Source organism: Ruegeria sp. F12 (genome assembly GCF_056533885.1).
The window spans coordinates 115,343-173,013 of the sequence record NZ_JBQFOV010000004.1 but is presented as its reverse complement, the minus strand read 5'-3'; the positions used below and the strand labels follow the sequence as shown (position 1 = coordinate 173,013).

43 protein-coding genes (2 of these 43 running past the window's edge) are annotated in these 57,671 nt (G+C 57.2%); 22 read left to right on the top strand and 21 right to left on the bottom strand.

Features of this window, described 5'->3' with window-relative positions; all coding sequences use genetic code 11:
* Nucleotides 1-153, bottom strand: the beginning of a protein-coding gene (locus ACR0CA_RS07485) for a CrcB family protein (RefSeq protein ID WP_170790047.1). The gene continues 216 nt to the left of window position 1, outside the view; only the first 153 of its 369 coding nucleotides appear in the window; the start codon lies at nt 151-153; its stop codon lies beyond the left edge, outside the window.
* 212 nt (nt 154-365) lie between these two features.
* Between ACR0CA_RS07485 and ACR0CA_RS07480 the strand changes: the two genes are divergently transcribed.
* From ACR0CA_RS07480 to ACR0CA_RS07470, 3 genes are all read left to right on the top strand, one after another.
* On the top strand, nt 366-1,946 hold the full coding sequence (locus ACR0CA_RS07480; RefSeq protein ID WP_170789938.1) for an FMN-binding glutamate synthase family protein: 1,581 nt from the start codon (nt 366-368) through the stop codon (nt 1,944-1,946).
* A gap of 62 nt (nt 1,947-2,008) precedes the next feature.
* A complete protein-coding gene (locus ACR0CA_RS07475; protein WP_170773347.1) occupies nt 2,009-2,548 on the top strand; it encodes an RNA polymerase sigma factor in 540 nt (179 codons plus the stop codon).
* The gene (locus ACR0CA_RS07470) at nt 2,545-4,461 is read left to right on the top strand and encodes a vWA domain-containing protein (protein WP_480898034.1); all 1,917 of its coding nucleotides are present in this window, start codon (nt 2,545-2,547) and stop codon (nt 4,459-4,461) included. The genes ACR0CA_RS07475 and ACR0CA_RS07470 overlap by 4 nt, the downstream gene beginning before the upstream one ends.
* On the opposite strand, the gene ACR0CA_RS07465 is transcribed toward ACR0CA_RS07470, so the two are convergent.
* The 5 genes from ACR0CA_RS07465 to ACR0CA_RS07445 all read right to left on the bottom strand — a co-directional run bounded on the left by ACR0CA_RS07465 (nt 4,458) and on the right by ACR0CA_RS07445 (nt 8,695).
* Nucleotides 4,458-5,108, bottom strand: a complete 651-nt coding sequence (locus tag ACR0CA_RS07465) for an ABC-type transport auxiliary lipoprotein family protein (protein ID WP_170785788.1) — start codon at nt 5,106-5,108, stop codon at nt 4,458-4,460. The two genes, ACR0CA_RS07470 and ACR0CA_RS07465, sit on opposite strands and share 4 nt — an antisense overlap.
* Nucleotides 5,105-6,421, bottom strand: a complete 1,317-nt coding sequence (locus ACR0CA_RS07460; protein WP_480898031.1) for an MlaD family protein — start codon at nt 6,419-6,421, stop codon at nt 5,105-5,107. Before ACR0CA_RS07460 ends, ACR0CA_RS07465 begins: the two co-directional genes overlap by 4 nt.
* Before the next feature lie 5 nt (nt 6,422-6,426).
* Nucleotides 6,427-7,242 (bottom strand): ABC transporter ATP-binding protein, encoded by an 816-nt coding sequence (locus ACR0CA_RS07455; protein ID WP_170773353.1) that lies wholly within the window; start codon nt 7,240-7,242, stop codon nt 6,427-6,429.
* A gap of 1 nt (nt 7,243) precedes the next feature.
* A complete protein-coding gene (locus tag ACR0CA_RS07450) occupies nt 7,244-8,368 on the bottom strand; it encodes an ABC transporter permease (protein WP_170785795.1) in 1,125 nt (374 codons plus the stop codon).
* 129 nt (nt 8,369-8,497) lie between these two features.
* Nucleotides 8,498-8,695: a hypothetical protein gene (locus tag ACR0CA_RS07445; protein ID WP_480898274.1), complete on the bottom strand. Its 198-nt coding sequence runs from the start codon at nt 8,693-8,695 to the stop codon at nt 8,498-8,500.
* Between ACR0CA_RS07445 and ACR0CA_RS07440 the strand changes: the two genes are divergently transcribed.
* The 3 genes from ACR0CA_RS07440 to ACR0CA_RS07430 all read left to right on the top strand — a co-directional run bounded on the left by ACR0CA_RS07440 (nt 8,615) and on the right by ACR0CA_RS07430 (nt 12,769).
* On the top strand, nt 8,615-10,090 hold the full coding sequence (locus ACR0CA_RS07440) for a sulfatase-like hydrolase/transferase (protein WP_480898266.1): 1,476 nt from the start codon (nt 8,615-8,617) through the stop codon (nt 10,088-10,090). The two genes, ACR0CA_RS07445 and ACR0CA_RS07440, sit on opposite strands and share 81 nt — an antisense overlap.
* Nucleotides 10,091-10,202: 112 nt before the next feature.
* Nucleotides 10,203-12,068: a PAS-domain containing protein gene (locus ACR0CA_RS07435; protein ID WP_480503722.1), complete on the top strand. Its 1,866-nt coding sequence runs from the start codon at nt 10,203-10,205 to the stop codon at nt 12,066-12,068.
* On the top strand, nt 12,068-12,769 hold the full coding sequence (locus ACR0CA_RS07430) for a response regulator transcription factor (RefSeq protein WP_170785802.1): 702 nt from the start codon (nt 12,068-12,070) through the stop codon (nt 12,767-12,769). The genes ACR0CA_RS07435 and ACR0CA_RS07430 overlap by 1 nt, the downstream gene beginning before the upstream one ends.
* Before the next feature lie 72 nt (nt 12,770-12,841).
* On the opposite strand, the gene ACR0CA_RS07425 is transcribed toward ACR0CA_RS07430, so the two are convergent.
* From ACR0CA_RS07425 to ACR0CA_RS07405, 5 genes are read right to left on the bottom strand one after another with little or no spacing between them, the layout of a single operon-like run.
* A complete protein-coding gene (locus tag ACR0CA_RS07425) occupies nt 12,842-14,083 on the bottom strand; it encodes an HlyD family type I secretion periplasmic adaptor subunit (RefSeq protein WP_480898024.1) in 1,242 nt (413 codons plus the stop codon).
* Nucleotides 14,084-14,135: 52 nt separating this feature from the next.
* Nucleotides 14,136-16,283 (bottom strand): type I secretion system permease/ATPase, encoded by a 2,148-nt coding sequence (locus ACR0CA_RS07420; protein WP_480898022.1) that lies wholly within the window; start codon nt 16,281-16,283, stop codon nt 14,136-14,138.
* Complete coding sequence (locus tag ACR0CA_RS07415; protein ID WP_480898020.1) at nt 16,280-17,617, bottom strand: TolC family protein; 1,338 nt, start codon at nt 17,615-17,617, stop codon at nt 16,280-16,282. Before ACR0CA_RS07415 ends, ACR0CA_RS07420 begins: the two co-directional genes overlap by 4 nt.
* A complete protein-coding gene (locus ACR0CA_RS07410) occupies nt 17,618-18,427 on the bottom strand; it encodes a SapC family protein (protein WP_480898018.1) in 810 nt (269 codons plus the stop codon).
* A 58-nt stretch (nt 18,428-18,485) separates the two neighbouring features.
* Nucleotides 18,486-22,307, bottom strand: a complete 3,822-nt coding sequence (locus ACR0CA_RS07405; protein WP_480898017.1) for a beta strand repeat-containing protein — start codon at nt 22,305-22,307, stop codon at nt 18,486-18,488.
* Nucleotides 22,308-22,625: 318 nt separating this feature from the next.
* Between ACR0CA_RS07405 and ACR0CA_RS07400 the strand changes: the two genes are divergently transcribed.
* Nucleotides 22,626-24,569: a dockerin type I domain-containing protein gene (locus ACR0CA_RS07400; protein ID WP_480898015.1), complete on the top strand. Its 1,944-nt coding sequence runs from the start codon at nt 22,626-22,628 to the stop codon at nt 24,567-24,569.
* 5 nt (nt 24,570-24,574) lie between these two features.
* On the opposite strand, the gene ACR0CA_RS07395 is transcribed toward ACR0CA_RS07400, so the two are convergent.
* Nucleotides 24,575-25,888, bottom strand: a complete 1,314-nt coding sequence (locus ACR0CA_RS07395; RefSeq protein WP_480898013.1) for an HlyD family type I secretion periplasmic adaptor subunit — start codon at nt 25,886-25,888, stop codon at nt 24,575-24,577.
* Nucleotides 25,888-27,627 (bottom strand): type I secretion system permease/ATPase, encoded by a 1,740-nt coding sequence (locus ACR0CA_RS07390; protein WP_480898011.1) that lies wholly within the window; start codon nt 27,625-27,627, stop codon nt 25,888-25,890. The genes ACR0CA_RS07395 and ACR0CA_RS07390 overlap by 1 nt, the downstream gene beginning before the upstream one ends.
* Nucleotides 27,628-27,923: 296 nt before the next feature.
* Between ACR0CA_RS07390 and ACR0CA_RS07385 the strand changes: the two genes are divergently transcribed.
* Both ACR0CA_RS07385 and ACR0CA_RS07380 read left to right on the top strand, forming a co-directional pair.
* Nucleotides 27,924-29,258: an SWIM zinc finger family protein gene (locus ACR0CA_RS07385; RefSeq protein WP_480898009.1), complete on the top strand. Its 1,335-nt coding sequence runs from the start codon at nt 27,924-27,926 to the stop codon at nt 29,256-29,258.
* A complete protein-coding gene (locus ACR0CA_RS07380) occupies nt 29,255-31,945 on the top strand; it encodes a DUF6493 family protein (protein WP_480898007.1) in 2,691 nt (896 codons plus the stop codon). The genes ACR0CA_RS07385 and ACR0CA_RS07380 overlap by 4 nt, the downstream gene beginning before the upstream one ends.
* A 13-nt stretch (nt 31,946-31,958) precedes the next feature.
* Here the strand turns inward: ACR0CA_RS07380 and ACR0CA_RS07375 are convergent, their stop codons facing one another.
* The 5 genes from ACR0CA_RS07375 to ACR0CA_RS07355 are packed head-to-tail and all read right to left on the bottom strand — an operon-like array spanning nt 31,959 to nt 37,247.
* Complete coding sequence (locus ACR0CA_RS07375; protein ID WP_480876824.1) at nt 31,959-32,864, bottom strand: SMP-30/gluconolactonase/LRE family protein; 906 nt, start codon at nt 32,862-32,864, stop codon at nt 31,959-31,961.
* The gene (locus ACR0CA_RS07370; protein WP_480898006.1) at nt 32,861-33,838 is read right to left on the bottom strand and encodes an ABC transporter permease; all 978 of its coding nucleotides are present in this window, start codon (nt 33,836-33,838) and stop codon (nt 32,861-32,863) included. The genes ACR0CA_RS07375 and ACR0CA_RS07370 overlap by 4 nt, the downstream gene beginning before the upstream one ends.
* Nucleotides 33,835-34,761 carry an ABC transporter permease gene (locus ACR0CA_RS07365; protein ID WP_480898004.1) on the bottom strand — a complete coding sequence of 309 codons (927 nt, stop codon included), beginning with the start codon at nt 34,759-34,761 and terminating at the stop codon, nt 33,835-33,837. Before ACR0CA_RS07365 ends, ACR0CA_RS07370 begins: the two co-directional genes overlap by 4 nt.
* Nucleotides 34,758-36,230, bottom strand: a complete 1,473-nt coding sequence (locus ACR0CA_RS07360) for a sugar ABC transporter ATP-binding protein (protein ID WP_480898002.1) — start codon at nt 36,228-36,230, stop codon at nt 34,758-34,760. Before ACR0CA_RS07360 ends, ACR0CA_RS07365 begins: the two co-directional genes overlap by 4 nt.
* A 3-nt stretch (nt 36,231-36,233) precedes the next feature.
* On the bottom strand, nt 36,234-37,247 hold the full coding sequence (locus ACR0CA_RS07355) for a substrate-binding domain-containing protein (protein WP_480898000.1): 1,014 nt from the start codon (nt 37,245-37,247) through the stop codon (nt 36,234-36,236).
* A 224-nt stretch (nt 37,248-37,471) separates the two neighbouring features.
* Here ACR0CA_RS07355 and ACR0CA_RS07350 point away from each other — a divergent pair, with 224 nt between their 5' ends.
* The gene (locus ACR0CA_RS07350) at nt 37,472-38,662 is read left to right on the top strand and encodes a GAF domain-containing sensor histidine kinase (RefSeq protein WP_480897998.1); all 1,191 of its coding nucleotides are present in this window, start codon (nt 37,472-37,474) and stop codon (nt 38,660-38,662) included.
* Nucleotides 38,659-39,390 carry a response regulator gene (locus ACR0CA_RS07345; protein ID WP_480897995.1) on the top strand — a complete coding sequence of 244 codons (732 nt, stop codon included), beginning with the start codon at nt 38,659-38,661 and terminating at the stop codon, nt 39,388-39,390. Before ACR0CA_RS07350 ends, ACR0CA_RS07345 begins: the two co-directional genes overlap by 4 nt.
* Before the next feature lie 9 nt (nt 39,391-39,399).
* On the opposite strand, the gene ACR0CA_RS07340 is transcribed toward ACR0CA_RS07345, so the two are convergent.
* The 3 genes from ACR0CA_RS07340 to ACR0CA_RS07330 form a co-directional block, all read right to left on the bottom strand.
* Nucleotides 39,400-40,815 carry an FAD-binding oxidoreductase gene (locus ACR0CA_RS07340; RefSeq protein WP_170773375.1) on the bottom strand — a complete coding sequence of 472 codons (1,416 nt, stop codon included), beginning with the start codon at nt 40,813-40,815 and terminating at the stop codon, nt 39,400-39,402.
* A gap of 91 nt (nt 40,816-40,906) precedes the next feature.
* The gene (locus ACR0CA_RS07335) at nt 40,907-41,164 is read right to left on the bottom strand and encodes a DUF4242 domain-containing protein (protein WP_170789958.1); all 258 of its coding nucleotides are present in this window, start codon (nt 41,162-41,164) and stop codon (nt 40,907-40,909) included.
* A 29-nt stretch (nt 41,165-41,193) separates the two neighbouring features.
* On the bottom strand, nt 41,194-44,742 hold the full coding sequence (locus ACR0CA_RS07330; protein WP_480897993.1) for an adenylate/guanylate cyclase domain-containing protein: 3,549 nt from the start codon (nt 44,740-44,742) through the stop codon (nt 41,194-41,196).
* Between the two features lie 353 nt (nt 44,743-45,095).
* On the opposite strand from ACR0CA_RS07330, the gene ACR0CA_RS07325 reads away from it, so the two are divergent.
* The 11 genes from ACR0CA_RS07325 to ACR0CA_RS07275 form a co-directional block, all read left to right on the top strand.
* A complete protein-coding gene (locus tag ACR0CA_RS07325; RefSeq protein ID WP_170773381.1) occupies nt 45,096-46,346 on the top strand; it encodes an ABC transporter substrate-binding protein in 1,251 nt (416 codons plus the stop codon).
* Nucleotides 46,347-46,448: 102 nt separating this feature from the next.
* A complete protein-coding gene (locus ACR0CA_RS07320; RefSeq protein WP_170785832.1) occupies nt 46,449-47,342 on the top strand; it encodes a carbohydrate ABC transporter permease in 894 nt (297 codons plus the stop codon).
* Entirely contained in the window at nt 47,342-48,223 is an 882-nt protein-coding gene (locus ACR0CA_RS07315) for a carbohydrate ABC transporter permease (RefSeq protein ID WP_170773385.1), read from the top strand. Before ACR0CA_RS07320 ends, ACR0CA_RS07315 begins: the two co-directional genes overlap by 1 nt.
* A gap of 6 nt (nt 48,224-48,229) precedes the next feature.
* Nucleotides 48,230-49,342 (top strand): ABC transporter ATP-binding protein, encoded by a 1,113-nt coding sequence (locus ACR0CA_RS07310; protein ID WP_480897990.1) that lies wholly within the window; start codon nt 48,230-48,232, stop codon nt 49,340-49,342.
* A gap of 26 nt (nt 49,343-49,368) precedes the next feature.
* Nucleotides 49,369-50,958, top strand: a complete 1,590-nt coding sequence (locus ACR0CA_RS07305) for a GMC family oxidoreductase (RefSeq protein ID WP_480897988.1) — start codon at nt 49,369-49,371, stop codon at nt 50,956-50,958.
* 285 nt (nt 50,959-51,243) lie between these two features.
* Entirely contained in the window at nt 51,244-52,173 is a 930-nt protein-coding gene (locus tag ACR0CA_RS07300; RefSeq protein WP_480897986.1) for a sugar kinase, read from the top strand.
* Nucleotides 52,174-52,266: 93 nt separating this feature from the next.
* Nucleotides 52,267-53,244: an NAD(P)H-dependent flavin oxidoreductase gene (locus tag ACR0CA_RS07295; protein WP_480897985.1), complete on the top strand. Its 978-nt coding sequence runs from the start codon at nt 52,267-52,269 to the stop codon at nt 53,242-53,244.
* Nucleotides 53,245-53,317: 73 nt separating this feature from the next.
* Nucleotides 53,318-54,496 (top strand): acetyl-CoA C-acyltransferase, encoded by a 1,179-nt coding sequence (locus ACR0CA_RS07290; RefSeq protein ID WP_480897984.1) that lies wholly within the window; start codon nt 53,318-53,320, stop codon nt 54,494-54,496.
* A gap of 95 nt (nt 54,497-54,591) precedes the next feature.
* Nucleotides 54,592-56,097: a class I adenylate-forming enzyme family protein gene (locus ACR0CA_RS07285; RefSeq protein WP_480897983.1), complete on the top strand. Its 1,506-nt coding sequence runs from the start codon at nt 54,592-54,594 to the stop codon at nt 56,095-56,097.
* Nucleotides 56,090-57,277, top strand: coding sequence for an acetyl-CoA C-acyltransferase (locus ACR0CA_RS07280; protein WP_480897982.1), 1,188 nt, complete (start codon nt 56,090-56,092; stop codon nt 57,275-57,277). Before ACR0CA_RS07285 ends, ACR0CA_RS07280 begins: the two co-directional genes overlap by 8 nt.
* 5 nt (nt 57,278-57,282) lie before the next feature.
* Nucleotides 57,283-57,671, top strand: partial view of an IclR family transcriptional regulator gene (locus ACR0CA_RS07275; protein WP_480897980.1) — the 5' portion only. Its footprint extends 340 nt past the window's final position; the window shows 389 of its 729 coding nt (coding positions 1-389); it begins with the start codon at nt 57,283-57,285; its stop codon lies beyond the right edge, outside the window.

The window sequence follows — 57,671 nt, the reverse complement described above, 5'->3', positions numbered from 1 at the left end:
GTGCCGGATGGAATAGAGCCAGCCTAGAACGAAACAGGCAAGAACATTGATCCCGAAGGTCGTCGTTACGGCCAAGATACTGGGCAGCGGGACCGACAACCCTTCACGCAGCAGCGAACCTGCCGCGCCGCCGACAAAAACGGCAAGGAACATGCGCCCAATGTTGGGTTGAAGTTTGCTTTCAGTCACAGACCCTGCCCAGTTCTTTGTGCCTTTCGGCATACCCACTGGCTGGGGACGGATCAACCATCGACCGCCACTATCACGTATCCGCTGGAACAGGTGACAAATGGCATAAACGCTTGCAACAAAAGATCGAATTGCCCAACTTCCGATGTAACGCAGGCCAGTTCAGGAGAGCCCCAATGATAGTCCGCCGACTCTATTACTTTCTAAGCTGTGTTTGCCTGCCGCTGACCCTGATCCTTGGGTTTGTCTGGTCTCCGATCCATTGGCTGTTGATCTTGCTGATCCCCTACGCAGTGATCGGTCTGTACGACATACTGACGACGAAGCACAATGTTCTGAACAATTACCCGGTGCTTGGGCATTTTCGCTATATGCTGGAGTTTGTCAGCCCCGAAATCCGCCAGTATTTCGTAGAAACGAACGAAAGTGGCCGCCCCTATAACCGAATTGTTCGCGGGTTGGTCTATTCCCGCGCGAAAGGTCAGGTGGACACGCAGGCTTTTGGGACGCAGTACGATATCAATTCCGTGGGTTATCACCGCACCAATCACTCACTCGCCCCCAAACATGTGGACGAAAGCGAAGAGCGCGTTTTGCTTGGCGGTCCGCAATGCTCCCAGCCTTACAATGCTTCGCGCCTGAACGTGTCGGCGATGAGCTTTGGCGCGCTTAGTGCAAATGCGATCAGGGCTCTGAACGGCGGTGCCAAGGATGGAGGATTTGCTCATAACACTGGCGAGGGCGGTTTGTCTCCGCATCATCTGGCCGAGGGTGGGGATATCATCTGGCAGATCGGAACCGGCTATTTTGGATGCCGCTCAGCGGATGGCGGGTTCGACAAGGACAAATTCGCCGAAAAGGCCAAAAAGGACGTTGTAAAGGCAATTGAGATCAAACTGTCGCAGGGGGCCAAGCCCTCGCATGGGGGGGTGTTGCCTGCCGCCAAGGTTGATGAGGAGATTGCTGAAATTCGTGGCGTTCCGGTGCACCAGGACGTCATTTCGCCCCCCACGCACTCCGCCTTTGAGGGTCCGACCGGATTGATGCAGTTCGTTCAGCATCTGCGTGAGATGTCGGGTGGTAAGCCGGTTGGCTTCAAGCTATGCATCGGTCGCCCGTCGGAATTCATGGCAATCTGCAAAGCGATGCTTGAGACAGGCATTCTGCCGGATTTCATCACTATTGACGGGTCCGAAGGGGGCACTGGCGCGGCTCCGGTCGAGTTCACCAACCGTCTGGGCATGCCTCTGAACGAGGCATTGATCTTTGTGAACAATTGCCTGCGTGGCGCAGGGTTGCGCGACAAGATCCGGGTGATTTGTTCGGGCAAAGTGGCCACCGGTTATGACATGATCGAGAAATTCGCGCTTGGTGCGGATATGTGTAACGCGGCAAGGGCGATGATGTTTGCCATTGGTTGTATTCAGGCGCTGCATTGCAACACCAACCGCTGCCCATCCGGCGTCGCCACGCAGGACCCGGTTCGTGGTCGCGCCGTGAACGTGCCGCAGAAACGACAGCGGGTTCATCGCTATCACGACGCCACGCTGGAAAGTTTCCGCGAAATTCTGGGGGCCATGGGCAAAGAGAAAGTGTCCGAACTTAACCCCTCGGATATCCGGCGTCGTACAGCGGATGAGCGAGAGCACTCTTACGCAGAACTGTACGATATCGTGGAAGAGGGCGCGTTCCTGGGCGATGCCGTCCCGGATGAGTTCGCAGCCGATTGGAAAATCGCCTCGGCCCAGCATTTCTGATTTTTTTTCACGCGCGCGCCAAGGATTGACCTTTTCCATCCGTCTTACTCATCGTGATGCGTATGGAAACATCGGATGAGGATCTGGCCCGGGCGGCGGCAAAAGGCGACGCGGACGCGTTCGCTTCTCTTTTGCGGCGCCACTATGACCGGATTTTCCGGCTGTGTTTCCGGCTGACCGGGCGGGCGGATCAGGCTGAGGACCTGACGCAGGATATCTGCGCGGCGCTTCCTTTGAAAGTCCAGGCCTTTCAGGCGCGGGCCAAGTTCACCACATGGCTTTATCGTGTGGTGGTCAATGCAGCCGAGGATGCGCGTCGCCGCGCCACTTCTCACAGTCGCGCCGCAGCAGGGTGGGGCGACGTCGAACAGATGCGCCGGGCCGAAGCGACCGAGGCCGCCGAGGCCGTGGATTGGTTGCAAAGGGCTATGCGCAGCCTGCCGCAGGATTTGCAGGAGACGCTTGCCCTGACCCTTGAGGAAGAGATGACCCACGCGCAGGCGGCTGAGGTTCTGGGCGTGTCTGAAGGGACGGTCTCGTGGCGTATGTCGGACATCCGAAAGCGCTTGCGGGCCATGCGGCAAGAGGAATTGGACCAATGACCGACGATCTTGACCATCTCAAATCGCTGATGGATGCGGCAACACCCGCCCCCGACAGCGCACGCCGGGCGAATAATCTGGACCGGGCACGAAAATCTTTTGCGCGTGCCCAAGGATCTCGCGTCGGCGCACGTCCCACTGTCAAGCGTGGCCCAGTAGCCCGCCTGACAGAAGGAGCGATTTTCATGCTGAATTCCCTGACTTCCCGTGGTGTTTTGACCGCTACAACAGCCCTTGGGGCTATCGCATTGGTGCTTATTGTCCCGCAGATGCAAACTGGCCCGCTGCGCGTGACGGAGCAGATCGAAAGCCGGGTTGTTGAACCGGCACCCATCCCTCAGCCGTTGCCACAAGCCGAGGAAAAATTTGCCGACGCTATCGCCGCTGCCCCGCAGGCGCTGAGCAAGCGCGCGGAAGGTGCAAACAGCGAGCCGACGGTTCGCCTCGGTCGAGATAATGTCGCCGAGGTTGCCCGGATCGCCCCGGCGGCACCCGACGTCGTAGTTGCATCAACTCCGAACGCAGAAGCCTTCGCAAACGCCGATAGCAATCCACTGAAAGTCACGGCCGAGGACCCAGTTTCCACCTTCTCGATCGACGTCGACACGGCATCCTATGCGATTGTCCGGTCCTCATTGTTGAATGGACAGATGCCACCAAAAGACGCAGTGCGGGTGGAAGAGATGGTGAATTACTTCCCCTACGCCTATCCGGCGCCCGATGGTGAGGCTCCGTTTCGTCCGACGATCACGGTCAGCCCGACGCCTTGGAACGCGGGAACGCAGCTTGTGCATATCGGTATTCAGGGCGCGCTGCCCCAGATTGCCGAACGTCCGCCGCTGAACCTTGTGTTTTTGATCGACAGTTCAGGCTCGATGCAGGATGCAAACAAGCTGCCGCTGCTTAAACAGTCTTTCCGGCTGTTGCTGTCGGAACTTGGGCCTGAAGATCAGGTCTCAATCGTGACCTATGCGGGCAATACAGGGCAGGTGCTGGAACCGACCCGGGCCACCGAGCGGAGTAAGATTTTGGCGGCGCTAGATAAGCTCGAGGCTGGAGGCGGAACCGCCGGACAAGCCGGGTTGCAACAGGCCTATCAGGTGGCCGAGGAGATTGCGTCGGATGGCGAGGTGACGCGGGTCATTCTGGCAACAGACGGTGATTTCAATGTGGGGCTGTCGGATCCGGAGGCTTTGAAGGACTTCATCGCTCGAAAACGCGACAGCGGAACTTATCTGAGCGTTTTGGGCTTTGGACGCGGCAATCTGGATGATGCCACGATGCAGGCTTTAGCGCAGAACGGGAACGGGCAGGCGGCCTATATCGACACGTTGGGCGAGGCGCGTAAAGTGCTGGTCGATCAATTGACCGGCATGCTGTTTCCGATTGCCAACGACGTCAAAATTCAGGTCGAGTTCAACCCCGCGCAAATCGCCGAATATCGCCTGATTGGCTATGAGACGCGGGCACTTCGGCGTCAGGACTTTGACAATGATGCAATCGATGCAGGCGATATCGGGGCAGGGCACAGTGTGACTGCGATTTACGAAGTCACACCTGTCGGCTCCGACGCGATCCGCAATGGTCCCTTGCGCTATGGCGCGTCTCAGGTGGTCGCGGATACGGACGAGGAGATCGGATATTTCAAATTGCGCTACAAGCAACCCGGATCGGATCGCAGCCAGTTGATCGAAAACCCTATTCGTTTCGACCAGGGCGTTTTGACGGACGATGTCGCGTTTTCCCACGCGATTGCGGGATACGCCCAGGCGCTGCGGGGCGGTGAATATCTGGGCAATTGGTCTTATCCGCAAGCCATCGATATGGCCACGGCGGCACGGGGGGACGATCCGTTTGGATACAGGGCCGAGGCAATCATGTTGATGCGCCTGGCCCAGTCCTTGGCCGATTAGAACGACCTTGGGTTATTGGTCGAGTGTGTGTGTATTCTTCGAACGCTCCACTCGACCGCGTCGCGCATGGTTTTGCCCAGGGCGATATCGAAAGCGTTGACCAGATCCGGGGTTTGTTCACTTTCGGCAATCACGGCTTCCTGAAACGAACCCGACGCTATGATCTTGTCTTCGAACTCGTCGATTATCTTGATGTTCATGCGCACTTCTATGCGAACGGTCGACTCGCCATCGGTGCCGCTGACGACTATGCCCTGAAACTCGCGCAGATCGGGGACGATGACATAATCTGCTCGAAGGCCAACAGTGGACCGTCCAACCGCGGCCACTTTGCCGCTGTTTTCATAGCTTTCAACCATTAGCGCCTGCACGATCAGGGGGGCTCGGTCGACCCACCGCGCGCGGGACAGGTACTGTACTTGCAGATGAGAAGGCTGGATCGCAATCTGATCCGTATTGACCGCCGCCGTTGCGGTCGGCTCTTCCACAACGATCTGTTTCTGCACGCGCGGCAGCGACGATGAAAACGTGCTTTTAGGCGTCAGCAGATACAGGTCGTTGGGCTTTGACGCCTGTTGCAACGTACCCAGCCCGGTGCATCCAGCCAGAACCACTGCCGCCAGAACGAAAGGAAGAAACCTGATCATTGGCGAAACTCCGATGCTTGAGTGCCCAGCAGGAACCGCGCTGGGTCACGTTCAACCTTATCGACCAGCCGATCCAGAGTGACCACCAAACGTTGGGATTGCTCGATGAACCGGGTGAATTGGGGCAGGCCAACGCGCATGAAATCCGAAATCTGACGGCGATTTTCCTGGACGATTCCGTCAATCGTTCCCAGCAGGTTCGAGGCCGATTCCGATGCGCTGAGGATATCCTCGGAAATCTCGTCCAGCCTGTCGGTGACGCTGGTGACAGTGGTTGCCACCTGATTGGCGGCGTTGCGGATGTCGGCCATGACAGCGCCCACGTCTTCGTTGATCACGCGATTGGCTGAATCAAAGGCGCTCTCGGCAGATGTCAGCGTGCCTTTTGCGGTGTCCATTGCACCGGTGATAGAGCCCAGTGTTTCGTTGGCATTCAGGAAGGTTTCCGTGGCAGTCGCAAGCGCCACGCTGCCTTCATCTGACAGGCCGGACAGATTTTCTGCCAGAGATGAGGCGCGGTCAATAAACGGCCTCAGATCCTGCTGGATAACCTGGTCTGCGGTCTCAAAAGTCGTCTTGGCGCTATCCAGCGCGGCGGCAGCGGATTCAGAGGCCGTCTTGACGCTATTCAGTGTATCGGTTCCGGTGGTCAGAGTGGTCTCGGCCGTATCGGCGAGCTGATCCAGGCGTTTGGAGAAGTCCGAAATCTCTCGGGCAGCGCCGCCCAGATCGGCCGAGAGGGATTCGAAATCTGACAGAGTCTTGTCCAGCCGCCCGGTGGCCGAGGCGACGTTGGCCAGAATATCGGACACGGCCTGCCGGTTTTTATCGTCTACAACCTCGTTGATGTCTTCAAGCAGGGTGATGGCTTTCTCCATCAACAAAGGCGCGCCTTCGAAGAGTGACTGAATGGCGCTGCGTTTGCTTTGGATCAGGCTGTTCTGCGGTAGGCGTTCTGCGGTTGACGATCCACCGGTCAGTTCCACGAAACTAACGCCGGTCACCCCAAGTGATTGCAATTGCGCAATAGTTTCGGATGTCACCGGGATTTCCGCGTCCACCTCAAGACGGACTCGTACTTTCGAAGGATCGTCCTCATCCAGCTCCAGCGAAATGACCTGTCCGACGGGCAACCCGTTATAGCTGACGCCACCGGCGGCGGAGAGGCCCGAGACATTGTCGAACAGCACCTCATAGTACGCGTATTGGCGCGAGATTTCGAATTTGGCGAGCCAAAGGAAGAACCCGAACGCACCAAGAATGCCCGCAAGCGTGAAGGCACCGATCAGGATATAATTTGCTCGGGTCTCCATTGCCTTTACCTGCCTAGCCCTTTTTCTTGTGCCGCGCGTGCCCTTGGGCCGGTGAAATATTCTTGCACCCAAGGATGATCGACTTTGGTCATTTCTTCAATCGGACCTTCAACCAGGACGCGTTTTTCTGCAAGTACGGCAATCCGGTCACAGATGGCATAAAGGCTGTCCAGATCATGAGTTACCATGAAAACGGTCAGCCCAAGCGCGTGTTGCAACTCGCCGATCAGATCGTCATAGGCGGCGGCCCCGATCGGGTCCAAACCGGCGGTGGGTTCGTCCAGAAAGACAATCTCGGGGTCCAGCGCCAGCGCACGTGCAAGGGCGGCGCGTTTACGCATCCCTCCGGACAATTCGGACGGAAACTTGCCGCAGCTAAATTGTGGCAGGCCGACAAGGCTGATCTTGAGGTTTCCTAATGCGCACATCAGACTTTCACTAAGGCCCGTGTGTTCGCGAAGCGGCGCCATGATGTTTTGCAACACGGTCAGAGAGGAAAACAGCGCGCCATCCTGAAACGCAACGCCCCAGCGCTGTTCAATCCGGCGGCGTTCCTGTTCGGGGCCGTTCACAACATCGACGCCCAAAACCTCGATACTGCCAGCGGCCGGTTTGTTTAGCCCGACGATCGTGCGCAGCAGAACGGATTTCCCGGTGCCTGATCCGCCAACGATGCCCAGAACTTCACCGCGCCAGACATCTAAATCCAGATTTTGATGCACGATCTGAGGGCCGAATTGGTTGGTCAGGTTGCGCACGCGGATAACAGCTTCGCGCTGTGTGTCCGTCTTTTGGCTGTGCTGCGGCAAAGTCCCGTCCATGTCAGACACCCATCACCGAAAAGAAGATGGAAAACAAGGCGTCCAACGCGATCACCATAAAAATGGATTGAACCACAGACGCCGTTGTACGCTGCCCAACGCTTTGGGCCGAGCCCTTGACCTGTAACGCCTGCCAGCAGGCAATCACCCCGATCACAAGCGCAAAGAAAGGGGCCTTGATCATGCCGATGGCAAATTGCCAGATGCCGGTGTTTTCTTTCAGACGCGTAGCGAACATGCCGGGGCTGACGCCCAGATCAATCCAGCTCATCAATCCGCCGCCGATCAGGGCCGCCATATTGGCAATGAAACCCAGAATGGGCAGCATGACCAGCAATGCCATGACGCGGGGTATGACCAGAACTTCGATCGGATCCAGGCCGAGGGTCCTCATCGCGTCAATCTCTTCTTGCACTTTCATCGACCCGATCGAGGCCGTAAAGGCCGAGCCAGAGCGGCCCGCCACGATGATGGCCGTGAGCAAAATGCCCAGTTCCCGAAGGACCGAGATCGAGATCAACTCGACCACGAAGATCTCGGCTCCAAATTGCTTCAGCTGGGTTGCGCCCTGAAACGCCAGAACCACCCCGATCAGAAAGCCCATCAGCGCGACTATTGGAATGGCGCGAAAGCCGGTTTCCTCCATTTGCGACACAAGCGCGGCACCGCGCAGTCGTCGAGGCATCATTAGGGTGCGCATCAACCGGTGCAGGGTCATCCCAAGGAATTCCAGCATCGACAGCGTGTCTTTCCACCCTCCTGCAGTCCGCTTGCCCAGACTTTCGATCCAATCTGCGAAACTGCGACTAGTGTCTTCTGATTCCGGATCCTCGGGGATGTTGCGTGTGACCGTCTCGATCAGGTCGGAATACGCGGGCAACGCCCCTTGAAACCGCACCTCGGCTCCGGCCAGTTTCGCCCTATGCGCAAGGTCGGCAACCACCCAAGCCCCACTGGTGTCCAGCGCCTGGATTCCAGACAGATCAATGATCAAATTGCTATCGTCAGGCTTATACGCAGCAAAGCTCTGTTCGACGCTACTGAGTGTCTGAGTCAGCAAGTCTCCGGACACCCGAAGGTAAACGCCGTCGGCGCTTGTTTCCGAATTCAGGCTAGGTCGCGTCATGGCTGTATGTGATGTAAAACAGTGTGGGGCTGCAATGTAATTTTTTGGGAAGAAGCAATTTTGTCCCTGCATCATGTCGTGAATGCGACAAGCCCCAAAGCCTGATTGCGCATGGTCTATACCTATTGCTCAATTCACCTGTTCAGGACAGTGTGGCCGCAGGTTAAATTCGGGTTTGAGAGAATTGACATGCCGCAGTCGGGGAATGTCCTTTTCATTGTTATTGATCAGCTTCGGGCAGATTGTCTGAGCGGCGTTCTGGCGGATTGTATCGAGCTGCCGAATCTCAGGGCGTTGATAGCTGATGCCGTCCGCTTTGACCGCCATTTTTCAGTCACCAATCCCTGCGGGCCGTCACGGGCATCTATCCTGACTGGGCAATATGCGATGAACCACCGGTCTGTGCGCAACGGAACGCCCCTGCGGCATGACACGCCCAGCATCGCATCGGAAATGCGAAAGGCGGGGTATCGCCCGATGTTGTTCGGCTATACCGATACTTCGGCGGACCCAAGGGCCTATGATGCGTCAGACCCGATCCTCAAATCTTATGAGCATCCGATGCCTGGTTTTGATGAAGTGCTGGAGATGCGGTTGGAGGAGTCCTATCCTTGGCGCGCCCATCTGATGCAAAAGGGCTATGCGTTTCAGGACTATTGGGATCTTCACAAGCCAACCGCACCCGACGGTGGCGCGCCAAGGCTGAACGATCCCGCACTTTATCGGGCCGAGGACAGCGACACAGCCTTTCTGACGGACAGCTTCCTGAACCATATGGCGCCGATGGCCGGTCAGGGCTGGTTTGCGCATTTGACCTATATCCGGCCGCATCCGCCGCTGGTGGCCCCGTCGCCCTATAACGACATGTATGATCCCGCCGCGTTGCCTTTGCCGATCCGGCACGCAGACGAGGCGCAAGATAGCGCCATGCACCCGTTCTTTGAGCCGACCATAGACCGCCATAGCGCAGGAGACGTTGTGTTGGGGTTCGATGAAGTCGAACCGAGTGATCAGAATATTCAGACATTGCGGTCCGTCTATCTGGGCCTGACCACAGAGGTCGATCACCATATTGGGCGAGTTATCCAGTTTTTGAAAGACAGTGGCCAGTATGAGCAGACGCTTATCGTAGTGACCGCAGACCATGGCGAGATGCTGGGCGATCATCATAGCTGGGGCAAAATGACGGTGTTTGACGCCGCCTATCGTACGCCACTGATCATTCGGGTGCCGGGCAATCAGGCACAGGCCGGTCAGGTTGTGACCGTTCCGACCGAGTCCATTGATATCGCGCCCACCATCCTCGACTGGGTTGGCCGGACGCCGCCCAATGCGATGGACGGACGATCATTGCTGCCCTTGCTGACGGGGGACGCGCCCGAAGATTGGCGCAGTTATACCTACAGCGAACTGGATTTCGGAGATCCGCAAGCAAAAACTCTATGGCAACAGCGGCTTGGAACCGGCCATAGCGACTCGAACCTGTCCATCTTGCGCGACGCGCGGTTTACTTTGGTCGAATTTGCCGCCGACCTGCCGCCCATTCTATTCGATCACCAACAGTCCGGTGAAATGCAAAACGTAGCCAACGACCCCGCATTTGCGATCGATCTGGCCCGTTTGGGGCGGCAGATGCTACGTCACCGGATGCGCAATACGGATCATACGCTGTCCTTGCATTCCATCACCTCGGATGGACCGAAGGTGCAAAAACGCTATTGAAACGCACTGGCGCGAATGTCGCGCCTGTGCCCTCTACACCTGTGAAAGATCCGGTGCTACGCATATGTCGGGGAGGACGGGTTTGGACTTAACTGACAAGAACATAAAGGCCATGACGACCGCAGGCCTAAACCTGATTGGTCAGGGGCTGTCGATCTATGACAGCCAGTTGCGGATGGTCGTCAGTAATCGTCCGTTTCAGGAAATGTTCGATTTGCCGGATCGCTTGGTCCAGCCCGGCGCGTTCTTTCATGACACGATCCGATATCTTGCCGAACTTGGCGAATATGGCGACGTAGCCGATGTCGATACAATCGTTGAACAGCGTGTCCAACAGGCACTTGCTTTCGAACCCCATTATATGGAACGCGTGCGGGCCAATGGGCAGGTGATCTCGGTCGAGGGGGCACCGCTTCCTAAAGGTGGCTGGGTCGCCGTTTATACCGACATAACCAACACCAAACAGGCTGAGGCCCTGTTGCGTGCCCGATCCGAGGAATTGTCCGAACAACTTCTGGACCGGGCCGAAGAATTGACAGCAACAAACCGGAAACTGGCTGCGACGATCTCGGCGCTAGAGGAAGCCAAGCGACAGTTGACCGAGATCGAAGCCCGTACCCGGATGACGACAGAAATGATGCCAGCCCATATCGCGCATCTGGATTCTGAGGGACGCTATGACTACTCGAACCGCCGTCTGAGCACCGTACTGCCCGGCCGGCCGTCCGATATACTTGGGATGCATATTTCGCAAGCGTTGGGATCGGCCACATATCTCCGGGTCGAAGCGCATTTGCAAAATGCCTATGGCGGAGAACCTTCGGTTTTTGAGTTTAACGAGGATCAGGATTCTCGTCGCATTCGGGTCTCGTTCACGCCAGATGGCGAAGGAGGCGTCTATGTCATGTCGGTGGACATAACCGAAGAAACGCAGGCCAGAGTCGCGCTGCAACAAACACGTCGTCGGGCGATGGCCGCGCAGATGACCAGCGGGCTGGCGCATGATTTCTCGAACCTGTTGACGATCATTCTGGGCATACAGTCGCGGTTGCAAAAGATGGATCTGCCCGAAAGCGCCCGAGAACTTGTGGCTGCTACGCAACAGACGGCGCGCCGGGGCGGCCAGCTTCTAAACCGGATCGCTGACATGACCGGCAGCAGAACTCCGCAGCCCAAGGCAACCGATATGCGAGGTTTATTAGAGGATTTGCGTATCCTTGCCTCACCCTCCCTGCCACGCGGCGTGGGTCTTTCGGTGGTGAATACTTTGCCCGATGAGGCGCTGATGCTGGATCCGGGCATGGTGCAGGACGCATTGTTGAACCTGGTTCTGAATGCGCGCGATGCCTGTGGCGGCTCGGGGCAGGTGACGATCAGCGCACATACGATCGGGACGATCTGGATCGAAATTGCGGTGTCCGATACAGGCCCCGGTTTCTCGCCCGAGGCGCTGGACAAGGCGCTGAACCCGTTCTTTACCACCAAGGGCGACAAAGGATCGGGCCTGGGGCTGCCAATGGTCTATGACACGGTGAAACTGGCAGGCGGCGATCTGAGCCTGCGCAACACGCCGTCCGGTGCATCCGTCGTTCTGCGGCTGCCCTATCGTCCCGCGCCGCCGGTGCAGGAAGGGTTGGTCTTGTTGGTCGAAGATAGCGATGCCTTGCGCCAGAACTTTCGCGATATGCTGATTGATCTGGGGTTCACTGTAATCGAAGCCACCTCTGCCGATGAAGCGCTGGCTTTGACCAGTGACCTGAACGACATCGCGTTGGTTTTGTCAGATATTCGGCTTGAAGGGGATGCAACCGGTTTGGACTTGCTGACACGGATGCGGTCACGTTTACCAACAATCCTGATGACATCCCTGCCATATTCCGACCCGTTGCACCGCGAAGCTCTGACGCGCGCCCCTGTTCTGCGCAAACCCTTTACGCGGGCACAACTTTCCGCCCTTCTCCGATCCGAGGTTGCTTGATGACACAGCCATTGGTCACCATCGTCGATGACGAACCTGAAATCCGCCGCATCCTGACCGATGCCCTGGAAGATGCCGGGTTCCGGACTCAAAGCTTCGCCCGAGCCCGCGAATTCGAGGCGTCGCTAAAACGCGCCACACCCGATGTCTGCCTTGTGGATCTGTCTCTGCCCGACACGGACGGCTTGGCGCTGGTGCACCGGTTGGCGTTGGAGCAAGGCGCGGCAGTCATCATCATTTCCGGCCGAGCGCAAGTTCAGGACCGCGTCACAGGGCTTGAATTGGGGGCCGATGACTATATCACCAAACCCTTTGATCCTGCCGAAGTTGTTGCGCGTATCCGCGCCCGATTGCGATCGCCGCGGGTACAGGCCGTGCAGTCGGATACGGCCCGCTTTAACGGCTGGTCGGCTTATTTCGATCGCTACATCCTTGAGAACGAGGATGGTGCGGAAACTTCGTTCAGCCATGCGGAAGGCGAAGTTCTACGACTATTTCTTGAAAGTCCTAAACGCTTGATCAGCCGCGCTCAGATGCAAGAGGCGCTGGGTGGGGGAGCCGGTGACAGTTTTGACAGGGCCATGGATGTACGCATATCTCGGCTGCGGACGAAGCTGGGTGAAGACCCTAAAAACCCTCGTCTGATCAAGACGATTTATGGCGCAGGATATATTTTTCTGGGGGATGTCGAGTGGGCCTGATCGGACGGTCTCATAGTCGTCGAGACCCCGCTGCCCAGTTTGTACATGAGATGCAGAGGCTTTCAGACGGGACTATTCGCGAAACGCTTGGTCTTTGACTTTGACGACGGGACGCAAAACGTAGTCCAGCACGGTTTTCTTGCCCGACAAAATATCCACTTCTGCGATCATGCCTGGGATGATTTCCACTTCTACACCGTTGGCATCCAAAATCGAGTGTTTGGTCTGAATTTCGACGACAAAAACCTCTTCGTCATTTCGCTCGGACCGGGTGATGGTGTTGGCTCCAATCCGCGTGATCTGGCCATCCAATGCACCATAACGGGCAAAGTCGTAGGCCGTAATCTTTACTTTGACCGGCTGCCCTGCGCGCAGAAAGGCGATATCTTCCGGTTTTACATAGGCTTCGACCAGCAAGCGATCGTCGAGAGGGATAATCTCGATCAACTCTTCTCCGCTTCTGGCCAGCCCTCCGATCGTAGTACGGTAGATCCGATTAACCACGCCGCGCATTGGGGATTTGACTTGGGCACGTTCGGCACGATCCTTAAGGGCCGGTAAAAGAGGTTGTAGGGTCGCAAGTTCTGCCGTGGTGATCGCCAAATCGGTCAATGCTGCGCTTCGAAACCGGCTTTGCGCTGCTAAAATCCGATCGTCAATTTCATCCAGCCCGGTTTTCAAGCGATGCGTGATCGCAACAGCCCGTGTAAGCCGCCCCTCCCATTCGGCCTCATTTCGTCGCAACGTCAGCAGTGTCGTCGCGGGTTCCATGCGCTGTTCGACCAATGGTGTCATGATGGCGCGTTCCTCTGCCAGGATTTGCAAGGTTTCGTCGGCAGTTACCTGATCAACCAAGCTTTCCTCGTATTCCCGGTGACGTTGTTGTCGTTGTCGCTCCAGGATCGCGATCTCAGATCTCAACTCGGATTGCCGGGCGTCAAATAGGGCCGCTTCCGATCTGACGACTTCCGGCGCGCCTTCGACCAGCCTTGGCGCAAATCGCAATTCGGTTTCGTTTATTTCCGCCTGCAACCGGTGGACTCTGGCCATCAAGCCAAAAGCCCTTTGTTGTTCCTGGTTGAGTTGGCTGTCTATTTGCGTGGTGTCGAACTCCATCAACAATGTGCCCTCATCCACGATTTGGCCTTCTTTGACGTGCAGCGATCGCAATACGCCGGATTCTGTGGCGTCGATGAGTTGAACATTGGCTGATGGAACGATGCGCCCGTCCACGCGTGTGACGTCGTCCAACTCAGTAAAATACGCCCAGAACCCTACTGTCAGCAGGCAAGCCAGAATTGCAAACAACAACACAGAACCGCGCCAAGGAGATTGCCCCCTTATTTCATTGGCCAATGATGCAAAGTCAGGATGCTGCGACATTCAGATGCCTCCCATTGGGGCGTGGCTGCCGTGTCAAAATCGATTTTGGCCCATCTGCGGCAACCTGTCCGTTTTCGATCACGATAATCCGGTCAACAAGCGCCAGAAGGCTGGTGCGATGGGTCACGATAATCATCGTGTCGCGTTTGGTAGCGCTATGCAGGCGCTTTATGACCTCAGCCTCGGTTTTCACATCCATCGCGCTCGTGGGTTCGTCCAGTAAAAGTACCGGAGGACGGCCAATCAAAGCCCGTGCCAAGGCAATGGCTTGGCGTTGCCCGCCGGACAATCCCTCGCCACGTTCGGCAAGAGGCTGGTCATAACCGCCAGGATGGTCGGCGATGAAATCTTCCACTCCGGCAACTTGCCCTGCGTCAATTAGGTCCTGATCTTGCGGCCTGATCGTGCCACTGGCAATGTTCTCACGGATCGTTCCCGAAAACAGCCATATGTCCTGAAGCACTGAACCAATGTTGCGCCGCAGGTCGCCTGGATCAATTTGTCGGATGTCTACACCATCTAGCATCACTGACCCTGCGCGGGGCTGGTAGAGACCCAGCAATAGCCGCGAGATAGTGCTTTTGCCCGACCCGATGGGGCCTAGAATTGCGACTTTTTCGCCAGCTTCAATTTCGAAGGACACATCGCTGAGGGTGTCACGGGTTTGACCAGGGTAAGAAAACGAGACGTTCTTAAATGCGATACGTCCTTCAATAGTGCCACGGGTGATCCATGTCCTCCCTTGGGGACGCTCGCTTTCTGCTTCCATCAGCGCGTTCAGATTGCGGTACGCGCTGCGCGCCTGATTTGCGCGTGTCAACGTTTGCGCGAGCTGCCCCAAAGGGGCGAGAGCCCGACCGGTCAACATGACCGAGGCGACAAGGGCACCCATACTGGTCGCCCCTTCGGTGATCAGAAAGACACCATAGAACACGATCAAGACCTGGGCTGCTTGCTGAGTGAACCCTGTCAGGTTCAGAGCCAATTGAGTAATAGCTCGACTTTTTACACTGTGTGATGCCTGCCGTTCGACCGCACCTTCCCAACGGCAACGCATCTGATTGGCAGCGGCCGTCGTTTTGATGGTTTCAAGTCCCGAAACCGTTTCGACCAAAACGGATTGTTTGGATTGCCCTCCGGAAAAGCTTTGTTCGGCCAACCGGGACAAAAACGGTTGCACGGCCAGCCCCGAAAGCAACACGATTGGCACTGCCATGGCTGGTATTATGGCAAGAGGGCCACCAACAAGGTGGATGGCGAATACGAACAAAGCGACAAAAGGCAGATCAACGACAGCAACCAAGGTTGCCGAGGTGAAAAACTCGCGCAGCGTTTCAAACTCGCGAACTGTGCTGGCCATAGCGCCCGTCGGTCCGGTTCTGGATTTCATCTGAATGTTGAGAAGGTGGTCGAAAATGCGTCGTCCCATCATCCTGTCCGATTTTTGACCTGCTCGGTCGATAAACCCGGCGCGCAACAGTTTCAGGAAGAAGTCGAATACCAGTGCTAGACCGACACCAAGGGTCAATGCGATCAACGATTCAGTTGCTTCATTGGGTAGCACTCGATCATAGACCACCATGATAAAGACAGATGTGGAAAGCCCGAGCAAATTTGCCACCGCAGCCGCAAGCGCAACTTGCGCGTAGGACCAGCGGTTTGAACCAATGGCCGACCAAAACCAATGACCGGTCTCGGGTCTGAATGTCCTGTTGTGATCTTCGTTGTGCACGCGCCGAAACAATATCGCGTAGCCAGTGTAGATCGTTGCCAACTTAGCCCCTTCGATCTCGGTTATTTCGTTTCCCATCTTTGGGTCAAAAATCAGGAGATCGCCGTTTTCCGAAAAACCGTGAAAGACGACGGCGTGTTGATCTGTCAGAAGTAAAATTGCGGGCGTAAAACTACTGTCCAAATCCCCGAGCGCCCAACGCCCATAACCGGCTTGCAACCCAGCATTCTGAGCCACCTCGAGCAGGTCGTGAATGGTCAGCCCACCGCCGTCTCCGGTTAGTGCGGCATTCAATGCAGCGCTTGTAAGTGGACGATCGAGATGAGCTGCAACATGCAAAAAACACGTTTCAAGCCCAGACGTTTTGGACGGCCCAATCAGAATTTGTTGTTGTGTCATTGTCTTGCCCCCTGGGTCACGACCTCAAGGCCGAGCAGGTCCAAAATGTCACCTGTCAAACTGAGCGCAGCATAGTTCGTCAAAAAGAAATTCTGATCTGCCAGGATCAGCCTTTCCTGAGCGTTTACATAGTCACGTTGGGCGTCGAGAATTTCGATGAGACTACGCCGACCTATGGTGAATTGCGCCCGCGCTGCCTCCACGCTGTCTTCGTTTGCCTTCGCGGCGATCTTGGCAGCTTGCAGTCGCTTGGCGCCGGCTTGCTGGTCAGAGCGAATAAAGTCAAGCTCGCGCCGGATATCTCGTATCAGCGTCTCGCGCGCGAATTCGGCTTCGCTTACTCTGGCTTCAGCGGCAGAAATCGAAGCGCGGCGCTGGCCGGTGCTATCCAGCTCATAGTTCACGGACAGGTCAATTCCGAAATCTGTATCATCGTCATCGTCGCGGTCTGCAAAGGCAGCCAATTCAACGCCCGGACGACGGCGTGCCAAAGCCGCTGTCAAATCTGCCTTAGCGGCCAATAAGGCCGCGTCTGCTCGTCTGACCTGAGGGCTGTTCACTACAATTTCCGTGTCTGTTCGCGTCAGCTTCGGCGCCTTTGCCGGCTTCGATAGATCCCCGGCCTGTTGACCGAAGATGTCGTGGAATTGCGCTTCGGCACGGTCGATTCTGGCGCGTGCATCTGCGAGGCGTGTCTGCGCATCCGCCATTCGAGATCGCGCCGCCATGACATCCGCCGTAGATCCGGCACCAAGTGAGGACCTTTCAGTGATCTGGTGCAGGATATCTTCGTGAACTTGGACGTTTCGAACTGAAATGTCGAAAATCTCACGACGGCTGAGAACCGAAACGTACGCTTCGATTGCTGCAATAGCTATTGCGGATCCTGTTTGCAGTTGGTCTCCCCTGCTTTCAAGGACGCGTGCTTTTGCTGCGATTAGCTCACTGGAGGCGACCCCGCCATCATAGACGAGTTGGGAAATACGAACGTACGGCGTGAAATTCGCAAGGTCGGAATCGGACCGTTGCGATCGAGCGCTGAGACCGAGATTTACGTGGGGAAGAAAAGCTCCACGTGCCGCTTCTTCGGTTGCGGTAGCTCTTTTATAGCGGCTTTCACTTTCCGCAAGGCTCGGGTTGTTCTCGACCGCCTGCTTAACGCGTTGCCCAAAAGACGTTCGAAGCAGGGTCAGTGAAGGAGCAGTGGCCCCGCGACCGACTGCACCAGCGGAAAGAGACGAGTCGACATACGATAAATTCGGTCCGAAAGCGCAAGCGGTAAGCCAGCCTGAGAGGATGAAGTAAAGGACCAGTCTTCTAGGGGATAGCCGCATTTAATAACTACCGTTTTGTTGAATTTCGTTCCATTGGGCGAGGGCCATTGCGCCGAGGAAACCCGATAGATCTGAATTTTCGGTGTACGAGGTTTGGACTTGACAAGTTGTCAGATTTCGCTCGGCGCTTGCCAGCCAAGCGCAATGAGACAACGACACTTGATGGGCGTGAACCAGCCGCAGCGTTCCATCATTGATCAGCGCCAGTTTGTCTTTGTCGGTCAGGGCTGCCAGCTTTCCAGAATCTACGATAAGAATACCTTCGGGAAATTCGACTCCTTCGTGCATTCCGGCGGATTGCAGCAAGTCAAACGTATCCAATTTTTTGCAAATCGCTGCGGTTTTCTGTTCGTTTTGAGCCCGCATTTTTAAGAAGCCAAAGACCTGGCGCAGTTCAGGCGTTAGATCACCGCTGGCATTGAAGAAGGGTTCTCCTTCCTGACCTACAAACCCCAGTGACTCGTCGACCAAAAGCCCCTCTGCGTTCAAGTCCTGCTTGGCTGGATCTTGACTGGTGCGCCAGCGAAAAGGAGGACAGCGCAAATCGGATGGAACATAGCCTGCCAACCATCGCCCATCATCTGAGACGAAAGGGGTGCGGGCGCCGCTTAGACTCAGCAAAGCAAAGGGGTGAATTTCAGTGCCCGCGCGCCGAAACACGATCGGAAAAGCCGCCGCAACCTGACGAATCTCTTTCTCGACGATCGGACATTCCGTGAGGTTTTGCGCAAAGCGAAAAGAGGTAAAACGTTTCCAGTATTTTCCTTGGTACCTCGAAAACGTCAGTGGAAACTGACCGTTCTGTGCCATATTCACCTCATGCGGATATAAGACACCGCCGATTTTCAAATTCGGCGGTGTCGTTGGATCAGGCGGATGCGCCAGTTGGGTCGGTGTGCAGGATATTGTCGGGGGACAAACCGCTTAGGTCGTCCAGCCCTGTGAATTCTGCAACTGTTTCAACCGATGCTGCATTTGGTGCGCTGTATTCGACATGGACCAACACGCTGTCATCGCCATCTGTCGCCATGACATAGATTTCGTCACCCGCTTGCAGATCGCTCAAACTCTCGACAGCGTTTTCAATTGTGCCTGCGCTCAAATCTACCAAAACGGTCGTAAGACCCACGAAACCAGTATTTGTGCCAACGGCGTCTCCCAGTTCCAGGGTTTCGAAATTAGTTCCGTCTCCCCGCAGTGTGGTACTGTCGAACCCATTGAACATAATCGCATCTGTGACCTCAGCCTTTGCGCCGAGCGTAAAGCCCGTAATGGTGTCCACGCCGTTGGCTGCTGGCGTAGCTTCGAAGACCACGACATCCCGCCCTGCGTTCGATACGTCTATGGTGTCGTTTCCTCCGAAACCTTGCAGGAAATTGTCGACGGCGTTTGCGGTGAGCGTATCGTCTCCTCCACTGCCCAATTGGTAGACCGAAGGACCACCGTCGGGCGTGTCTATGGTCAGAATGATTGGTTTGGAAGGATCAACGACAGCCGCGGTAAATGTCACAACGGGTTGTGACAGGTCCGAATAGGTCGTTGCGACACCCGCGATGTTGACAGCTGATGCTCCGACTGGATTGGTCAGGAAAAGCCCGAAATCACTGTTCTCGGAAATGGAGGTAGGGTTGATTGTGACAACGGCCGGATCAAATCCGATTTCTGCTGTGACGGCCAACCCGCCCGAGATATCGCGTTTCGGGTCGGCGTGAATTTGGAATATCACTGAAGAACCATCGTTGCTGACTTCCGAGATTGTGTATGCGGCGGGTAAATACGCGGTTGTTGTATCCGTTGTAGGTGCGGGATCCGGCCCACCCGTAACTGTTGCCTGAACTTGAAAAGTGAGGTCGTCACCAGCGTTTAGACCAGCAAAGTCGCTTGAAGAGACCGGCAAAGACCATGTCCCGTCTGCGCCAACCGAGGCTGTCCCCACAGGTGTTCCGTTCAGGGTTACACTAACAGTCTGTCCTGCTGTAAGACCTATCGAACTTCCAGAGACTGTGAGTCCCGTACTCTGCGCGTCTGCGAGCAAGACCGCTCCGTTGGTACCCGTGGAATTCAAGGATAGTATCGGGCGGAAATCCGTCGTTATCGCTGCCGTCGCCGGTGTCGCCGGATTGCCTGCCAAATCAGCGACATTTGCGCTTATGGTGAAGGCTGTTGTGTCTGCCAGGCTGCCGAGATCTCCAGAAGGGATGGTCGCGCTCCAACTTCCCGAAGCAACCGTGGCGACATAGTCCTGACCGTTCAGAGAGACCGTAACAGTTTGCCCATCCTCAGCGGTCGTGGTGCCGGATACCGTCAGGTCCGAGCCCCTTTCCGCGATGTCCAGCGTAGATCCGACAGCTAATGGGTCAATCGCTATGACAGGCGCTGAAAAATCGGTATCGAAAGTGCTGATGTCGGATGCGGTATTGCCTGCCGTGTCGGAAACAGAGGCGGATACGGTGTAGGATTCCGTGTCTTGTAATTCAGTCAGGTCAGAAGGTGGCGCGGTAAACGACCAGCTTCCCGAATTCACAGTGGCGGTCCCTGCGACGTCTACGGTGCCATCCCCCCGGACAATTTGGACGGAAACGACAGCTCCGTCGCCCGCATCGGAGGTGCCGGAAACCACGAGGTTGGTACTAAGTTCTGCGAAGTTCAGAACAGGCCCGTCCGAAAGTGAAGTCACGTTGATTGAGGGTGCGGAAAAGTCGGTGTCAAAGCTGCTTGTGGCTCGTACAGCTGGGTTTCCGGCCTCGTCGGAAACATCAGCGGTGACGGCGATGGTTGCGCCGTCCGCTAGGGCGGCTACGTCACTCGCAGAAGCAGTTGCTGTCCATGCGCCGCCAGATACCGTAGCGGTGTAGGATTGGCCTCCGAGATTGACGGTGACCGTTTGCCCGTCTTCGGCGTTGGTGGTGCCAGTGATTGTCAGATCCGTACCCCTCTCCGATGCATTCATGACAGCGCCAGCCGAAAAACTGTCGATGCTAAGGGTCGGCGCGGTGACGTCCTTGACGATGGCCGTGCTGGCTTGCGGTGCTATCAATCCATCCGTGTCAGACACATCTGCTGTGATGGAAAATGTTCCGCCATCGGTCAATGCGCCGAGATCGGATGCAGGGATAGTAACGTTCCATACTCCACTTGTGACCGTACCTGTATAGGTCTGGCCGTCCAGTGTGACGGTTACGGTTTGACCATCCTGAACATTTGCCGTCGTCCCGGAAATTGTCAGGTCTGATGTCACTTCCGCCGTGTTCAGTGCGTCGCCAACGGGGAGGGTTGCGATCGAGATCGATGGCCCGGTCAAGTCGACCGGAATAGATGCGTTGACCAAGGTAGAAATGTTGCCAGCCGCGTCTGCTACTGAAACGCCAATTGCGACAGGTGTGCCGGTCGACAGTCCGCTTAGGTCCGCGGCGGGGATTGTGACAGTCCAGTTTCCTCCGGATGCGGTGCCCGTGTAGACCTGCCCATTGAAGTCAAGCGAGACTATTTCGCCATCGGCAGCCGTGGTCGTCCCGGTAATATTAAGGTCACTCCCTACGTCAATCAGGTCGATGGATCCGCCAGCTACCGGATTGAGGGTCAACGTGGGCGCGGTGAAATCCGTTTCAAAGCTGCCTGTTGCCTGTGGCGCAGGGTTGCCCGCAGCGTCTGTCACATCTGCTGTTACCGAAATAGTTGTTCCATCTGGCAAAGCTAACAGGTCTGCCGCTGGTATTGTCGCTGTCCATTGGCCTGCGTTCACCGTGGCTGAATAGACTTGTCCGTTGACGGACACCGTGATGGTTTGCCCGTTTTCAGCGTCCGAAGTTCCGGATACGGTAAGGTCGTTTCCTTGCTCAATGGCGTTCACAACCGCGCCGTGCGAGAAATCGGTTATTGCCAGCGTCGGAGCAATTGTATCGACATTGAAGGTCACGTTTTCGACCGCCAGTTCGTTCCCGTCGCCGTCAAGATGACGGATCGTAACGGTGTTGACACCTTGGGGAAGGTTTGCCGCTTGGTCGGGTGTCAGTGCAACGTTCCAGCTTCCGTCTGGTTCGGGCACCACCGACACGGAAACGGATCCGATCGACACTTCGATATCTGTTGTCCCATCGGGCGTGACCGAATTTAGTGCGGTGCTGCTCAGCGCGTTGGATTGGGCTCCTGCCAAATTCAGGTGGGGATATGTTGGTGCCGGAGCGGGATCATCGCCCCCGCCTCCGCCCCCGCCGCCTGCAGCAGCGGCCGCCCCGGCCAAACCAAGTCCACCTAGTGCGGCAGCGCCAACCCCACTGATGCCACTTGCGGCAGCCGCGCCGCCCGCTTCTGCGGCCAGGCTGAACTGCGCAATCTCAGCCACGATATCTTCCGCGATCATGATTGCACCACTATCGAGAATCTGGATGTTCTCTGACGCCACGATCATCGATTTCCCGTTCGCCAATTTAACCAGGACATCGCCATCTTTCAGCAGTTTGACCGATCTGACACCTGGGATGGTTTCGGCGAATTGAAAGGCGTAAAGCTCTTCGATCGTGGCTTGCCCCAGAGCAGGCAGCGCCATCAGCGTTGAGCCCAACCCACCTGCAAGACCCCGACCTGCCCAGCGGCGCATTTTGTCATCAAGCCAACGACGAATCTGCGCTTTGTCCTCGACCCCGGTCACGGGGTTGTTCGCGTGGCGATTGGAATCGTGGTCTTTGGTCATCTTACCCTCACATGTGGTGTCCGCGTCCGCCCAAGGGGTACAGCTCTTGTTCATCTGTCTTGCCCTCCAGTGACTCATGGGATCGGACCAGAAAAAATTGAGTTAAACTGATGCCGAACTTCGCGTTTTCACCACATTTGTGCTTTGGTTTTGGACCGGGCATCAGATCATCCTGTCATTGAAGCCAAGTGTGGCACGGGGTGATTTGACATGATGCTTCAGTTCGAAGGTGTGGTTGCAACGGGAAGCGTAGCGCTCGATTCAGGTATCAGCGATACGGCTTTAAAAACGTTTAACGGGGACACGTTTCTATACAGCGTGACGGGCCCTGGAGGCGGCATCACGGTTTGGAAGCTGCCAGAAGGCATTGTTCCGCAACAGCAAGACATTCAATATTACAGCGGGACGATTTCCCAACAAATAGGCAATAGTGCCGAGCTCGTGACGCTTGCCGGTAGTGACCAACTGATTCTGGATGTCGATTTGGCCACGGGATTGGTAGGATACACACTTAATCCAGATGGAACTGTCGGAACGTTACAGACCACCGACAGTCTGATCGGGGGCGGAGATGTTTCCGCGCTTGTGCAATACTCGGTTGAGACGGGTGGAGTGCTGGCCTTGGCCCATGAAGATACGGGTCAAATCTCGACCTATTTAGTGAATCCGGACGGAAGTCTGACGGTGTCGGGATCCATCGCCGGTCGCGCCGACTCGATGGAGGTCATTCAATTTGGCAGTGAGAATGTCGTGGTGGCCTGTGATGCAGAGACGGATTCCATCGCGATTTACACAGTGGATTCCGCCACGGGGGGACTGTCAGAAGTTGATAACAGCGATGCGCTGAACCAACTGGGCATTGCAGTGCCTACTGCGGTTGACGTGGTGCAAGCGTACGGTCAGTCATGGGTCGTCGTCGCCGGGGCGCAGAGCAATTCCATCAGCTTGATGAAGCTGGACGCCTCTGGTTCGCTTGTACCCACGGACCACGTGTTGGATTCGTTGCACACGCGGTTCGAAACCCTTCAGGACATGTCCGTCATCGAGGTGGACGGCCATGTGTTCTTAGTGGCTGGGGGAGGCGATGACGGGGTCACACTTTTCACGATGACACCGGGCGGGCAACTGGTTTACCTGGACAGTTTTGCCGACACGTTGGACACCGGACTACAGAATGTTGAGACGGTGATCACGGCTCATGTCGGGGATGAGCTGCAAATATTTGCCTCCTCACAACAGGATGGTGGTCTGACGCAATTGACAGTCGACCTCTCTGATCTGGGGATCGTGCAGGAAGGGTTTGGCACGATCACTGGCACAAATCAAAACGACATGCTTAACGGAGGTATTCTCGACACGAATTTGTCGGGTGGGGCGGGAGATGACATCCTGATCGCCGGTGCCGGAGCCACGGAGATGACCGGTGGGGCCGGAGCGGATATTTTCGTCATGCAGCATGGCAGCGCCCCTGTGATCATTACTGATTTTGAGGCGGGTACAGACCGTCTGGACATGTTCGATTTCCCACTGCTGCGCACGCCGGATCAACTTACATTCACGGCTACAGGTCAGGGGGCCTGGATAGAGTTTCTGGACACTACGGTCGAACTCATATCCGCTGCGGGAGGTCCATTGTCCGAGCAACAGGTATTCGGCGCGGGCTTTGGTGGCCCCGATCATATACCCGTGGACCTGGGGACTTTGGGGGGCCTGGACCCCGGTAGCTCGGATGGTGTTCTGGGCGATATCTCGATCGATTCCCAAACGCAGAATCCGGCTTTGGCGAATGCAGAAATCCAGTTAGCGCTCGAAGGCGGGGGCATTTTGACCGTGCGCGCGGACGAGAATGGTGTGTTCGACTTTGACCTCCCTCCTGGGACGTTCTCGGGAGAGTTTGACGTGATCAAGGGCTATTCAACGGCAAGTGCCGATATCAATGCTCTAGACGCGCTTCAGGTTTTGCGTATTTCCGTCGGGCTTGAACCAACATGGGGACCGGCCTCGGCCGAGAATCTGATTGCGGCCGACATCACGCAAGACGGCACTGTAAATGCGTTGGACGCGCTGGCGATTTTGCAAGTTTCTGTTGGGCAATCTACCCCACATTCGCCGGAATGGGTGTTCTTGGACGATGATGCGGATCTCAGCGGCATCACGCCGAACAATGTGTCCTACGAAACAGGGGTCGATATCGTTGCCGTAGACAACGTGATCACCGCAGATATGACCACTATCCTGCTTGGCAATATTGAACAGGCCTAGCCGCTCTATTCCCGGAACGCCCTGTTGAAATAGTCCGACAATGGTTTGACCAGATAGGACAGAGGCGTACGCTCATCTGTTTTAATCATGGTTTCGACGGGCATTCCGGGGAGCAGTTCCTGACCGTTCAGACGGCCAAGCTGTCCTTCATTTGGTACAACTTCGGCGCGATAAAAGGTCAGCCCGGTGTTGTCATCGGTAAAAGCATCAGCCGAAACGTTGATGACTTGCCCTTCGATTTCTGGTGTTTCACGCTGATTGAACGCGGTGAATCGCAGCAGGACAGGCTGTCCCACGTGCAGCTGATCGACATGAATAGCGTCCACGCGCGAGGCTACCAGCAAAGGTGTGTCCAAGGGCACCACATACATCATAGGCTCGGCGGGTTGGACCACGGATTGCAACGCGAAAACCTGACTGCCATAGACGACCCCTGTCACCGGTGCGCGAATATCCAGCCTGGACAGACGCACGGTCAGGGACAGGCGTCGCTCGGCCAGTTCAGCGATCTGTGCCTGAACATCGCGCAAGGTCGATATTGCCTCTTCTCGGCGGGCTGCTTTCAGCTCGACAATCTGGATCTCGGTTGCCGCGATCTGCCCGCGCAAACGGGCGATATTGGCCTCTAACCGGCCGATATCCCCGGTCAGGCTGGCCTCTTCCCGCAAGAGTGCCGAGACCCTGCTGGCCTGTGTCAGGCCCCGATCGAACAAGCTCTGCTGATCTTCCAGCTCCTCCCGGATCAACTCGACTTGACGGCGCAGAGAGATAAGCTGAGCCTCCGTGCCTTCAATCTCGCTTTCCGTCTGAATGCGTTGCTTCCCGAGCTGCTCGGCTTGTTGACTTAATGTGTCCAACCGGGCCTCGAACAAACGTTGCTGGCCGCTGACTAGTTCGGGTTCGATGGCCTCTTGCCGTTCCAATTCGTCTAGACGTGCGCGCAACTCCTGTGCCGGGATGCCGTCACGTTCCGCTTCCAGTCGGGCTTTGCGGGCCAAAAGCTCGAACAGTTGAGTTTCTACGATGATTTTCTCAGATTTCAGAAAAGTACCGTCCAACCGGATTAACAGATCGCCCTGCTGAACCTCGTCACCGTCGCGCACGAAAATCTCTCCGACCACGCCGCCGTCGGGGTGCTGAACGACCTGCCGGTTGCTTTGAACTTCGATCGTCCCCTGCGAAATAATGGCCCCTGCAAGTCGGGTCTGTACGGCCCAGATTCCCAAACCGCCAACCAGAATGGCCAAGGCGACAAACCCCACCATCGCCGGAAATGTGATGCGCCAAACAGGACGCGTATCAGAGCTGCTTTTTTGCATCAATTCCCCGCCTGACTGAGGCCGCGTTTGATCGCACCAGCGTTTTGGACCATGGCTCCCAGCACCTCGTCGCGGGCACCGGACTTGATGATCTGTCCACGTTCGACAACGATCAGGTTTTCACATTCCGAAATTGCCTGCGGACGATGCGTCATGATTATCACGGATTTCCCAGCTGCCTTGAAGCCGCGCACTGCGGTGTTCAGCGCCTCTGTCCCATCGGCGTCCAAGGCCGAGTTCGGTTCGTCCAAAATCAAAAGTACCGGGTCTCCGTAGAGGGCGCGCGCCAGAGCGATCCGCTGTTTTTGACCACCTGAAAGCTGGCTATCGTTGCCTTCAAGAAACGTGTCATAGCCTTTTGGCAGCGTCAGGATCAGCTCATGCGCGTTCGCTTTTCGGGCAGCTTCAACCACGGCCTCGGCGTCCGGCTTTTCCGACATTCGTGCGATGTTTTCCGCAACAGTGCCATTGAACAGGGTCACGGTCTGCGGCAGATAGCCGATATGCTGGCCCAGATCGGTCGGGTCGTATTGATCCAACGTCGCACCGCCCAAGCGGATTTCGCCGACCGCCGGATGCCACAATCCCAGCAAGGCTTTGGCTAGTGTCGATTTGCCCGAACCGCTGCGCCCGATCACGCCCAGAGCGCTGCCCGGTGCCAGGTTTAGGGAAATGTTGCGCAAAGTTGGTTTTTCCGCACCCGGTGGAATGACGGTTAGTCCCTTGGCCGTCAACCGGGCCTCGGGAACAGGCAGCTTGGTACGAGGCGTTTCAGGTGGAGTTGAATCCAGAAACTCGTTCAGAGACCCCCAGGCTGTTCGGGCACGTTCGATCATCGCCCATTGGCCAATTGTCTGCTCGATCGGAGCAAGCGCGCGACCCAGCAGAATAGAGCCAGCAATCATCGCGCCCGGTGTCAACTCGTTGCGCAGAACCAGCCAGGCTCCCAAGGCCAGCATAGCGGATTGCAGGAACAGTCGCAGTGATTTGGTCAGTGAGGTAAAACTGCCAGTCCAGTCGCTGGCTGCGATTGTCTGGTGCAATGCATTGGTGCGTTGTTTTTGCCAACGCTGAATGATGTCCTTCTGCATCCCTTGAGAGCGTACAATTTCCGCCGCTTGCCGCGCGTGTTCGGAAAAGGAATTCGCCTGTGCCGAAGCCGATTGCGCCGTGGCCACCTTGCGCCGTGTCAGCGCTTGGTTCAGCAATGCTATAGTCACCAGAAATGCTCCGCCGCCTACGGCAAGCCATCCCAGCATCGGGTGGAACAGGAAGATGGCAGCCATGAAAACCGGTGTCCACGGAATGTCCATCACAGCCAACAATACCGGCGATGAGCAGAGGTTTTGAATGGCTTCCAAATCCCGCAAACCTGTTGAAGGCGCAGCCCGGACCTGAGGATTCAAAGATCGTTGTAACGTCGCCTCGAACACACGTTCGTCCAGGGTTGACTGGAACCGGGCACCAAAACGGGCCACGATACGGCCCCTGGCATAGTCTAGCATTGCCATCAACCCGTACAAAAGCGCCACTAACAGGAAAAGAGCAGTCAATGTTTCGACCGCGCGCGACCCCAGAACGCGGTCGTAAACCTGCAGCATGAACAACGGTCCGGTCAGCATCAGCAGATTCACGAAGATGCTGAACAGGAAGGCGAGCGTCAGAAAGGCTGATCCCTGATTGCGAACTTTGCGCAGCTCGTGTTGTGGAGGTTGAGAGAAACGGCTTGCTGGCTTCACGAATAGGACTTTCGACGACAATGCTGTTTTGACTCTAACGCACCACAAAGACAGTTAAAATGCATGGGTTGCGAGATAGAGCGGAACACTGCCGCAAAAGCTACATCAAACACACAGTGATGGGAATGATCGGACCGCCGCGGATCAGACGCCGTTGCTCCCCTGACAATTCCGGAATTGCGGCGATAATGTCTCACGACGCCCTGGGGCCGTTTCGGTCAGTTGAATAGCGGTGCAATCGGCGTCTACGATGAATCGGAACAAATTGATTAGTCTTTAAGTTCCGGTATACGGAGATGAGAGAACTCGACTACACGTATCACTATGCGGGCCGGTCATCTCTGACCGGAATGTCATCTCAGCAGAAGCTGAGTCTGGTGGCTGATCAGTCCGATCCAGATGCTTCTCAGGATTTCCTGATCGCACACGCCAAACACCCTCTGATCACGGCTAGGTCTTTGCGCGCGGTTTCCGATATCGTCGGCAGCCGCTTTTACGTCCCACCCGCGATGCTGGCCCGGATTCTGCGCGAAGCGGACCCAGTGGTCACAGTAGGGCACGAAACCGTGCGGTTTGAGGGGTTTTCAGCTTGTTGCAGCACCTATGCCCGTCTGGACATAGATGAGGCCGCGCTAGACGCCGAACAGCGTCGCACAGGGACAACCAATGTGGATTTTGGCCCCAACTTGAGGGCTATGCTGGCCCAGGTTTCGCCCGACAGCCAGTTGCAGATCTCGATTGGGCCCAAAGCCGTGGCCCTGACACATGATGAAAACCGGCTCGTCGAACGAAAAGTACCGCTTCCCTTGCGCTGGTTGAAGGGATTTGCCGAGGTGCAGAGCCATATGGCTGGTATGGTACCCGCTCTTTCATTGGCCCCGACACCAGCACAGAAATTTTTGCGCAGTTTGCCGCGATCGAAATCGGATCATCTGGTTTGGGTATCGGCTCAGGGGCAACGGGTCAGAGCAACAACCCGAGCTTCGCTGGGTAGCGTGCCGTTGCGCGGTGGTCATCGGTTAAACGTGTTGCTGTCTCTGGCTCCCAAGGCGAAGATACTGCGTGTTTTTGTCAACGAAGGTCTGAAAAGTTCGGCCTGGGTTTTGGATTTTGCTGGGCAGCGTTTGTGTCTGGTCTTGAATGCAGATCCTTGGCGCGGGTTTTCAGGCGACGGGCAGTTGCTCTCTGAACTCACGACCGCGGCCGAGAAAACGGCTGCAGTAACCGCGCAATTGAACTGGCAGGACCGGCTTGATCCCAATATCCTGGCACCCCTCATCAACGCCTCACCGCACGAGGTGCACATCGCGCTGTGCCAATTGGCTGCGTTGGGTCGTGTAGGTTATGATCTTTGGTCGCAAACCTGGTTTCACCGAGAACTCCCCTATGGCTTCGAGCGCGTCAGATCTTTGAATCCAAGGCTGAAAGCCGCCGCAAACCTGGCGGACAACGGAGCGGTCGCTTTGTCCCAAAACTATGCGGATGTGAAAAGTGGCGATGTTACGCATCGGGTTCGCTTTGCCGAGGACCGGCACAGCTGCACATGCCCGTGGTTTGCTGCCAATGGCCATACGCGTGGTCCCTGCAAACACATTTTAGCCGTCGAACTGATGATGGAGCGCCAAGCGTGACTGAACAGGAGTTTCTGACCCTGATTACAACGCGCACTGCGCGCTATGTTCTAAAGGCCCTCGCAAAGATGTCGGAGGCGGATCGAAGGCCATTTGCCCGGCATGCGCTGAAGACGCAAAAAGCTTATGAAAAGGTCTGGTGGGAAGCGCAGATGAAAGGCCAAAAGCCGCTCAAAGCATTTGCCAAAGACGGCGAAGCATTGGGGATCGCCGTGATTGCCACCGCCAGACCCTCGGAATATGCCTGTGGGGATTGGCGTATCTTGCCGCAATCCCTTCCTTTGGACGAAGTGTTTGCGCAGCTTAAGCTCAGTTGGATCGACGCCTGGGCCGAGGCTGCGGTTGAAGACAATCCCCGCCTGATCGACGCGGTACATTTGTTGAACCGAAAAGGGTTGTGCTCAATCCCTCAGACGGACGCCTATATTCTTGGCTACTACGCCATTCAGGCGGGCGTTCCCGACAACGCGCGGGATCAGTTTTTGTCTCAGGATGTCTGGCGGTTCTTCGAGGTTGAAGGCGGTGGTGATCTCAGCCTTGCTGCGCATGACAAATATTCAGGACCCCGCGCAGGATGGGCGGATGTTTTGCGAGCTCTGAGCGAAAACGGTGACCTGGACCGACAGCGCTTGTTGGATAGCTCACTAGAGGCCCTGAAGCGGGATTTTGCGCAGTTTCGCGCGGGTTGGTACTCGCGGTTTCATACAGCGCTAGAACCGAGCGATGCTGAAATCGTTGAGCGCGTGGATCAGTACCTCGGCCTCCTCAATAGTGCGGTTCCCCCGACAGTGGCGATTGCGGTCAAGGCGCTGAAGCGCGCCGACAAATGTGGTGAACTTGACGCCAAAGCCCTGCTCGACGCGATTGAACCTGCTTTGCAAAGCCGCCAGAAATCGACGGCTTTGAATGCGTTAGGTCTATTGAAATCCTGCGCCAAACGCACTCCGGATAGGGTGGCCGAAATTGCCGAAACCGCCACCTCGTCTTTGATATCAGAGTTTGGGGATGTGCAAACGCGAGCGGTGGATCTGATAGAAAGCCTCGGTCAGATGCATAATGCCGGGGTTCAGACGGCGATGGCGGACTATCTGGATGTGGTGACGCCGACGGTCCGCGCGCGGCTTGCTGACACCGCACCTTTGGCCAAAGCTGAAATCACCGACTTTCCCGTTCCTAGACCTGAGCCGTTTGAGCCTGTTTCCTCCGTAGATGAGGCGGTTTCGGCATATCTGGCCCTCCTGGAGGATTGCCATGACCCCTTCCTGATCGAGCAGGCATTTGATGGAATAGCGCGGTTCGGAGCCGAGGCTGCCCCGCTACTTGGCCCTCTAAAAAAGCGGGCAAATCAGATCAGAACGCGCGATCTCGAGGGCGGTTTTAGTCCGGGTAAGTATTTTCAGCGACCTATTTCGGTTGCGGGATTGAGCTGGGCCAACGGGTCCGATTTCGATGCCGAACTGCAACCCTATCTAGAGCCACGATATTCCGGTCACCAACCCTTGGGTATTTCGCCCCATAGTTTCGAAGGGATATTCGCGGCGCGCGCCAAAGAGCTGTTGTCTTTCGTTCAGGCGGGCCATTCGGTTCCGATGCTCTCGGCCCCTTCCGACAATCGCGGATGTGTTGACCCATTGCGTTTGATTGACAGGCTGGAACATTACCGTGGCCTGAGTGTTCGGCCGGGGGCCATGGATTTCAGACTTGCGATCCTGCGGCTGGGATCGGAAGGACGCGAAAAGGCGTTGGCGGCTCTAAACCCGCAGACCGAAGCAGAGCGTGCGTTGGGATATGCCTTGGGCGGTGAGTTCAGGCCTGAAACAGATTGCCAACTCTGGGCTATGGCCTGGCAGGGGCGCCGACCGATTGAGGCCGACCCCAATATCCAGCGTTTGGTTGGGGGTATTATTCCCGGTCTGGGTACTCCTGCAGAGTATCGTTTTACGGCCAAAATCCGGCGTATCGACGAATATTTCTGGCCGCAGCCACGCGTCTCTATTTTACCGAAAATGCCAGGTGATGTTGATCCGAGTTTGGGTTTTGCCCTGCCTACGAAATTCGAACACAGCTATGGAAGCGATCCTGGTGCCAGCTGGCTGCTAGGACTGAACCCGTGGGCAGTATTGATGAACCCAACGCAGCCAGAGTTGTATTTCGTTGCCGGTATTTTCGATCTGGAACTGGATCAAAAGCTGACGCGGCACCATTGCCTGACCTATCTGGACCCGTTTTTTCGCCCCGGATTGCAGCCGGGTAAAATGGCCCATGCGATGTTGGCGTGGTATCTGGCAAGTGCGGATGAAGGTATCGGAATGACCACCGGTGACGCAATCGCAACCTTGATTGCGCAGGGCAGATTTCAATCCGAAGAGTTTGCCGACGCCGCGCGCGAGTTGGTCTTTTTCGGAGCGCTCCCCCTGCGGCGCTGGACCAAACGCATGGCGCAAGTCTCTGAGCTATCCAAAATGCACGCGCATGAGATTCAAAAAGCTTTGTCAGCGATGCTGTATGACTTGCCCGACACGCTTCCGCGCGATTTGGGCGGAATTCTGGAACTGCTCCATGAGCTTTGTGTGCTGTCAGGGTCTGGTTTGACAGCACCAAAGTCTACAGCAGCTTTGGCGGCGATCAAAGCTGGCGGAAAGACCGGTAAGTTTGCAAAGAAACTGTTGAAGCTTCATAGCCTATAGGGCCTTGAGCCCGTCAGGCCGCGGCGGAATTGACGAAGATCGAATAGACAGAGGTCGAGGCCGTGATGAACAGCATGTTCCCGCGCGTGCCCCCGAATGTTAGGTTCGCAACCGTTTCGGGCACTAGGATCTTACCCAGCAAATCTCCTGCCTTCGAAAAGACATGCACCCCGTCTGCTGCCGAGCACCAGATATTGTCGTAGCGATCCACCCGCAACCCATCCGGCAATCCGTTGTCGATGGTTGCAAACTCCTGACCGCCGCTCAGACTGCCATCCGTGTTCACGTCGAACGCTCGTAGCACTGAAGGAACTTCAGGGTCGTGGCTGCTGCCTGACTCCGCAATATAGAGCCGGTTTTCGTCCACCGAAAAGGCAAGTCCGTTGGGCTGAACGAAATCGGTGACAACCGCCGAAAGTGCCTGCCCATCCGGGCTGGCGCGATAGACAAAACTACCCTCTTGTTCCGGGGTGGCCTGATGCCCTTCCAGATCGGACAGAATGCCATAGGTCGGGTCCGTGAACCAGATGGACCCGTCCGAGCGAACCACCACGTCGTTAGGAGAATTCAGGCGCTTGCCCATGTAACTTTCGGCAATCACCTGCCGTGTGCCGTCATGTTCCGTGCGCACAACCGAGCGGCTTCCATGGTGGCAAGTAACAAGGCGACCGTTTGGATCGCGGGTGTTGCCATTAGAATATTCGGAGTGCTGACGATACACACTTGCCCCACCACCTTCGGTCCATTGGTAGATGCGGGCATGGGGTATATCCGAAAACAGCAACAGGTTATGTGCGGGAAACCAGACCGGCCCTTCTGTCCAGCGGTGCCCCGATGAGAGGCGCGCAAGGCCCATATTGCTATGGATCAGATCGCGGAACTCGGGCCGGATGATGTCGTAGGTCTGCGAAAAAATCATACGTCATATCCTTTACGGCTGGCCAATGCGACGACTCCGACGATGACAAGCCCGGTCAAAATAAGCCGGACGCCAGCCCCCAAACCGTAGGAGTTCAGCATTGAGACGATGAGAAACATAAACAAAGCGGCGCCCCAGATACCGGGCACGTTGGAATTGCCGCCACCAATGGAAGATCCGCCGATCACGACGACCGCAATGGACATCAACATGTATTCAGTCCCCATATTCAGGTTTGCACCCCCCGAAAAGCTGGCCAGAAGAAACCCCGCCAGCGCAGCACAGACAGCCGAGTTGACATAGACGCCAAAGCGAACGGCGTTGACGGGAACACCGCTCAGCCGTGCGGCGCGGAAGTTCTGACCGATCGCCGAGATCCACCGCCCCGCGATCGACCGTTCCAGCAAAACCCAGGCGCAAATCGCCAGCAGGATGCCAATCACGGCGACATTAGGAATTCCCAGCGCTCCCCCGGTTGCGAAATCAGCTAGCGGCTCGGGCGGTTTGATACGCAGTCCTCGGTTCGACCAGATGGCCAGTGACTGATAGAGGAAAGAGGCAGACAAGGTCGCGATGATTGGCGGGATACGCAGCAACAGGATTAAGGCGAAATTCACCAGGCCGCAGCCAATGCCGACGCTGATTGCAACCAATAGACCGGGTACGATCAGTGCGGTTTCCGAATCCATGAATTTCAACGCCAGCGTCGCCGACAATGTCATTGATGCGGGGATCGAAAGGTCAACATTGCCGGGACCCAAGGTGATCACCAGCATCTGCCCAATCCCGACGATGGCGGAAAAAGCGGCAAATGTCAGGGCGGCATAGAACAGCGACCCAGCGCCGGAACCGGCTACCAGACTGGTGGCCGCAAAAGTCAGGGCGGCGGCCACAAAGGCCCAGATCCAGGGTTTTGAGAACAAGATCCGCACAGGGTTCACGGGCCCTTCGGTGGATGAGGTATTGTCGGTCACGCCGCAGCCTCCTTCCGAACGAAGAGCAGCCGCACCGCCAGAACAAGGATCAGGATCGCCCCTTGCGCTCCGATCTGCCAGTCAGGCGACAGGCGCAAGAAGGACAGGAAACTGGCAGCAAGGGTCAAGGTCAGAGCGCCGATCACCGCCCCAAACGGAGAGATGCGTCCACCGACAAACTCGCCCCCGCCCAGAATGACACCGGCAATGGACAGCAGAGTGTATCGCAGCGCAATGTTGGCATCTGCCGCTGTTGTCAGACCGACAAGGCACATTCCGGCCAGAACGCCGAACAACCCGGCCAGCCCATAGGCGGACGCGCGCAGTTTGACCAGAGACCACCCTGCGCGCTCCATCGCGCGGTCATTGCCGCCGACCCCTTGCAGGATCACGCCGACCCAGGATCGTTTGATCAGCAGGTGTACCACCAATGCGATAACTAAAGGTGCGACCACAGCAATGGGGACCAGAGGTGTCTTGTAACTCATCAACGTCTTGAGCCATTCCGGCGATGCGCCACCGGGCGAAGGCAGGATCAAAACGGCCAGCCCGCCCCAGACAAAAGACATACCCAAAGTTACGACAATGGCAGGCAACCTTCGGAATTGGATCAGTGCGCCCAAACAAGCATAAGCCAGAATAGCCGTCGCCAGGATGGCATAGCCGATCAGTGGTGTGTCGTGAACGAACGTAGCAGTCACGCAGGCGCAGAAGCTGACAAATGTACCAATCGACAGGTCGATATCGTTGACCATGATGATCATCATCTGGGCGATGGTCGCTAAGGCGACCGGAATCGCCAGATTGAACAGCAGGTTCAGACCGAAATAACTCATCGCGCGCGGTTGCAGGTAGAAGACAGCCCCCAAAAGCACGGCCAGCGACAAAACGGGCAGGGCGAGACGCAGACGATCCCCGGTCATTCTGCGGCCTCCTGCATTTCGAATGAGGCGGCAAGAATGTTCTCTTCGGTGATCTCATCCCCGCTGAGTTCCGCTGCAATGTGTCCGGTGCGGAAGACAAACACTCGGTCGCATTCTAGAATCTCGTCCGTCTCGGTGGAGTACCACAAGAAACTGCGTCCCTTGGCGGCTTCGTCGCGGATCATTTGATAGACCTCCTTCTTGGTGCCCACATCGACACCGCGCATGGGGTCGTCCATCACCACAATCGGCGCGGATGAGGCCAAGGCCCGTGCGAACAAAACTTTTTGCTGGTTCCCCCCGGACAGAGACAGGATGGGGTTCGATACGTTGTCGGTGCGAATTCCAATCCTCTGTTTCCAGTTCTGAACCAGATCGGATTCCTTTCCGCGATCCACCAAAATTCGGCTGCTGAATTCGGACAGGGTGGTCAAAGACAAGTTTCTGAGGATCGACCAAAGCGGCATAACCCCGTCCCGGGTACGGTCACCCGCGACGAAGACCACCTCGGGATCTCCCGAGGATTTCCAGACCGATGAATGGTCGAAAAAGATCTGTGCGAGCGCCTCGGCCTGACCATGACCGGCCAGCCCGGCCAAGCCCACGATCTCGCCTTGACGGGCGTTCAGGCCATTCTCGGCGCGTACAACCTCGGCGCCCAGCGTTTTGGCGGAGCGGGTTGCACCGGTATCGGTGTCATCCGGTGCCACGTGGCCCATAGCGTCCACAATGCTTTCGCGGGTGAAATTTCGGGCAGGTTGGTCATCCACGATCTGACCATCCTTCATGATCACGATCCGGGTCGACACATCGAAAATCTCACCCATCATGTGCGAGATGAACAGAACCGCGCCACCCTCGGTGCAAAAACGTTTGATATGATCCAGCAACTGCTGCGCGATGGCCGCATCAAGTGATGAGGTCGGCTCATCCAAAATAACAAGGCTGGGTTCGCTGTCGCGGTCTGCGAAGGCGATGGCGATTTCGACCATCTGACGCTCGGCAATGGTCAAATTGCCGACAGTGGCACTTGGTTTGATGCCGTGGCCGGGAAAAACCAGATCCAGCGCGTCCTGCATTTTCTGCCGCGCCACGCGTCGCCAATTCTTGCGTGGCATGGTGCGAAATGGAATGCGTAGGTTTTCCAGCACGGTCAGGTTTGGGCAGAGCGACAGCTCCTGAAACACGCTGCGCACGCCGGATGCCTGCGCTTTTTGTCCATTGGTCAACGTGGCATCCCCGGCGCGGTAGGTCACAGCGCCCTGAGTGGGGGACAGCCGCCCGTTGATTACATTGGCCAGTGTCGACTTGCCCGCGCCATTGTGGCCGACCAATCCGATACACTCGCCCGCGGCAATTTCCAGCGTCGCTGCGCGCAACGCGTGAACGGGCCCAAAAGACATATGGGCCGTGTCCAGAGAGACAACCGGCGCAGAAACTGCGCCGGGTATCGTGTGTAAATCGCTCATTGACTACTGAGCCGACGAAATCACGTTTTTGGCCTGTTCCAACGTATATTCAACGTTGGCAACCGACCCTTTGGGCGTGGTTTTCAGCGACTCTTCCAATTCGTCCTGGGTGATGGTCAGGAAAGGCACGGTCAGGTCCTTGGGCACGTCGTTTCCGTCCAGAATCTGCTGCGCGACCCAGAAAGCAAGCGTGCTGACGCCCGGAGCAATCGACAGCGACGTGGTTTCATACCCGTTGGCGGCTTTTTCGTCGGCCCACCACTGCAATTCGTCCTGACGGTTGCCCATGACGATGGTTGGCATCGAGCGGTCGGTGGCTCCAATGGCCTGTGCGGCACCATAGCCGTCACCACCTTGGGTCACGACACCAACGATTTCCGGCAGGCTTGGCAGAATGCCCGCAACGGCCTTTTGCGCAACGTCCTGCGCCCAGTCGCCATGAACCGAACCTACGATCTCAAAGTTGGAGTTCTTTACCTCGTCATGAATACCCGCGCTGATTTCATCATCGACGAAGACACCGGCCAGCCCACGGATTTCCAAAAGGTTGCCGCCATCGGGATAGCGCTCGGCCAGGTATTTCACTTGTTCGCGGCCCATCTGTTGGAAGTCGACGGCGATGCGCCATGCGCAGGGCTCCTGCACGATCCCGTCAAATGAGACAACGGTGATGCCCGCGTCGCAAGCGGCTTTGACCGCGCCGTTGATTGCCGTGGGCGAGGCCGCGTTGATGACGATGGCGTCATAGCCCTGCAGGATCATGTTCTGAATCTGGGCAGCCTGTTCGGTCGCCTGATTTTCAGAGGTGGTGAAGGCGTCCGCTGCGGCAACCAAGCCTTCGGCCACCGCTGCATCCCCATTTTTTTGCCAGCTTTCCAGCATGGCCTGACGCCATGAGTTTCCGGCATAGTTGTTGGACAGCGCGATGCGTTTGTCGGATGTGTCTGCGGTGGCACCGGTGGCCGCCAATACGGTAATGCCGGCGACAGCGCCGAGCATGATTGCCTTGAGTGTCATAGTTTCCTCCCTGGGCGGCCCCTCCGCCGCACGTTCATCGGGCCCGCTCAATCCGGCAGGCAGCGAGAGGATTCCGCGCAATGGGCAAAAGTGTAAGAGTAGGATGCGCGCAAAGATTGCGGGTTCCCGCAAAACTATTGCGGTGATCCGCATGACAGGGTGGGGTCGGACTTCTATACTGTGTTGTGCCGGTCGCCGCGGACCGGTTTTTCGAAAGTGCGTCCATGGCCGATCTTGCCTATTACCTGCGGATTTCCAATCACCTGGCAGGCAACCTCGACATCAAGTCCGCCTTGCGCTCGGTCAAGTCCGAGATCGACCGCATTTTGCAGGTTGATCATCTGGATGTGTGTCTGGTCGATGACAAGGGAAACTGGAACACCAGCTACGAGGTCGGCCTGCGCACCAGTTGGAGCCGCACGCGCGCGCCTGTCGAGGTTTCTCCGGTGCGCGATATCCTGCGGGGGGAATGCGACAGCATGTTGACCGGCAACGCGCTGGAAGACCCGCGATATGTGTTCGAAGGGGCCGATTGCGAGCCGATCATCAAACATCAGATGCGCAGTCGCGTTAACGTGGCGATGAAAGTGCTGGGTCGCACGATCGGTGCCTTGAACTGCTCGTCGCAGAAGCTGGATTTCTATGACGATCAGGCGGTCGAACAGGTTCGCAACATTGCCGATATTCTTGCCCCCTATTTCTATGCGTTACGGGCCAACGAACAATCGCGGCGCGAAGCGATCATGCGCGCGGAATTGCAGGCGCGCGAAGAAGGGTTACGTCTGGGCGCACTAAGCCTGACCGACGCGCTTGAGCTTGAGCGGCAGAGGATCGGCATGGATCTGCACGACCAGACGCTGGCCGATATGACCCGGATCAGCCGAGAGCTTGAGCGCTGCAAAACACAGAAAGATATCGAAGCTGTGCGCGGGTCGATGCAAACCTGCATCCAGGGATTGCGCGAGATTATCGACACCTCTATCCCGTCCCTTTTGGAACTTTTTGGATTTCAACACGCCGTGCGCACGCATCTTGAGCGCGCGGTCGGAACGGATCAGGAGATCGACATTGACGTGCGCGACCTGTCCGACGGGCTGATCGATGATCTGCCACAGACCAAACGGATTGCGCTCTTTCGTATCGCGCAGGAGGCAATCAATAATGCAGTACGCCACGCTCAGGCCTCGTCCATTTTGGTCGAGATCGAGTGCCGTGACGGGCTGCATCTATCGATACGTGACGATGGGGCCAGTTCGGCAGCCATTGAAACAGGTAAAGTTTCTGGCGGTTTGACCCATATGCGTACCCGTGCCCGGCTTATCGCGGCACAGTTTGATATCCGCTACGCCGAAGGAACTGAAATCAGCGTTAGGCTCCCGGTGTCGGAATGCCGCGGCAGAGAGGAGGTGGCATGAAGGTTCTTCTGGTCGAAGATGACGCAATGCACGCCAACTACCTCAAAGAGTTGGTTCTAGAGGCTTTGCCTGAAGCGTCCGAAATCAGTCTGGCGGCCAACGGACGCGAGGGCGAGGTCAAGGCCCGCGAAGATGGTGTCGAAGCCATCGTCATGGACCTGCGCATGAAAGAGCGCAACGGGATTGAGGCAGCCCGCACCATATGGTCCGAGCGACCGGAAACACGCATCTTGTTCTGGTCGAACTATTCGGACGAGGCGTATCTGCGCGGCATCGCCCGGATCGTCCCGAAAGAGGCCGCGTATGGCTATGTTCTGAAAACCGCCAGCCCATCGCGTATGCATTTGGCACTGAGGGCGGTCCTGCTGGAAGCCCAGATCATGGTCGACCGTGAGATTCACCAAATCCAGCGGGATCAAAGCCGGTCGGGCGAGGCGCTGACCGAGGTCGAACTAGCGATCCTGACCGATCTTGCACTGGGTCTTCCTGACAAGGCCATTGCCGCCCGCCGGAAACTGGCATTGCGCACTATCCAGAACCGTTTGCTGTCGATCTACGAAAAGCTGGACGTCAACGACCTGCTGATCGAAGCCGGAGATATTGCGATCAACAAACGCGCGCGCGCCGTGTCCAAGGCGATGACCTCGCAGATTTTGAACAACGAAGCCATCGTCGCTGCTGAAAAGGACCTAAGCGCGTGGCTGGCGCGCTCTGCCTTGTCGCTCTGAAATCTGCGCTCAGGTTGGCACGATATTGTGGTTGATCCGAAACAGGTTCTGCGGGTCGTATTGTCCTTTGATTTGACCCAGTTTTGCGCCATTGGAACCATAGGCACCAGCCATGTGATTGGCCTCATCTTCGGGCATGAAGTTCACATAGGCGCTGCCTGTGGCGTGAGGGGCCATCTGATCGTACAACGCCCGCGCCCAACTGATGCAGGTATCGTCTTTTGAGGGATCTTCCCATCGGGTGTGAACGTTCATGATGAAATGAGCGCTGCGCTCGGGATAGGCCGTTGCATCCGCGGGTACCCGCGCCATGGCACCGCCTACATGTGCGATGAACACCTCGCAAGCCGGATCAGGTAGCGTGGCGATTGCGGCAAGCAGGTCGGATGTCGCGTGGGATGTCAGCGTGCTGAAATCGTGGCTTTTCCAGTAATTGCGCGCGCCGGGCGTCAAAAGCCCATCAAAGGCCGCTTGCCAGTCCACGAATGCATGGGGCGAGATGACATCTGCAATCGGATCACCAAGGCCGCGCAAGCCGGCCATAGCTTTTTCGCCATCGGCCATTGGTCCGGCATAACACGCGGCAAAGATTAAAACCTCGCGCCCATGCCATTCTTCGGGCAAGAAGGGCAGAGGCGGGGCCTTGCGCATCACGGTCCAGACCGTCAGTTCATCCGGCGCGGAATCCGCGATTTTCACGTATTCCGGCAGTAGGTCGGGGGCCGCTTCGATCGGGTGAACGACCAAACCTGACAAGACATCGGGGCCCAGCGGATGCAGTTGGAATTCGAACGATGTGACGACGCCAAAGTTGCCACCTCCGCCCCGCAGGGCCCAGAACAGGTCAGGGTGGCTTTTGGCAGATGCGGTGACGATTTCGCCGTCGGCGGTTACAACCTGGGCAGAGATCAGGTTGTCGATGGTCATCCCGAATTTCCGGGTGATCCAGCCAAAGCCGCCACCCAGTGTCAAACCAGCCGTTCCGGTGGTCGAGTTGATGCCCAATGGCACCGCCAGCGCATGGGCTTGTGTCTCGCGGTCGACATCGCCCAATACGGCGCCGGGTTCTACGCGCGCAGTTCGGTTGACCGGGTCCACATGTACCGAACGCATCTGCGACAGGTCCAACATAACCGCATCGTCGGCGACAGCATGGCCCGCGATCTGGTGACCACCCGACCGAATGGACATGGTCAACCCGGCCTCGCGCACGAAATTCACCGCTTTTTGCACGTCACTGGACCCAAGCGCGCGGATCACGAAACTTGGGTGCCGCTCCACGATGCTATTCCAGGTTGTGCGGGCCTGATCATACTCGGGACTGCCGGGCAAATGGACGCCGCCGCGCAGCGTTGCGTCCAAAGTGTCCAAGGCAGCGCGCTCGATCCGAGCGGCGCTGCCGTCCAATGTCTTGACGTCAAACATCTTAAATTCCTTCCTGGTTCAAGGAAGGTTTCTTGCCCCTGTGCCCCGCCTGTTGTCCGGCGGGTACGCGCCTTTTATAGTTTGCGAGAACTCAGGCAAAAACGCCGGGGTCGATGCGATCCACCGGAGTGATCACATCAGCCGGAATATTCAGCCGTTTGGCGGCCTGTTTCAGGCTTTCTTCGTCAGGGGCCTCGTACAGGCAATAAGTCTTGCGCTTGTCCGCGCTGAGGAAAGAAAAGATCCATTCGATCCCTTCTTCGTCATTTATTTCTTTAATATGTGCTTTGTCGCCTTCGGTCAGGTTTACCTGTTCGGCGAATTGGCGTTCAATAATATACCTTGGCATATTTCCCCCCCAGGAAATGAAAACAGGGTTCAGCTTGCAGTTCCTTCCAGCCTTTCCCTAAGGGAAACCATACTCAATTTCTGAGCTGTTGCCAACGCCTCGGCCTCGAGATGGATGGCCTGTTCAAGGTTGTCCTTGCCGCCAAGCCTGCGCAGAGCCGCCGCATAGGCGGCTTTGCTGTGTGCCGCCCAGGGCGGGCAATCCATGTCCGTGTCAATCTGGATTGCCTTGGTAAACATCCGTTCTGCAGTTGGCCAATCTTCAAGCAATGCAGCCAGATTTCCCAACCGCCGCGCACCCGCGCCAGTACATACCGTCGTTGCTCCAGCGGTAATGGTGAGGTCTTCGTAAGGGGCCAACATCTCGAACAGCGTTTGCGCGTGCGTGGTATGACCGACTGCGACGCAAATATCGGACAGATAGGACAATGTGGTCGAATACATGGCGTCTGACGGCAGATAAAATCCGCTCTCGGCGACCTCGTTCAGGATGCGTTCAGCGGGGTCATGAAACCCCAGTTCAGCTGCGATGACGCCAAAACCGGGCTTCCAGGTCATGTCGTCAGCGTTTTCATCCATCAGTTTTTTAATGACCGGAGCCACTTCGTGCAAACGGCTTTGTTCTCGGCGCAGGGTGAACATCTGAACGCCAAACACGCCCTCGATATGTTTCCCGTGGGTTTTGCGGCCGATTTTCACCGCCTCGGTAGCTAGCTTTTCGGCCTTGCCAAAGTCGCCCTCCATGATCGCTATCATTGCCCGGGCATGGGTCTGAACCCAATAGAGCTGCAAGTGATTGTCTTTCTGGGAGACCTCGGTCAGCAGTTTCAATGACCGGTCCAGCAGAGCCCGGTCAGCCATTTCGGCCCCAACAAACAGGCTGAGTGTGCGGTCCCGACCCTGATCAATCGAGCCAAGATGCTGCGCTACTTCGTGCATCTTGTCCAGATGTTCCCGCCATTTGTGCCTTTCGTCGGCGGGTCTTGCGATAAATGGCGCGCCGTATTGCATCATCATGACAGAGAACTGGGATTTGTTGTCTCCCAGCTTGGCGGCAAGCTCCATCGATTCCTGGGCGTATCGGGCACCCTCTGAGGCTTGACCAAGGAACAGACAGGCGCGGGCAAGCTGACTTTTTAGCTGGCACTGGCGTCTTTCGTCTTGCGCGGGCAGGTTTTTCAAAGCGGCCTCGCACAGGGAAATCACTTCGCCATGTCGTTGCCCAGCCATCATGCAGGAATCCGAAAAATGCAGGGCTACATCGGCGGCCAATTCGACATCCCCAAGGGCATTTGCCGCGTCCGAGGCGCTTTTGAGTTCCGCAATGCCTTCGGGTAGCTGTCCCAAACTATCAAAGCTGCGCCCGACAAGAACAGTTGCCCGGATTGTTTCGGACTGATTGTCGCCCTCAAGGTTCCGTGCTGCATTCAGCGCCTCGTGCGCGTTAGTCATTGCCTCGTGACTGGCGGAACGAGCCAGCGCCATTTCGGTTGCCGCCTGCCATTTTTTGAACGCCGCACTCCAGTCTTCGGCCTCGGTCAGGTGTCGGGCGACAAGTTCAGGTCGACGTTCAATCTCGGCGGACCGCAACGCTGCCAACGCCTTGGCAACATGGGCATGCTGCGCCCGCCGAGTTGTGCTGAGCATGGATTGATAGGCAGTGTCGCGGATCAGTGCGTGACGGAAAACGAAGTGGCCTCTGGAGTTGCCGCTTTCGAAAACCAGTCCGGTTTTGCACAGTTCGTCCAGGCCCTTTGCGGTGTCGACCGTGGCATCCGTCAGTGCTGCACGCAGCAGGCCAGGTTCAAACTCGCGCCCGATCACCGAGCCTGTCAGTGCCACCTGTTTCGCGTCTGATGAAACCGCATCCAACCGCGCCATCAACGCGCCTTTTAGTGACGAAGGAACAGCCACTGCACCCTGCCCACCTGTGGTTAGATAGGCGCGGGTCAGTTCTTCGACGAATAGTGGGACGCCGTCCGTCTTTTCTATGATCAGCTGAACCAGATCGGTGTCAGGGGTTTTACCCGAGACATTGCGGATCAAGTTCGCCACATGGTCTGGATCAAAGCGGCGCAGGTGTAGGGTTTGAGTGTGTGCTTCCCCTTCGTCCCGCGCAAGATCCCAGCCGGGGCGGTGGGTGATCAACATCATCAATGGCAGGTCCGAACAGATGGACTTGAACCTTTCCAGCAAGGCGTTTGTCGAGGGGTCGATCCAATGCGCGTCCTCAACACACAAAACAACCGGTCGCACGGTTGAGCGGGCCTTGACCGTGTCGATCAACGTCTGGATGGTCAAATCCCGCTGTTCCTGTGGTGACAGGTCAAGAATCTTTTCGGCCACATCACTGTGCGGGGCGACCAGCGCCGCAAAAACCGGCAGGACGTGATCCAGTTCGATCCCCTCGCGTTTCTCAAGCATGGCGCGGACCAGCTCTACCACCCGATCGTCATCCAGATCCGGTCCGACACCTGCATCCTGCGAGATGCGCTCGGTCACCGGGTGAAAGGGGCTGCTGGTCAGATAGGGCGAGCAATTCAGTCGTATGACGTCTGCCGTCGCAGCGATGTCGTCGCCGCTCAGAAACTCTTCCGTCAGGCGGGATTTGCCGATCCCGGCTTCGCCAGACAGCAAAACGACCTCACCATGCCCGGCAGAGGCCCGTTGCCAAGTTTGATGCAGGATACCTTTTTCGAAGTCCCGCCCGATCATTTCCGTGCTTTCACTTTCACGATGCAACGCCTGAAAACGGCTGTCGGCGCTGCGCTCGGCCGTGACCTGCAGCAAGGTACGCGGGGTTTCAAAGCCCTTTAGCGAAACAGGGCCAAGTGAGGAAATCGAAAAGACCCGTCGCAGGCTGGCATCAGAATCCTCGCTTGTAGTCACGACCGAGTTTGGCTGCGCGTTTTCCTGCAACCGCGCCGCCAGGTTCAGAACCGGACCGGTCATTGCGCCCTCTTCGAAGGTATTTTCACCAACGGCGTCGCCTACGACCACGTCACCGCTTGCGATACCGATCCGAACGGACAAAGGCTCGCCGTCAGGGGTTTTCAGGATTTTCACGTGCGCAACTGAATCCAATCCCGCCTTCACCGCACGGATGGCGTGGTCTTCATAGGCCTGTGGCCAACCAAAAAAGACCAGCAACCCATCACCCAGATACTTGGCGACATAGCCACCAAAACGCGTCACTGCCCCAGCGACACTGTCTTGATAACTTTGCAACAAGGCGCGCATATCTTCGGGATCGAACTTGTTTGTCAATTCGGTCGATCCGACAAGATCGGCAAAAAACACGGTCAGATGGCGTCGCTCGGCAGCAGGTGCTCGGGTTTCGGTTTCACCGGGATTGTTTCCATCTGGTGGGGCGTTCGTGATGGGCAATCCGGGGGTGCCATCCAACTTTGCTATGGCGGCAAGGACGATCTTCCTGTGGCCAAGGGACAAGCCAAGTTCTTTGAGGTCCTCATTGGAGAGCAGCGGTAAGGCACGTGCATCGACGTCATTTTGCAGGAACGTGTCAGCATATTGCTCCATTCCAAGGTCTTTCAGCCATGACGTGACTTCAAAACTCATTTCGTGATCATGCGGGCTATTGGCCCACGGATCAAGCCGAGCGACGTTTCGGTCTGGCGGCCCTGCCATGTGCCCGAACGCACCGATCGAAAAGACTCGGGTATTTGAAACCCTTCTTTTGACTTTGGCGTTCAAAACACTGGACGAAGCCGGTTCCTTGATCAATGATAGCGCTGACATTCACTTTGGCCGGGACTTCGGTAAGAATGAACTTAAGTGTTTGGGAGGATTTCGCCGAGAAAGCGCAATAAACGTTTCGGGTGAATGTGCGGTTGGAGGATGGCCGCAAGACGGAAGAAAGGGACCCCGAAAAGGGGCCGTGCAAAAAAGATCGCATATTGGGAGGAAAGAAAATGCGTAACTTACTGAAAACAAAATCTCTGATTGTGGCAGGGCTGTTGTGCACCACCAGCCTGGCGCAGGCGGAAGAGGTTGAGGTTCTGCACTGGTGGACGTCCGGTGGTGAAGCCGCCGCACTGAATGTTCTGAAAGACGACCTGTCCGGGCAGGGTATCGGCTGGACCGACATGCCTGTCGCCGGTGGTGGTGGTGAGCAGGCGATGACCGTTCTGCGTGCTCGTGTCACAGCCGGGAATGCCCCGACTGCCGTTCAGGCACTGGGTTTCGACATTCTGGACTGGGCCGATCAGGGCGCATTGGCGGACCTGAACGAAGTTGCAGCCAAAGAAGGTTGGGACGATGTGGTGCCAGACGCATTGAAGGCTTTTGCCAAGCATGACGGCAAGTGGGTTTCGGCTCCGGTCAATGTGCATTCGACCAACTGGGTGTGGGCAAACAAGGCGGTCCTGGATGCAAACGGTATCGCCCAGCCCACCAACTGGGACGAGTTCGTCGCGGCTGTCGAAGCGCTGAAAGCCGCCGGGATCACCCCGATCGCCCATGGCGGTCAGGCCTGGCAAGACGCAACCGTGTTTGACGCAATCGCGATGTCAACCCTGGGGGCGGACGGTTACAAGGCGGCGTTCATTGATTTGGACGAAGAAACGCTGGGCAGTGATGCTATGAAAGAAGCGTTCGATCGCATGTCCTTCATCGCCGCCAATGTGGACGAGAACTTCTCGGGCCGCGACTGGAACCTTGCCACCGCGATGGTGATCAATGGCGAGGCCGGTTTCCAGATGATGGGTGACTGGGCCAAGGGTGAATTCCTGAACGCGGGCAAAGTTCCGGGTCAGGATTTCCTGTGCTTCCGCTTCCCCGGCACGCAGGACCAGGTCACCTTCAACGCCGACCAGTTCATGATGTTCGACCAAGGCGGTTCGGTTTCAGCCGAGCAGGCCGCGTTGGCCAGCGCCATTCTGTCGCCAAGCTTCCAGATTGCATTCAACAAGGTGAAGGGTTCCGTTCCGGCCCGGACCGACGTGGATGGCAGCGACCTAGACGCTTGTGGTCAGCAAGGCATGAAGGATCTGGCCGCCGCTGCATCGTCGGGCAACTTGTTCGGTTCTATGGCGCACGGCCACGCGGCGCCGGCTTCGGTGAAAAACGCGGTCTATGACGTCGTGACAGCGCATTTCAACGGCGAGTATGACAGTGAAACAGCTGTGACAGAACTGGTCGACGCGGTTTCCATCGCCAAGTAATCCCGACTTGAACCTTCTGACGGGGCGGCTGCCTGGCCGCCCTGTCTTGAAAGGGGCAGGATAAGCCCCAAAACACCAACTCTGGAACGAGGAGGGCGCGCCATGGCTGTTTCAGCCGACGCGGATTTCAAGACACGCCTTCAGAACTGGATTCCCAAACTGGTCCTGTCGCCTTCACTGGCGATGGTTCTGGTCTTTGTCTATGGGTTCATCCTGTTCTCGGTCTACCTGTCCTTCACCGACAGTCGTATTCTGCCCAGCTTCGGCTGGGTCGGCTGGGAGAATTACGACAAGCTCTGGCGATTGAGCCATTGGGAAACCTCGCTCATCAATATGGGGATTTTCGCGGGGCTTTATATCGTGATCTGCACCTGTATCGGCTTGGGATTGGCGATCTTCCTCGATCAGAAAATTCGCGGTGAAGGCCTGCTGCGTCCAATTTACCTGTATCCGATGGCGCTCAGCTTCATCGTGACCGGAACGGCGTGGAAATGGTTCCTCGATCCCGGCATCGGGCTGGAAAACGTGATGCATACTTGGGGTTGGACCAGTTTTGAGTTCGATTGGATCAAGAACCGCGACTTTGCGATTTACACCGTCGTGTTGGCGGCGGTCTGGCAGACCTCGGGCTTTGTCATGGCGATGTTTCTGGCCGGTCTGCGGGGTATCGACAATGAAATCCTGCGCGCGGCGCAAATGGACGGGGCGTCGAACTGGAACCTCTATCGTCGGATCATCATCCCGCAGCTGAGGCCCGCTTTCCTGTCGGCTTTCGTGATCCTCAGCCACCTCGCGATCAAGACCTTTGACCTTGTAATCGCGTTGACCGGCGGCGGTCCGGGCCGCGCGACCGAGCTGCCCGCAACCTTCATGTATTCCTACACATTCACGCGGAATCAGATGGGGATTGGCGCAGCCTCGGCCACGATCATGCTGATGACCATCGCTGCGATCATGATCCCTTATCTCTACGCTGAATTGCGGGAAAAACGCTGATGTCTCAGGCTTCGCAAGACACCGCAATCCGCACAGGCCGCGTCACGCGCACGCTGATCTATCTGGTTTTGCTGCTGTTTGCACTGTTTTACCTCTTGCCGCTTTACGTAATGCTGGTGAATTCGGTCAAACCCTTGGAGGAAATCACTGGCGGCGGCATGATGAACCTGCCAGAGGTCTTCACGCTCGAGCCGTGGCTGCAAGCCTGGTCCTCGGCCCAGATCGGGGTCGAACCGACGGGCTTGCGCCCGTATTTCTGGAATTCGATCAAGATGGTTGTGCCCGCCGTTATCGTCTCGACCATTTTGGGCGCGCTAAATGGATACGTACTGACCAAGTGGCGCTTCAAGTATGACACCATCCTGTTCGGGCTGATGCTGTTTGCCTGTTTCATCCCATTCCAGATCGTTCTGATCCCGATGGCGCGGATGCTGGGCCTGATGGGCCTAGCGGGCACCACATGGGGTCTGGCACTGGTGCATGTGGTTTACGGCATTGGCTTCACCACGCTTTACTTCCGAAATTACTATGCCGTTTTCCCTACCGAACTGATCCGGGCGGCACAGATCGACGGGGCGGGGTTCTTCCAGATATTCTGGCGCATCCTGCTGCCCAGTTCAGGCCCTATCGCGGTGGTGTCGATCATCTGGCAGTTCACCAATATCTGGAATGACTTCCTGTTTGGAGCGTCATTTGCCGATGCCAACAGCCAGCCAATGACGGTCGCGCTCAACAATCTTGTGCAGTCGTCGACGGGGGTAAAGGAATACAACGTACATTTTGCAGGCGCCATTCTGGCCGCGCTGCCAACGCTGCTCGTTTATATCGTGGCCGGTCGTTACTTCGTCCGCGGCCTGATGGCGGGTTCAGTGAAAGGATAACGGACCATGGGATTTCTTGATATCGACAACGCAACCAAGTCCTACGGTGCGGTCGAGGTGTTGCACAAAGTGGACATCTCGGTGCAGGAGGGCGAGTTTCTGGTGCTCGTCGGGCCCTCGGGCTGCGGCAAGTCCACCCTTCTGAACATGATCGCGGGGCTGGAAGAGATCACCAGCGGTGAGATCCGCATCAAGGATCAGGTGATGAACGGGGTTCATCCCTCAAACCGCAACATCGCCATGGTGTTCCAGAGCTACGCATTGTACCCCAACATGACCGTGGGGCAGAACATCACCTTCGGACTTGAAATGCACGGCGTGCCGAAACCCGAACGTGAAAAGGCCATGGCCGAGGTTGCCAAGCTGTTGCAGATTGAGCAGTTATTGGATCGTAAGCCGGGCCAATTGTCGGGCGGTCAGCGTCAGCGCGTGGCCATGGGGCGGGCTTTGGTGCGCAACCCTGATGTGTTCCTGTTCGACGAGCCTCTGTCCAATCTGGACGCCAAGCTGCGCGTCGACATGCGGACCGAGATCAAGAAACTGCACCAGAACCTTGGCACGACCATTGTCTACGTGACCCATGACCAGATCGAGGCGATGACCCTGTCCAGCCGGATTGCCGTCATGAACGGTGGCTACGTGCAACAACTGGGCACTCCTCAAGAGATCTATGACACCCCCGCCAATATCTTCGTCGCCACCTTCATGGGGTCGCCCGCGATGAATGTGGTGCCTGCCAAGGTGGTGATGGCGGATGGGTGCCCCCATGCCGAGGTTGCCTTGCATGACGGCGCGATGGCGCAACTGCCGTTCAGCCAGGACAACCTATCCCATTGGGACGGGCGCGACATCCTGCTTGGTATCCGACCCGAGACGATCACGGATGTAGACGGGGCAGATCGGAAATCGTCGAATATCGCGCAGATGACCAATCGGATCGTCGTGACAGAACCGGCGGGGTCCGACACATTTGTGTCCATGACGCTGGGTGGTCGGGATGTGATTGCACGCATGCGGTCGGATGCCGAGGTTTCGCCTGGGCAGGACTTCACCTTTGCGGTCAATATGGAAAAAGCGGTGGCCTTCGATCCTGAAACCGAAAACCGCATTCAGGGCTAATTCACTGTGATGAAGGGGCTAAACGCATGACAACCGGCTACGACTTTGTCGTCGTGGGCGGGGGGTCTGCCGGGTCCGTCATCGCCGCACGCCTTTCGGAAAACCCTGATCTGAGGGTTCTGCTGCTTGAGGCCGGAGGCGGCGACCGTCACCCCTTGTTCCATCTGCCCGCAGGCTTCGCCAAGATGACTAAAGGCATTGGGTCATGGGGGTGGAGCACCGTGCCGCAGCAGCACATGCAGGGCAAGGTGTTCACCTATACACAGGCCAAGGTGATCGGTGGTGGTTCGGCCATCAATGCCCAAATCTATACCCGCGGAGCGGCACAGGACTATGATGACTGGCGTCAGATGGGCTGCGAGGGATGGGGTTACGCGGACGTTCTGCCTTATTTCAAGAAATCCGAAGACAATGACACATATGGGGGAGAGTTCCACGGCCAAGGCGGCCCGTTGGGGGTTTCCATGCCCGCAGCCCCTCTGCCGATCTGCGATGCGTTTATCGAGGCCGCCGGTCAGTTGGGTATACCAAAGACAACGGATGTGAATGGGGCCAAGCAAGACGGGGCAGGGTATTATCAACTGACCCAGCGCAGTGCACGTCGGTCCTCTGCCGCGATGGCCTTCCTTGCGCCTGCGCAATCGCGGCCCAACCTGACCATTCAGACACACGCGCAGGTGCGCCGGATCACGGTTGAAAACAGGCGGGCAACGGGCGTCGAATTACTGGACGGCCGCAAAATCGTCGCTGAGGCTGAGGTGATCCTGTCCTCGGGAGCCATCGGCTCGCCCCGGTTGTTGCAGCTTTCGGGTATTGGTCCGGCAGACACGCTGAGAGCTTTGGGAATTGATGTCGTCTATGACCAACCCAATGTAGGGGCGAATTTGCAGGATCATCTGGACCTCTATGCGATATGCGAGGTTACGGGCCCACATACCTATGACCGCTATGCCAAGCCGCATCTGTCAGCGCTGGCGGCTTTGCAATACCTGCTCACGCGCAAGGGCCCGGTTGCCTCCAGCCTGTTTGAGACGGGTGGGTTCTGGTATGCAGATGAAAACGCCCGCTCACCCGATATCCAGATGCATCTGGGCCTTGGCACCGGGATCGAAGCCGGTGTCGCGGCAATGCCAAATGGCGGTGTGACGCTGAACGCCTGTCATTTGCGGCCACGGTCACGGGGATCGGTTCGGTTGCGCAGTGATGATCCCGCCGACATACCTCTGATCGATCCGAATTACCTGTCAGATCCTTATGATCGTGAGATGTCCGTTCGCGGGCTGAAATTGGTGCAGCAAATTCTGGCACAGGAGGCGCTGAAACCCTACATTCTGGCCGAACGCCTTCCGGGGCCGGATGTGCGCACGGACGAAGACTATTTCAATTTCATCTGCGAACATTCCAAAACCTCACACCATTGCGCCGGCACTTGCCGGATGGGCAGCGATACCGGAGCTGTTCTGAACCCGCGTTTGCGCTTCAACGGGATCGAGGGGCTGCGGGTCGCAGATGCGTCGATCATGCCAGCTGTCAACTCATCAAACACAAACGCGCCGTCGATCATGATCGGTGAAAAGGCTGCAGATATGATCAAACAGGACCACAACGTCTTCTAAAAAATGGCCATGCTGACGGGTCTGGATTTCTCGTGGTCCAGGGCCCATGGTCGATGGGTTTGAAAGGGCGCGCTACAAGAAACCGTTGTCGATTGCGATACATTGACGATACAAGGTTGTTATCGCCATCAATCCGTTGGAATTTTGAATGATGAACCCACTTGTGAGTGGCGGAATCGCTGAGTATTTTTTGGCCCGTTCTCGCATCGCGAAGGCGTTTCTTTTGCCAGATAAAATCTGCTGCGCGCGGCCGCCCGGCGGAAAGCCCGAATTGGAGGTTGCCCAGTGTTAGCGTTTGGATCCCGAAAGGCGCTCGCTATCGGCGAAGCGATGATCGAAATGGCGGATATAGGCAACGAAACCTATCGCCGGGGCTTTGCCGGCGATACGTTCAACACCGCTTGGCACATGGCACAACAACTTGGGGATGCGGCCGAGGTCGGGTTTGTTACCAAAGTTGGCATGGATTCCGTTTCAGATGCTTTTGTCGAGCAGTCGCAGCAGGACGGGCTGGATGTCTCGGGTATTGGTCGATCAGAGGCTCGTACGATGGGTCTTTACATGATTGAGCTTGATGGGGTTGAGCGCAGTTTCCAGTATTGGCGGGATACGTCAGCGGCGCGGTTATTCGCTGACGATCTAGAATGGCTGGAACAGGCCGTGACCGGTGCGGGGCTGATCCATCTGTCGGGTATTACACTGGCCATTTTGTCTGAGCCCGCCCGTGAAACTCTGTTTGAAGCTTTAACCAAGGCGCGGGCGCAGGGAGCGATCGTGTCATTCGACCCTAACGTGCGCCCGCGACTATGGAGGTCTGCTGACGAAACGCGGGATGTTCTGGCCAGGTTCAATACGCTCACCGATATCGCGCTGCCCAGCTTTGACGATGAAAGCGCCCTGTGGGGCGACGAGTCGCCGGTTCAGACAGTTGACCGTTTGCGTCGTGCAGGCGTGGTTGAAATTGCCGTCAAAAATGGCGCGGCGGCACTGACGGCGTTTTGCGATGATCATCTGAGCGAAATTCCGACTCAATCCGTGGATGGTGTTCGCGACACATCGGGTGCCGGAGACGCATTCAACGCTGGATATCTTTCCGCTCGGTTCAAAGGCTGTGATCAGGAAAAGGCAGTTCATTGGGGGCAGAGGACGGCGGGCGAAGTTATCCGGCACTTCGGCGCGCGCATTCCCAAGGACAGAATGAAGGAAATAGACTGATCATACAGTCTTGAGGCAGAACCTGTTCCCAAGACGGTTCTTTGGCATAGATGGCAGATCGAACGATCGAAGATTAAATTCGAAGGGCAGAGTATGAAAACCAGAATTACCGAGCTGTTCGGCATCCAACACCCCATCATGCAGGGGGGAATGCACTACGTGGGTTTTGCAGAAATGGCGGCTGCGGTCTCAAACGCGGGCGGGTTGGGGACGATCACTGCACTGACACAGAAGACACCCAAAGATTTGGCCAATGAGATCGCGCGCTGCAAGGACATGACCGACAAGCCTATCGCGGTCAATGTCACCTTTCTGCCAACGGTAAATGCGCCCGACTACCCGGCCATCATCAAAACAATCATCGATGGCGGGGTGCAGATTGTCGAAACGGCCGGACGCAATCCTGTGCAGGTGATGCCCTACCTCAAAGAGGCCGGGATCAAGGTCATCCACAAATGCACGTCGGTTCGCCATTCGCTGAAAGCGCAAGAGATCGGCTGCGATGCGGTGTCGGTCGACGGGTTTGAATGCGGCGGTCATCCGGGCGAGGATGATATCCCGAACATGATCCTGTTGCCGCGCGCAGCGGATGAACTGGAGATCCCCTTTGTCGCATCGGGCGGGCAGGCGGATGGGCGCAGTCTTGTGGCTTCGCTTTCGATGGGGGCGGACGGGATCAATCTGGGTACGCGGTTCATCGCCACGAAAGAAGCTCCGGTGCATCAGAACGTCAAGGATGCCATCGTCGCGGCCTCGGAACTGGACACACGCCTTGTCATGCGCCCCTTGCGCAACACTGAGCGCGTTCTGAGCAACACAGCCGTCGAACGTGTTTTGGAAACGGAGCGTGCCAAGGGTACGGAGCTACAATTCGAGGACATCATGAATGAAGTCGCAGGTGTCTATCCGCGCGTCATGCAAGATGGTGAGATGGATGCAGGCGCGTGGTCCTGCGGGATGGTTGCGGGGTTAATCCATGACATCCCTACCTGTCAGGAATTGATTGATCGGATCATGTCAGATGCCAACGAGATCATCACAGATCGTTTGGCCGCTTTTAGCCGGGATTGATCCGGGCGGAGTGTCATTCTTGCTACAAAGCGAGGGTGTCGCCAAACACTAAAGCAAAAGGAGAACCTACCAGATGAAACAAGCCGTTCTGGTTTCAACCGCCCGCACGGGTTTGGCCAAGTCCTTCCGCGGTGGGTTCAACAACACGTTTGGGGCCTCTTTGATGGGGCATTCGATCCAACACGCGGTTGACCGCGCCGGCGTTGATCCTGCCTTGATCGAAGACGCCTTCATCGGTTGCGGGTTCCCCGAAGGCACGACCGGCGCAAATATAGCCCGCCAATCCGTGCTGCGCGCAGGCTTGCCCGTGACCGTGGGCGCGACGACCATCAACCGGTTCTGTTCCTCGGGCTTGCAGGCGATTGCCATGGCAGCGCATGCAGTGGTGCAGGACGGGGTGCCTGCCGCGATTGCGGGTGGGGTGGAATCCATCACGCTAAGGGATCAGACACCGGGGCCTTTTGACCGCGACCCGTGGCTGTTGGAACATAAGCCCGACGTTTATCTAACCATGATCGAAACCGCTGATATCGTGGCCGCGCGCTATGGTGTCACCCGTGAAGCGCAGGACGAACTGGCGTTGGAAAGCCAGAAGCGCACCGCCGCTGCCCAGGCCGCCGGTAAGTTCGACGACGAGATCGTGCCGATGCAGGCGGTGCAACGGGTCAAAGACAAGGAAACGGGCGAAATCTCTGAAAAAGCCGTGACTATTGATCGGGACGATTGCAATCGGCCGAACACGACGCTCGAAGGTCTGGCCGGGCTAGAGCCGGTGCGCGGTGCGGACCAATTCGTGACGGCGGGGAACGCGTCGCAACTGTCCGATGGGTCGTCAGCCTGTGTGGTGGTGGACTCGGATTTCGCGGCGCGAGAAGGGCTGGAGCCGTTGGGTGCGTTCATGGGGTTTGCCGTTGCCGGTTGTGAGCCAGATGAGATGGGCATTGGCCCGGTTTTTGCCGTGCCGCGCCTGCTGAAACGTCATGGATTGACGGTGGATGATATCGACTTGTGGGAGTTGAACGAGGCTTTCGCCTCGCAAGCGCTGTATTGCCGTCAGACGCTGGGGATTGATCCAGAGATTTGTAATGTGAATGGCGGCTCGATCTCGATCGGGCATCCGTTTGGGATGACCGGCGCGCGGATGGCGGGCCACCTGCTGATCGAGGGCCGACGCCGCGGGGCGAAATATGCCGTTGCAACCATGTGTATCGGTGGCGGAATGGGCGCGGCGGGCCTTTTTGAGGTATTCTGACGAGTTTGTGTTCTGCATTGCGGAACGCAGTGCCGATTATTGACGCCTTTCTGACGGATTGCTAGAACAGTCGCACCGCATCTGAGGAGAATGCGTTGCACCGAATTCACCACTTGATCGACGGCAAGGACCCGGCAACGCTGGCGATCATCGACCATGATGAAACGCGGCTCAGCTATGAGGAGTTGCGGGGTGCGGTAAGGGAGGCCGCCCGGATGCTGCGGGCACATGGCGTGCGTCCGGGCGACCGGGTTGTTGTACTGGCCGAGAACTGCGCCACTTATGCGGCAGTTGTTCTCGCGCTCAGTGACTTGGACGCGTGGATCGTCCCGCTGAATGCGCGCGCGACCGAACAAGAGGTCGACACGGTCATCGCCCATTCCGGCGCGCGTTGCGTGATTTGCACATCGGATGTGTCCAATGCTGCGCGCGCCCATGCGCAACGGTTGGGGGCCGTTTCATCGGGGCAGTTGAGCTGCGGGTCTCTTGTGGTCTCACCTTTGCGGGATGAAACGCCCGAACCGGTCGAAGCCGGTGCGGGGCAGGTGGCGGCGATCCTCTACACCTCTGGCACCAGCGGCGCACCCAAAGGGGTGATGCTGACCCATGATAATTTGCTGTTCACGGCCAACGCCTCGAAACAACGTCGGCAGGCAACGGCGGCCGATCAGTCGCTGGTGGTTCTGCCGGGGACACATATTTTCGGGTTTTCCTCGATCATCCTGACCACGTTTCTGGCGGGCGGCTGCCTGCGGTTTCAACCCCGGTTCGATCCGGTGCAGGTGATCGCTGGGCTGCACAGCGGTGCAACGATGCTGTCGGGCGTGCCGCAGATGTTTGCGTTGATCCTCAAACATTGCAAAGACAACGGCATAGACCGCGTGGACAGTGGATTGCGCTATCTGTCTTCGGGGGGCTCGCCTCTGGACCCAAGCTGGAAGCGCCGGGTCGAGCGGATATTCGGTTGTCCGATCCATAACGGCTATGGTCTGACTGAGGGGTCTCCGGGCATTGCCACCACACAGCCCGAGAACCCGCCGCAGGACGACTCGGTAGGTCCTGCTTTGCCGGGGATCGACGTGCGGTTGGACAATCCCGGCGCGGACGGAGTCGGCGAGTTGCTGGCGCGCGGACGTAACATCATGAAGGGATATTACCGTAATCCGGAAGCAACCGCGCAGGCCTTTGCCCCGGACGGCTTCCTGCGCACTGGTGATCTGGCGCGAATAGAGGAAGACGGGCGCATCTACATCGTAGGGCGCTGCAAAGAGGTCATCATCCATTCCGGCTTCAACGTTTACCCGCCCGAGATCGAAGCCGCGCTGAACGCCCATCCATCCGTCACGCAAGCCGCCGTTGTGGGCCGCGCGCGGGATGGGAATGAAGACGTGCTGGCCTTTGTGACCCTACGCGTTCCAGCGACCGTGGCCGAGTTGAAGGCTCATCTGGGGGAAACTCTGGTCCGCTACAAAATCCCCCATCACATTGTTGTCACCGACGCGTTGCCAGAAGCCGCGACGGGGAAAATTCTGAAACACAAGTTGGTTCGGGCCTTTGCGCCCGAACTGGCACAACTGGATCTAGAGGCCAAGAATGCTTGACGCTTACATATATGACGGGCTGCGCAGCCCTTTTGGCCGCCATGGCGGTGCGCTGGCCTCGGTTCGGCCCGACGATCTGGCCGCACAGGTGCTGGAGGCGCTAGTTCAGCGCAGTGCTTTTGATGCTGCTGAGATTGAGGATGTCATTCTGGGCAATGTCTGCCAGTCGGGCGAAGACAGCCGCAATGTCGCCCGCTACAGCGCTCTGCTGGCCGGTCTGCCGGTCGAGGTCGGGGGGCAAACCGTCAACCGCCTGTGTGGTTCGGGCATGTCGGCGGCGCTGGACGCGGCGCGGTCGGTCACGGTGGGCGAGGCGCCTTTGTATGTGGCGGGCGGTGTCGAAAGCATGACCCGCGCACCCTTCACAATAGCCAAATCTGAAACTCCCTATGCCCGTCAGGCCCAAATCTACGACAGTGCCATTGGTGCGCGGTTTCCCAATCCGCGCATTGCCCAGATGCATGGCGAATATCCAATGCCCCAGACCGCCGACAATCTGGCGCAGGATTACCAGATCACCCGCGAAGCCTCGGATCAGTTTGGATACGCCTCTCAGGTCCGGTTCGAAACCGCCCGCGCGCGGGGGTTCTTTGATGCCGAGATCACTCCGATCACGATCAAAGGCCGTAAAGGCGCGACCCATGAGGTGACGCAGGACGAACATCCTCGCCCGGATGTACAGCTTGAGAAAATGGCATCGCTGCGCACGATCTTTCCCGAAGGTGTGACGACGGCGGCCAACGCCTCGGGCGTCAATGACGGCGCGGCGATGCTGATGATCGGCGCCAAGACCGACCGTGCCAAGCCACGCGCCCGTATCGTGGCCGGTGCTATCGCAGGCGTGCCGCCCCGGATCATGGGGATCGGGCCGGCGCTGGCCATCCCAAAGGCCTTGGACCGCGCGGGACTGACCATGAACGACATGGACCTGATCGAGATTAACGAGGCATTCGCCGCGCAGGTTCTGGCCTGCTGCAAACATCTGGACCTGGACCCCGCTGACAGCCGCCTGAACCCGAACGGAGGCGCGATTGCGGTTGGGCATCCGCTGGGCGCGTCGGGCGCGCGGATCATCCTAACCGCTATGCGCTATCTTGAGAAAACCGGCGGGCGCTATGCTTGTCTGTCCATGTGCATTGGCGTAGGGCAGGGGATCGCGCTGATCCTCGAGCGCGTCTAAGCCGGATGCCGGACGCGGAACGAGACCGCCGCTTCGCCGCGACCCTGGCCAAGGGATTGCGCATTATGCAGGCGTTCAAGCCCGACGATGCGTCGCTGGGCAACCGCGAACTGGCCCGGCGTACAGGCATGCCGCCCTCGACCGTGGCGCGGATGACGTTCACGCTGGCCTCGATGGGGTTTTTGGAACAGTTGCACCCGTCCGAGGCGTACCGGCTTGGGCCCTCGGTCATGGCGCTGGGGTACACGGCGCGAGCGGGATTGTCCTTTTTGCCGATGGCCGAAAACATCATGCAGCAGTTGGCCGATAACACCGGCGTTCTGGTCGCGCTGACCATGCGCAATGGTGATGCGGTGATGCTGACGCGCTGCTGGCGACCGCGAAACGCGTCGTC

Coding starts and splice junctions, on each gene's coding strand:
- ACR0CA_RS07395 (WP_480898013.1), bottom strand. CDS start 25,888: ATGCAAAAAAGCAGCTCTGATACGCGTCCTGTTTGGCGCATCACATTT.
- ACR0CA_RS07325 (WP_170773381.1), top strand. CDS start 45,096: ATGCGTAACTTACTGAAAACAAAATCTCTGATTGTGGCAGGGCTGTTG.
- ACR0CA_RS07375 (WP_480876824.1), bottom strand. CDS start 32,864: ATGATTTTTTCGCAGACCTACGACATCATCCGGCCCGAGTTCCGCGAT.
- ACR0CA_RS07365 (WP_480898004.1), bottom strand. CDS start 34,761: ATGACCGGGGATCGTCTGCGTCTCGCCCTGCCCGTTTTGTCGCTGGCC.
- ACR0CA_RS07335 (WP_170789958.1), bottom strand. CDS start 41,164: ATGCCAAGGTATATTATTGAACGCCAATTCGCCGAACAGGTAAACCTG.
- ACR0CA_RS07280 (WP_480897982.1), top strand. CDS start 56,090: ATGCTTGACGCTTACATATATGACGGGCTGCGCAGCCCTTTTGGCCGC.
- ACR0CA_RS07330 (WP_480897993.1), bottom strand. CDS start 44,742: ATGAGTTTTGAAGTCACGTCATGGCTGAAAGACCTTGGAATGGAGCAA.
- ACR0CA_RS07355 (WP_480898000.1), bottom strand. CDS start 37,247: ATGACACTCAAGGCAATCATGCTCGGCGCTGTCGCCGGCATTACCGTA.
- ACR0CA_RS07460 (WP_480898031.1), bottom strand. CDS start 6,421: ATGGAGACCCGAGCAAATTATATCCTGATCGGTGCCTTCACGCTTGCG.
- ACR0CA_RS07450 (WP_170785795.1), bottom strand. CDS start 8,368: ATGACGCGACCTAGCCTGAATTCGGAAACAAGCGCCGACGGCGTTTAC.
- ACR0CA_RS07350 (WP_480897998.1), top strand. CDS start 37,472: ATGGCCGATCTTGCCTATTACCTGCGGATTTCCAATCACCTGGCAGGC.
- ACR0CA_RS07455 (WP_170773353.1), bottom strand. CDS start 7,242: ATGGACGGGACTTTGCCGCAGCACAGCCAAAAGACGGACACACAGCGC.
- ACR0CA_RS07345 (WP_480897995.1), top strand. CDS start 38,659: ATGAAGGTTCTTCTGGTCGAAGATGACGCAATGCACGCCAACTACCTC.
- ACR0CA_RS07290 (WP_480897984.1), top strand. CDS start 53,318: ATGAAACAAGCCGTTCTGGTTTCAACCGCCCGCACGGGTTTGGCCAAG.
- ACR0CA_RS07415 (WP_480898020.1), bottom strand. CDS start 17,617: ATGCGGCTATCCCCTAGAAGACTGGTCCTTTACTTCATCCTCTCAGGC.
- ACR0CA_RS07405 (WP_480898017.1), bottom strand. CDS start 22,307: ATGACCAAAGACCACGATTCCAATCGCCACGCGAACAACCCCGTGACC.
- ACR0CA_RS07470 (WP_480898034.1), top strand. CDS start 2,545: ATGACCGACGATCTTGACCATCTCAAATCGCTGATGGATGCGGCAACA.
- ACR0CA_RS07305 (WP_480897988.1), top strand. CDS start 49,369: ATGACAACCGGCTACGACTTTGTCGTCGTGGGCGGGGGGTCTGCCGGG.
- ACR0CA_RS07310 (WP_480897990.1), top strand. CDS start 48,230: ATGGGATTTCTTGATATCGACAACGCAACCAAGTCCTACGGTGCGGTC.
- ACR0CA_RS07315 (WP_170773385.1), top strand. CDS start 47,342: ATGTCTCAGGCTTCGCAAGACACCGCAATCCGCACAGGCCGCGTCACG.
- ACR0CA_RS07435 (WP_480503722.1), top strand. CDS start 10,203: ATGACGACCGCAGGCCTAAACCTGATTGGTCAGGGGCTGTCGATCTAT.
- ACR0CA_RS07420 (WP_480898022.1), bottom strand. CDS start 16,283: ATGACACAACAACAAATTCTGATTGGGCCGTCCAAAACGTCTGGGCTT.
- ACR0CA_RS07320 (WP_170785832.1), top strand. CDS start 46,449: ATGGCTGTTTCAGCCGACGCGGATTTCAAGACACGCCTTCAGAACTGG.
- ACR0CA_RS07445 (WP_480898274.1), bottom strand. CDS start 8,695: ATGGCGGTCAAAGCGGACGGCATCAGCTATCAACGCCCTGAGATTCGG.
- ACR0CA_RS07385 (WP_480898009.1), top strand. CDS start 27,924: ATGAGAGAACTCGACTACACGTATCACTATGCGGGCCGGTCATCTCTG.
- ACR0CA_RS07480 (WP_170789938.1), top strand. CDS start 366: ATGATAGTCCGCCGACTCTATTACTTTCTAAGCTGTGTTTGCCTGCCG.
- ACR0CA_RS07410 (WP_480898018.1), bottom strand. CDS start 18,427: ATGGCACAGAACGGTCAGTTTCCACTGACGTTTTCGAGGTACCAAGGA.
- ACR0CA_RS07475 (WP_170773347.1), top strand. CDS start 2,009: ATGGAAACATCGGATGAGGATCTGGCCCGGGCGGCGGCAAAAGGCGAC.
- ACR0CA_RS07430 (WP_170785802.1), top strand. CDS start 12,068: ATGACACAGCCATTGGTCACCATCGTCGATGACGAACCTGAAATCCGC.
- ACR0CA_RS07465 (WP_170785788.1), bottom strand. CDS start 5,108: ATGATCAGGTTTCTTCCTTTCGTTCTGGCGGCAGTGGTTCTGGCTGGA.
- ACR0CA_RS07360 (WP_480898002.1), bottom strand. CDS start 36,230: ATGAGCGATTTACACACGATACCCGGCGCAGTTTCTGCGCCGGTTGTC.
- ACR0CA_RS07295 (WP_480897985.1), top strand. CDS start 52,267: ATGAAAACCAGAATTACCGAGCTGTTCGGCATCCAACACCCCATCATG.
- ACR0CA_RS07340 (WP_170773375.1), bottom strand. CDS start 40,815: ATGTTTGACGTCAAGACATTGGACGGCAGCGCCGCTCGGATCGAGCGC.